42 protein-coding genes are annotated in these 42,333 nt (G+C 71.6%); 23 read left to right on the top strand and 19 right to left on the bottom strand.

The genetic code is table 11. From position 1 onward, the window contains the following. Nucleotides 1-41: 41 nt before the first annotated feature. The gene (locus tag ACFQ7Q_RS26260; RefSeq protein WP_383559284.1) at nucleotides 42-704 is read right to left on the bottom strand and encodes a class F sortase; all 663 of its coding nucleotides are present in this window, start codon (nucleotides 702-704) and stop codon (nucleotides 42-44) included. A gap of 367 nt (nucleotides 705-1,071) precedes the next feature. Here ACFQ7Q_RS26260 and ACFQ7Q_RS26255 point away from each other — a divergent pair, with 367 nt between their 5' ends. Further along, on the top strand, nucleotides 1,072-1,623 hold the full coding sequence (locus tag ACFQ7Q_RS26255) for a hypothetical protein (protein WP_383559282.1): 552 nt from the start codon (nucleotides 1,072-1,074) through the stop codon (nucleotides 1,621-1,623). A 170-nt stretch (nucleotides 1,624-1,793) separates the two neighbouring features. Here the strand turns inward: ACFQ7Q_RS26255 and ACFQ7Q_RS26250 are convergent, their stop codons facing one another. After that, nucleotides 1,794-2,354: a hypothetical protein gene (locus tag ACFQ7Q_RS26250; RefSeq protein ID WP_383559280.1), complete on the bottom strand. Its 561-nt coding sequence runs from the start codon at nucleotides 2,352-2,354 to the stop codon at nucleotides 1,794-1,796. A gap of 166 nt (nucleotides 2,355-2,520) precedes the next feature. After that, complete coding sequence (locus ACFQ7Q_RS26245) at nucleotides 2,521-3,285, bottom strand: DUF4239 domain-containing protein (protein WP_383559279.1); 765 nt, start codon at nucleotides 3,283-3,285, stop codon at nucleotides 2,521-2,523. Nucleotides 3,286-3,353: 68 nt separating this feature from the next. Here ACFQ7Q_RS26245 and ACFQ7Q_RS26240 point away from each other — a divergent pair, with 68 nt between their 5' ends. The 4 genes from ACFQ7Q_RS26240 to ACFQ7Q_RS26225 all read left to right on the top strand — a co-directional run bounded on the left by ACFQ7Q_RS26240 (nucleotide 3,354) and on the right by ACFQ7Q_RS26225 (nucleotide 8,306). Further along, nucleotides 3,354-3,779 carry a hypothetical protein gene (locus tag ACFQ7Q_RS26240; protein ID WP_383559277.1) on the top strand — a complete coding sequence of 142 codons (426 nt, stop codon included), beginning with the start codon at nucleotides 3,354-3,356 and terminating at the stop codon, nucleotides 3,777-3,779. Nucleotides 3,780-4,083: 304 nt separating this feature from the next. Next, nucleotides 4,084-5,067 (top strand): SCO0930 family lipoprotein, encoded by a 984-nt coding sequence (locus ACFQ7Q_RS26235; protein WP_383559275.1) that lies wholly within the window; start codon nucleotides 4,084-4,086, stop codon nucleotides 5,065-5,067. A 267-nt stretch (nucleotides 5,068-5,334) separates the two neighbouring features. Continuing rightward, nucleotides 5,335-6,147 carry an SAM-dependent methyltransferase gene (locus tag ACFQ7Q_RS26230; protein WP_383559273.1) on the top strand — a complete coding sequence of 271 codons (813 nt, stop codon included), beginning with the start codon at nucleotides 5,335-5,337 and terminating at the stop codon, nucleotides 6,145-6,147. Then, nucleotides 6,144-8,306, top strand: a complete 2,163-nt coding sequence (locus ACFQ7Q_RS26225) for a putative bifunctional diguanylate cyclase/phosphodiesterase (protein WP_383559271.1) — start codon at nucleotides 6,144-6,146, stop codon at nucleotides 8,304-8,306. The genes ACFQ7Q_RS26230 and ACFQ7Q_RS26225 overlap by 4 nt, the downstream gene beginning before the upstream one ends. Before the next feature lie 116 nt (nucleotides 8,307-8,422). Here ACFQ7Q_RS26225 and ACFQ7Q_RS26220 read toward each other — a convergent pair whose 3' ends face one another. Then, complete coding sequence (locus tag ACFQ7Q_RS26220; RefSeq protein ID WP_376435567.1) at nucleotides 8,423-9,301, bottom strand: LysR family transcriptional regulator; 879 nt, start codon at nucleotides 9,299-9,301, stop codon at nucleotides 8,423-8,425. A 72-nt stretch (nucleotides 9,302-9,373) separates the two neighbouring features. Here ACFQ7Q_RS26220 and ACFQ7Q_RS26215 point away from each other — a divergent pair, with 72 nt between their 5' ends. Genes ACFQ7Q_RS26215 through ACFQ7Q_RS26205 form a run of 3 tightly spaced genes read left to right on the top strand, consistent with a single transcriptional unit; the run spans nucleotide 9,374 to nucleotide 12,787 of the window. Next, nucleotides 9,374-10,096 carry a succinate dehydrogenase gene (locus ACFQ7Q_RS26215; protein ID WP_383559269.1) on the top strand — a complete coding sequence of 241 codons (723 nt, stop codon included), beginning with the start codon at nucleotides 9,374-9,376 and terminating at the stop codon, nucleotides 10,094-10,096. A gap of 1 nt (nucleotide 10,097) precedes the next feature. Beyond that, entirely contained in the window at nucleotides 10,098-12,041 is a 1,944-nt protein-coding gene (locus ACFQ7Q_RS26210) for a fumarate reductase/succinate dehydrogenase flavoprotein subunit (RefSeq protein WP_383559267.1), read from the top strand. Further along, nucleotides 12,038-12,787, top strand: a complete 750-nt coding sequence (locus ACFQ7Q_RS26205; protein ID WP_383559265.1) for a succinate dehydrogenase/fumarate reductase iron-sulfur subunit — start codon at nucleotides 12,038-12,040, stop codon at nucleotides 12,785-12,787. Before ACFQ7Q_RS26210 ends, ACFQ7Q_RS26205 begins: the two co-directional genes overlap by 4 nt. Nucleotides 12,788-12,822: 35 nt before the next feature. Here the strand turns inward: ACFQ7Q_RS26205 and ACFQ7Q_RS26200 are convergent, their stop codons facing one another. Continuing rightward, complete coding sequence (locus tag ACFQ7Q_RS26200) at nucleotides 12,823-13,677, bottom strand: helix-turn-helix domain-containing protein (protein ID WP_383559263.1); 855 nt, start codon at nucleotides 13,675-13,677, stop codon at nucleotides 12,823-12,825. Nucleotides 13,678-13,778: 101 nt separating this feature from the next. Between ACFQ7Q_RS26200 and ACFQ7Q_RS26195 the strand changes: the two genes are divergently transcribed. After that, on the top strand, nucleotides 13,779-14,327 hold the full coding sequence (locus ACFQ7Q_RS26195; RefSeq protein WP_383559261.1) for a YceI family protein: 549 nt from the start codon (nucleotides 13,779-13,781) through the stop codon (nucleotides 14,325-14,327). Between the two features lie 13 nt (nucleotides 14,328-14,340). On the opposite strand, the gene ACFQ7Q_RS26190 is transcribed toward ACFQ7Q_RS26195, so the two are convergent. Then, entirely contained in the window at nucleotides 14,341-16,695 is a 2,355-nt protein-coding gene (locus tag ACFQ7Q_RS26190; protein ID WP_383559259.1) for an ATP-binding cassette domain-containing protein, read from the bottom strand. Nucleotides 16,696-16,704: 9 nt separating this feature from the next. Further along, on the bottom strand, nucleotides 16,705-17,736 hold the full coding sequence (locus ACFQ7Q_RS26185; protein WP_383559257.1) for an LLM class flavin-dependent oxidoreductase: 1,032 nt from the start codon (nucleotides 17,734-17,736) through the stop codon (nucleotides 16,705-16,707). 191 nt (nucleotides 17,737-17,927) lie between these two features. Here ACFQ7Q_RS26185 and ACFQ7Q_RS26180 point away from each other — a divergent pair, with 191 nt between their 5' ends. Next, entirely contained in the window at nucleotides 17,928-18,416 is a 489-nt protein-coding gene (locus tag ACFQ7Q_RS26180; RefSeq protein ID WP_383559255.1) for a hypothetical protein, read from the top strand. A gap of 9 nt (nucleotides 18,417-18,425) precedes the next feature. Here the strand turns inward: ACFQ7Q_RS26180 and ACFQ7Q_RS26175 are convergent, their stop codons facing one another. Genes ACFQ7Q_RS26175 through ACFQ7Q_RS26165 form a run of 3 tightly spaced genes read right to left on the bottom strand, consistent with a single transcriptional unit; the run spans nucleotide 18,426 to nucleotide 20,238 of the window. Beyond that, nucleotides 18,426-18,641, bottom strand: a complete 216-nt coding sequence (locus tag ACFQ7Q_RS26175; protein ID WP_383559253.1) for a dodecin — start codon at nucleotides 18,639-18,641, stop codon at nucleotides 18,426-18,428. A 33-nt stretch (nucleotides 18,642-18,674) separates the two neighbouring features. After that, nucleotides 18,675-19,439, bottom strand: coding sequence for a GntR family transcriptional regulator (locus ACFQ7Q_RS26170; protein ID WP_383559251.1), 765 nt, complete (start codon nucleotides 19,437-19,439; stop codon nucleotides 18,675-18,677). Between the two features lie 31 nt (nucleotides 19,440-19,470). Continuing rightward, nucleotides 19,471-20,238 carry a GntR family transcriptional regulator gene (locus ACFQ7Q_RS26165; protein ID WP_383559249.1) on the bottom strand — a complete coding sequence of 256 codons (768 nt, stop codon included), beginning with the start codon at nucleotides 20,236-20,238 and terminating at the stop codon, nucleotides 19,471-19,473. A gap of 173 nt (nucleotides 20,239-20,411) precedes the next feature. On the opposite strand from ACFQ7Q_RS26165, the gene ACFQ7Q_RS26160 reads away from it, so the two are divergent. The 8 genes from ACFQ7Q_RS26160 (at nucleotide 20,412) to ACFQ7Q_RS26125 (ending at nucleotide 29,716) form a co-directional block, all read left to right on the top strand. Beyond that, a complete protein-coding gene (locus tag ACFQ7Q_RS26160) occupies nucleotides 20,412-21,671 on the top strand; it encodes an extracellular solute-binding protein (RefSeq protein WP_383559248.1) in 1,260 nt (419 codons plus the stop codon). Beyond that, nucleotides 21,668-22,570, top strand: a complete 903-nt coding sequence (locus tag ACFQ7Q_RS26155; protein ID WP_383559246.1) for a carbohydrate ABC transporter permease — start codon at nucleotides 21,668-21,670, stop codon at nucleotides 22,568-22,570. Before ACFQ7Q_RS26160 ends, ACFQ7Q_RS26155 begins: the two co-directional genes overlap by 4 nt. Further along, a complete protein-coding gene (locus ACFQ7Q_RS26150; protein WP_383559245.1) occupies nucleotides 22,567-23,400 on the top strand; it encodes a carbohydrate ABC transporter permease in 834 nt (277 codons plus the stop codon). Before ACFQ7Q_RS26155 ends, ACFQ7Q_RS26150 begins: the two co-directional genes overlap by 4 nt. 9 nt (nucleotides 23,401-23,409) lie before the next feature. Further along, entirely contained in the window at nucleotides 23,410-24,912 is a 1,503-nt protein-coding gene (locus ACFQ7Q_RS26145; RefSeq protein WP_383559244.1) for a beta-N-acetylhexosaminidase, read from the top strand. Further along, on the top strand, nucleotides 24,909-26,351 hold the full coding sequence (locus ACFQ7Q_RS26140; RefSeq protein ID WP_383559243.1) for a cellulose binding domain-containing protein: 1,443 nt from the start codon (nucleotides 24,909-24,911) through the stop codon (nucleotides 26,349-26,351). The genes ACFQ7Q_RS26145 and ACFQ7Q_RS26140 overlap by 4 nt, the downstream gene beginning before the upstream one ends. A gap of 203 nt (nucleotides 26,352-26,554) precedes the next feature. Beyond that, nucleotides 26,555-27,805 (top strand): extracellular solute-binding protein, encoded by a 1,251-nt coding sequence (locus ACFQ7Q_RS26135; RefSeq protein WP_383559286.1) that lies wholly within the window; start codon nucleotides 26,555-26,557, stop codon nucleotides 27,803-27,805. A gap of 139 nt (nucleotides 27,806-27,944) precedes the next feature. Further along, entirely contained in the window at nucleotides 27,945-28,841 is an 897-nt protein-coding gene (locus ACFQ7Q_RS26130) for a GNAT family N-acetyltransferase (protein ID WP_383559242.1), read from the top strand. Beyond that, the gene (locus ACFQ7Q_RS26125) at nucleotides 28,838-29,716 is read left to right on the top strand and encodes a lysophospholipid acyltransferase family protein (protein WP_383559240.1); all 879 of its coding nucleotides are present in this window, start codon (nucleotides 28,838-28,840) and stop codon (nucleotides 29,714-29,716) included. Before ACFQ7Q_RS26130 ends, ACFQ7Q_RS26125 begins: the two co-directional genes overlap by 4 nt. On the opposite strand, the gene egtD is transcribed toward ACFQ7Q_RS26125, so the two are convergent. Genes egtD through egtA form a run of 4 tightly spaced genes read right to left on the bottom strand, consistent with a single transcriptional unit; the run spans nucleotide 29,611 to nucleotide 33,897 of the window. After that, complete coding sequence (gene egtD / locus ACFQ7Q_RS26120) at nucleotides 29,611-30,576, bottom strand: L-histidine N(alpha)-methyltransferase (protein ID WP_383559239.1); 966 nt, start codon at nucleotides 30,574-30,576, stop codon at nucleotides 29,611-29,613. The two genes, ACFQ7Q_RS26125 and egtD, sit on opposite strands and share 106 nt — an antisense overlap. Continuing rightward, nucleotides 30,573-31,325, bottom strand: a complete 753-nt coding sequence (egtC, locus tag ACFQ7Q_RS26115) for an ergothioneine biosynthesis protein EgtC (protein ID WP_383559237.1) — start codon at nucleotides 31,323-31,325, stop codon at nucleotides 30,573-30,575. The genes egtD and egtC overlap by 4 nt, the downstream gene beginning before the upstream one ends. Then, the gene (gene egtB, locus ACFQ7Q_RS26110; RefSeq protein ID WP_383559236.1) at nucleotides 31,325-32,641 is read right to left on the bottom strand and encodes an ergothioneine biosynthesis protein EgtB; all 1,317 of its coding nucleotides are present in this window, start codon (nucleotides 32,639-32,641) and stop codon (nucleotides 31,325-31,327) included. Before egtB ends, egtC begins: the two co-directional genes overlap by 1 nt. After that, nucleotides 32,638-33,897 (bottom strand): ergothioneine biosynthesis glutamate--cysteine ligase EgtA, encoded by a 1,260-nt coding sequence (gene egtA / locus ACFQ7Q_RS26105; RefSeq protein WP_383559234.1) that lies wholly within the window; start codon nucleotides 33,895-33,897, stop codon nucleotides 32,638-32,640. Before egtA ends, egtB begins: the two co-directional genes overlap by 4 nt. A 132-nt stretch (nucleotides 33,898-34,029) precedes the next feature. On the opposite strand from egtA, the gene ACFQ7Q_RS26100 reads away from it, so the two are divergent. Then, complete coding sequence (locus ACFQ7Q_RS26100) at nucleotides 34,030-34,860, top strand: TIGR02452 family protein (protein WP_383559232.1); 831 nt, start codon at nucleotides 34,030-34,032, stop codon at nucleotides 34,858-34,860. A gap of 4 nt (nucleotides 34,861-34,864) precedes the next feature. On the opposite strand, the gene ACFQ7Q_RS26095 is transcribed toward ACFQ7Q_RS26100, so the two are convergent. Beyond that, nucleotides 34,865-35,281, bottom strand: a complete 417-nt coding sequence (locus ACFQ7Q_RS26095; RefSeq protein ID WP_383559231.1) for a type II toxin-antitoxin system PemK/MazF family toxin — start codon at nucleotides 35,279-35,281, stop codon at nucleotides 34,865-34,867. A gap of 115 nt (nucleotides 35,282-35,396) precedes the next feature. On the opposite strand from ACFQ7Q_RS26095, the gene ACFQ7Q_RS26090 reads away from it, so the two are divergent. After that, a complete protein-coding gene (locus ACFQ7Q_RS26090) occupies nucleotides 35,397-35,561 on the top strand; it encodes a hypothetical protein (protein ID WP_383559230.1) in 165 nt (54 codons plus the stop codon). Between the two features lie 129 nt (nucleotides 35,562-35,690). Here ACFQ7Q_RS26090 and ACFQ7Q_RS26085 read toward each other — a convergent pair whose 3' ends face one another. From ACFQ7Q_RS26085 to ACFQ7Q_RS26070, 4 genes are all read right to left on the bottom strand, one after another. After that, the gene (locus tag ACFQ7Q_RS26085) at nucleotides 35,691-37,109 is read right to left on the bottom strand and encodes a flotillin family protein (RefSeq protein WP_383559228.1); all 1,419 of its coding nucleotides are present in this window, start codon (nucleotides 37,107-37,109) and stop codon (nucleotides 35,691-35,693) included. Between the two features lie 82 nt (nucleotides 37,110-37,191). Beyond that, entirely contained in the window at nucleotides 37,192-37,410 is a 219-nt protein-coding gene (locus ACFQ7Q_RS26080; RefSeq protein WP_329113158.1) for a hypothetical protein, read from the bottom strand. A 14-nt stretch (nucleotides 37,411-37,424) separates the two neighbouring features. Then, nucleotides 37,425-38,132, bottom strand: coding sequence for an alpha/beta fold hydrolase (locus ACFQ7Q_RS26075; RefSeq protein WP_383559226.1), 708 nt, complete (start codon nucleotides 38,130-38,132; stop codon nucleotides 37,425-37,427). A 32-nt stretch (nucleotides 38,133-38,164) separates the two neighbouring features. Then, the gene (locus ACFQ7Q_RS26070) at nucleotides 38,165-39,427 is read right to left on the bottom strand and encodes an MFS transporter (RefSeq protein ID WP_383559224.1); all 1,263 of its coding nucleotides are present in this window, start codon (nucleotides 39,425-39,427) and stop codon (nucleotides 38,165-38,167) included. Between the two features lie 152 nt (nucleotides 39,428-39,579). On the opposite strand from ACFQ7Q_RS26070, the gene ACFQ7Q_RS26065 reads away from it, so the two are divergent. The 3 genes from ACFQ7Q_RS26065 (at nucleotide 39,580) to ACFQ7Q_RS26055 (ending at nucleotide 42,250) form a co-directional block, all read left to right on the top strand. Next, a complete protein-coding gene (locus tag ACFQ7Q_RS26065) occupies nucleotides 39,580-40,602 on the top strand; it encodes a LacI family DNA-binding transcriptional regulator (protein ID WP_383559222.1) in 1,023 nt (340 codons plus the stop codon). Nucleotides 40,603-40,635: 33 nt separating this feature from the next. Next, nucleotides 40,636-40,902, top strand: coding sequence for a hypothetical protein (locus ACFQ7Q_RS26060; RefSeq protein WP_383559220.1), 267 nt, complete (start codon nucleotides 40,636-40,638; stop codon nucleotides 40,900-40,902). Between the two features lie 160 nt (nucleotides 40,903-41,062). Then, entirely contained in the window at nucleotides 41,063-42,250 is a 1,188-nt protein-coding gene (locus tag ACFQ7Q_RS26055; RefSeq protein WP_383559219.1) for a thiolase family protein, read from the top strand. The last annotated feature ends 83 nt before the right edge of the window (nucleotides 42,251-42,333 follow it).

The raw sequence follows: 42,333 nt of genomic DNA, 5'->3' as shown, positions 1-42,333 counted from the left end.
CGGTAGCCGCGCCAGGGGCCTTCGTGCGAACAGCCGGCCCCTCAGGTGGAGCCGATCATGCGCGCGTAGACGACCACGTTGCCCTGGTAGCCCTGCGCCCGGGAGTAGCCGCCGCCGCAGGTGATGACCCGGAGCTCGGGCTCGCCGGTGTCGGCGTAGACCTGGACCCCGGGGAAGTTGTTCTTGTCGTACACCTCGATGCCGTAGATCTCGAAGACCGCGACGCGGCCGTCGTACCGCTCCACCTCGATGTGCTGGCCCTTCTCCAGCGAGCCGAGGCCGTAGAAGACCGCGGGGCCCGCCTCGTTGTCGACATGGCCGACGACGACGGAGGTGCCGCGCTGGCCGGGCGCGATGCCGTTCTGGTACCAGCCGGCCAGGTTGGCGTCCTGCGGGGGCGGTGCCTCGATCCAGCCGGCCGGGTCCAGACCCACGTCCATGATCGGCGCGGCGACCCGGATCGAAGGGATCCTGATGCGCGAGGCCGGGGCGTGGGGCAGCGGCTCCACACCCGCGGACATGGGGGGCGGAGCCCCGATCAGGCTCGTGTCGGGAGCCTCGGCCGCCGCGGGCTGCGGCGGGCCGAGCTCGACGTCCACTCCGTTGCGCATCATCGCCAGACCCGACAGCATGACGAGAGCCAGGACGCCCCACGGTGGGCGTCTTCTTCTCGGCTCAAGGACGCTGAAGTCCTTGGGGCTCATGGTTCTCCCTTCGTGGCGTCGTCAGAACGGTAAGGGCGGCGGGCCGGACCGGCGATCAGAGCGGTGCGAACGGGTGGCGGCCGGGTGCCCGGGGGCGCCGTGAGGTGCGGAGCCCCTTGGTACCCGAGGGTGGACCGGGTGACGGGGACGATCACCCATCCGAGTATTCGTCGGACAATCGTCCTGACACTGCGTGACCTGCGGCTCCGTCAGATTCAGGACCGTTTCCTCGGCGTGTCGCCTCACCGGGGTGGCCCATTGTCGAAATGCGCAGGTCGCCACTGCTTGTGAGGGTTCGTCATGGAAGGCGTACTCGTCGAATCTCCCGGAGCACCGCTTTGGGGCGTCTTCCACTGGAGGTTCAACCATGCGTGCTGCACGCACTCTGGCGGTGACCGCCACCGCGTTCGCGGCGGTCGGGCTCGCAGCCCCTCTCGCCGCCGCCCACGGACCCGGCAACCTGGCCGTCAGCTCCTACCAGGTCGACCAGGGTGGTGATGGTCGGGGTGGTGACGGTCGGGGTGGTGACGGCGCCAACAGCGTCACCGTCTCTCCGTTCGCCGTCCACCAGGGCGCGACCCTCACGATCACCGTCCGGGGCTGCGCCGGGGGCACGGTCTCGTCCAACGCCTTCCCGACGGTCACCCTCTCCGGCAATGTCAACGGCGTCTCCACCGCCACCGCCCGCATCCACAACAACGCCACGCCCGGCCAGTACAACCTGGCCGTCCAGTGCGGCGGCCGGACGCTCACCCAGACCTTCCGTGTGCTGGCCGGTCAGGGCGCGCTGGGCGGCATCGGCGGCTCGCTCGCGCCGAGTTCCGCGGAGATGGCCGTCGGCGGTTCGCTCGTCGCCGCGGCCGCGCTCGGTGGCGGTCTCTTCATCGCCCGGCGCCGTATGAGCAGCGGAAGGGCCTGACCGGCCGAACCTCCCGGTCGGCCGTATACGCCCGTCGCCCCCGAATCCTGATCTCTCAGGACTCGGGGGCGACGGGCTTGTGCGGGTCTTGCTCGCGGGAGTCTTCTTGCCGGTGCGGGTTCTGCGGCCCCTGGTTCGGGAGCCGACCGTCGGGGGACACCGCCCCGCCGTCAGTGACGCCGGCCCCGGTCGGGGTTCATCCGGCGCCGCACGACGACGACGGTTCCGGCGGCCGCGGCGAGGAACAGACCGGCCCCGGCCGCGAGCGTCGCCGTGTCGACGCCCTCGACCGAACCGCCGAGACCGCCCTGGACACCCCGGGGGGTGGTCAGGATGGTCGAGCTGGTGGTCGCGGACGCGGTGGTTCCGCTGATGGTCAGGGTGACGGTGTCCGTGATGCCGCCGGTGCAGTTGAACGCCACCGTGTAGACGCCACCGCGCCGGGCGTCGGTGTCCACCGTGGCGGTGGCCGAGGACCCGGGGGCGATGGTCACGGTGTCGAAGATGCCCGACGACGCCAGTGTCGTACTGCGGCAGCCGGGAGCGGTGAGCGTCACTCGCCCGCCCGGCGCCACCAGGGAGGGCGTCACGACGAAATCGCCCGGTGCCTTCGCTCCGGCGGCATTGGGGTTCGGTGCGGGGGCGCCGTCCGCCGCGGAGGCGACGGGAGCGGCCAGGGCGAGAGTGGCCGCCCCCAGCAGGGCAGTGGACACGGCACGTATCGCGCGCATGGAATCCTCCGGGTCCCCGAGGAGCAGCCGCGGAAGGGTTTCCGCGCAAGGACAGGGCGTGCACCTCGATACCCGAAACGCTAGGAGCGCACTACCACGGCCGCGATCCCAGACGGGCGAATGGGTCATTCATGTCCCCCGTGCGGCCCACTCGTGTCGCGCACGGCTAGCTCGTGAGGTGCGGGAAGAGGTCGGTGAAGGGCGCGGCCGTCGCCGAGATCCCGCGCCCGAACGGCGCGTCGAAGTCCCAGATCAGGAAGAGCAGGAAGGCGATCAGCGCGCTGAACAGACCGGCGAGAAGCAGTTCACGGCCGGTGCGCCGGATCTGCAGGGTGAAGATCAGGCCGACCGTCACCAGCGCACCGATGATCAGGCCGAACCAGACCACCCCGGGCATGGTGGCCCCCGCGTTCTGGCCCCGCGCGCCCCGGGTGTCGTCCACCACCGCCACCTGGTCCACGAGCGGCTGGTACGCCTGCCCCTCGTGGTCGTCGGCCGGCCGGTAGTCGGTCACGCTCCGGCGCACCTGCTCCAGGAGGCGGGTGCCCTCCTCGCTGAGCTCGCCGTGCTCGGACATGTGGCTCCACTCCTCGTCGACCACGTACGAGACGTACGCGTCGACATCGGCGCGGATCCGGGTACGGACGTCGACCGGGTACACCTCGACCCGGGCCGAGATCTCGTGCAGCGCCTGGGCCTCCTGACGGACGGTCTCCTGCGCCGCGCCGCGCGCCTCCCAGACTCCGGCGATGGCGAGACCGAGCACGATCGCGTAGATCACGCCGATCATCATCGTCATGTACTCCATGACGTCGGGGGTCTCGCTGGGGTCGTCGTCGTCGGGGACCCGGCGGTTGTTGATGACGACGATGGTGAGGACGACCGCGCAGGCGGCGGCCATCGCGATGGTGAGGACGAGCCATTCGGACATGTGCTTCCTTCGGCGGGGCTCAGCGGGAGCGGGGGCGCAGGATCGCGGTCGCGAGCACCGCGGGGGCGGTGACAAGCAGCATCATCGAGACGAGCGAGGGACCGCTCTCGGGTTCGGGCCGCGCGGCGCGTTTGTACGCGGGCAGTGCGACGGGCGTCGCGGCCGGTGGGCGCGGGCGCAGCGAAGGAGCCGGGGGCGAAGGCGTGGGCGGCCTGGGAGCCCGGGGCGCCGGTGCGGGCCTCGGCGGGGTCGGCGCGGCGGGCTTGCGGGACTCCTGCCTCGGCGGGGGCGGCGGATCCGCGCGTACGGGAGGGGGTGGCGGCGCCGGTGGCTTCGGAGCCGGCGTGGGCGTCGGAGCCGGTGTCGGTGTCGGCTCGGTCGGCGGGGGAGGCGGCGGGGTGGTCGGTGGGGGAGGGGTCGGGGTGGGCGAACACGCCCCCGGCCCGATGACCGCGACCGAGGTGTTCGAGCCGCCGGGCCCGGTCGTGGCGTAGGCGCAGGCATCGGCGGCGGCGGGCGCGGGTGCGGCGAGGAGCCACACCAGCGCGGCGGCCGCCAAGGGCCGCGCGAGGGACGATCCGTACAGAGACACGCCGAAGAGCATGATCACAGGTCCGGAACACCACGCCGTGAAACGGCTCTGATTCCCCGGATGGTGGGGATCTCGCGGGGAGGGGTTTGACATCCCGCGGAAAATTCTTCGACTCCTCTTGAGCACGATCCAGTCGATCTCCGTATTCAAGGCCGGGAACGGCGTTCGGCGCCGCACCGACTGGCGATGAAACAACAGGAGTTGACATGAAGACCTGGGGGAACGCGGCACTCGCGCTCACGGCGGCGGCCATGCTCGCGCTGACGACGGCGTGCGGTCAGGAGCAGGGCTCGTCGTCGCTCGGCGGCCAGCCCGCCGGAGCGGCGAACCCGGCCGGCGCCCCGGCCGACAACGGTTACGGCTCCGGCGGTTACGCCTCCGGGGGGTACGGATCCGACGCGGGCAGCGGCGCGGCGGAACCCGCCGGGCAGCTGGCGGTGGCCGACACCAAGCAGCTCGGCAAGGTCGTCACCGACAGCGAGGGTTTCACCCTCTACCGCTTCGACAAGGACTCCGCCTCCCCGCCCAAGGCCACCTGCGAGGGGGACTGCGCCAAGGCATGGCCCGTGGTGAGCGCCGACGGCGCCAAGGCCCCGGCCGGCGTGGCGCCCTCCCTGCTCGGCGAGGTCACCCGGGCCGACGGCACCAAGCAACTCACCCTCGACGGCTGGCCGATGTACCGGTACGCCAAGGACACCAAGCCCGGCGACCTCAAGGGTCAGGGTGTCGGCGGCACCTGGTTCGCCTCCGCACCCGACGGGAAGAAGGCCGCACCGGCCGCGGGCGGCGGGGCCGACGAGGGCGGTGACGAGGAATCCGGAGTGGACGCCGCCGGGCTCTCGGTGCGCAAGGACCCCAAGCTCGGTGACATCGTGGTCGATTCGCAGGGCATGACGGTCTACCGCTTCAAGAAGGACTCCGCCTGGCCCATGAAGACGGCCTGCACCGGCGCCTGCCTGGAGAAGTGGCCGGTTGTCGCCCCCGTCGAGAAGAACGACACCAAGGGCATCACCAAGAAGGGCTTCGTGACCTTCAACCGCCCCGACGGCATCAAGCAGCAGACGATCGACTGCTGGCCCCTCTACACCTTCGCCGGCGACGAGGAGCCCGGAGACACCAACGGCCAGGGTGTGGGCGGCACCTGGTACGCCGTGTCCCCCGAGGGAAAGCTGGTCGGAGCGCCCAAGTAGGTCCCCCGCGCCGCGCTCCCGGCCTGTCGGCCCGCCGTCACTCCTCGCGTGACGGCGGGTCGGCGCACGTCCATGTGCACGTGAATTTGCACGAGCTGAAGGCGTGAATCCTGCGTTCCGCCTGCACGTGCCATTGGCGTGTGACCAAGAACGGACCGCGAATTTCCGTTTCTACTCGCTCTCCCGGCGGGCGATCAGTAGCCTCGGCTCGAACACCGGCCGCGAACACATGGCCGTATCCCCCGTGGCGACTTGTTGGAGACATTGATGGAGCGTCCCGCCTGGGCCCCGCCGGGTATCGATATCTCGGTGCCGAGCGTGTCCCGTATGTACGACTTCTATCTGGGCGGCTCGCACAATTTCGAGGTGGACCGGGAAGCGGCCCGCAAGGCCATGGAGTTCATGCCGGGACTCCCCAAGATCATGCAGGCGAATCGGGCCTTCATGCGCCGCGCCGTGCGCTTCGCCGTCGACAGCGGAGTCACCCAGTTCCTCGACATCGGCTCCGGCATACCGACGTTCGGCAATGTCCATGAGGTCGCCCAGGCCGCTTCCCCCGATGCGAGCGTCGTCTACGTCGACCACGACCCCGTCGCCGTCGCCCACAGCCGTGCCGTGCTGGAGGGCCAGGACCGCGCCGCCGTCGTCGCCGCCGATCTGCGCAAGCCGCTCGAGATCCTGCACAGCCCCGAGGTCCGCCAACTCCTCGACATGGACAAGCCGGTGGCGCTGCTCCTCGTCGCCGTGCTGCACTTCCTGGAGGACGAGGACGAACCGGAGAAGGCCGTCGCGGAGCTCGTCGACGCCCTCGCGCCCGGCAGCCTGGTCGTGCTGACCCACGCCTCCTACGAAGGCATCCCGCTCCTGCAGGAGGAGGCCGAGGGCACCGTCGGCGTCTACCGGAACATCCGCAACCCTCTCGTCATGCGCTCCCACGCCGAGATCAGCCGCTTCTTCGACGGCTGCCCGCTGGTCGAGCCGGGGCTCGTGTCCATGCCCGACTGGCGGCCCGACAGCCCGGCCGACGAGGAGGATCCGTACGCCTTCTCCGGCTTCGCAGGGGTGGGGCGCAAGGCGTGAAGGTGCCGTCACAGCCGTCGGGTCGCGGCGCGGAACCGGACGGTCTCGAGGACAGACTCAGGCGGTTCGTGACCATCTGGAGCCGTGCCATCTTCCCGGTCACGGCCACCTCGATGACCCGCGCCGAGTTCGAGCAGCATCTGCTGCCGCTCGCCCGCGAGTTGCGTGCCGCGCTGCACGCCCGGACCTTCGACAGCGCCCCCGCGCACCGCGCGGGCACCGCGCTCGTCGGCGTCCACTGCACGGACCCCGACGCGCTGAGCCGCACCCTCGGGGTCATCGACGCGTACCTGGTGCTCTACTGCGGCGAGGACGGCGCCTCCACCGAGGAGCTGCGCGCCCGCTGTTCACGGCTCCAGCACGCCATGGCGGCCGGCTTCGCCCAGGCCCTGCGCGAGCGGACCCTGCTGGAGCAGGAGGCCATCGCCCGCTCCGCGCTCACCGCCCGCAGCGCCGCCGAGGTCGCCCTGCACACCACCGAGAGCCGCTTCCGGGCGGTCTTCGACGGCGCGGCGGTCGGGATCGGCATCGCCGACCTCGAAGGCAACGTCCTGGAGGTCAACGAGACCCTCACCCGGATGTTCGGCGGTCTGGACCAGCAGATCCGCAGCCGCAAGGTCAACGAATGGGCCCATCCCGAGGACGGCCCGCACGTCTGGAAGCTCTACGACGAGCTGGTACGAGGCGAGCGCGACCACTACCGCGTCGAGAAGCCGTACTACCGGGGCGACGGCACCGTCCTGTGGACCAACCTCACCGTCTCGCTGCTGCGGGACGCCGAGGGTTTTCCCCGGTACCAGCTGGCGCTGTTGGAGGACACCACCGAACGGCGGCTGCTCAACCTGCGCCTGCGGTACGAGGCGACCCATGACGCGCTCACCGGGCTGCCCAACCGGACCCTGTTCTTCGAGCGCCTGGAGAAGGCGCTCACCCTGGGCGAGGGCGCCCGCTTCGGGCTCTGCTACCTCGACCTCGACGGCTTCAAGGCCATCAACGACAGCCTGGGGCACTCGGCCGGTGACCGGCTCCTCGTCGAGGTCGCCGACCGGCTGCAGAGCTGCGCCACGGCACCGGGCGAGATGGTGGCCCGGCTCGGCGGCGACGAGTTCGTCGCGCTGACCACCGGGCCCGGCACAGAGCGCGAGGTGGCCGAGCTGGCGAACCGTATCCTCGCCGCGCTCGCCTCGCCCGTGCGGATCGACGGCCGCGAACTGACCGTGCGGGGCAGCGTCGGTGTCGTCGAAGGGCCTGCGGGGGAGCGGACCCCGGCCGAGGTGCTGCGCAGCGCCGACATCACGATGTACCGCGCCAAGGCGGCGGGCGGCAATCGCTTCGAGTTCGCCGACGCGGAGGCCGACGCGCGCGCCATCACCCGGCACGGGCTGACCACCGCGCTGCCGGCGGCGCTGGAGCGCGGCGAGTTCTTCATCGAGTACCAGCCGCTGGTGCACCTCGGCGACGGCAGCGTGCACGGCGCGGAGGCGCTCGTACGGTGGTGCCACCCGCAGCACGGTGTGCTCGGGCCCGACCGGTTCATCCCGCTCGCCGAGAACACCGGCCTCATCGTGCCGTTGGGCCGCTGGGTCCTCCAGGAGGCGGTCCGCCAGGCCCGCTTCTGGCAGACCCGGCACTCCGACGGCGGCCCGCTGCGCATCAACGTCAACCTCTCGCCGACGCAGCTGCACCACCCGCGGCTGGTCGCCGACACGGTCGACGTCCTGGAGCGCTCGGGACTGGAACCCGGGGCCCTGTGCCTGGAGGTCACCGAGTCGGCGCTGATCGGCGCGGACGACGATCTCCTGAAGCCGCTGCGGCAACTCGCCGAGATGGGCGTGGACATCGCGCTGGACGACTTCGGCACGGGCTACTCGAACCTGGCGAACCTGCGCCGTCTGCCGGTGAGCGTCCTCAAGCTGGACCGTTCCTTCACACAGGGGATGCAGCAGCACCCGGCGGACCCGGTCGACGTCAAGATCGTGGAGGGCATCGTCGCACTGGCGCACAGCCTGAAGCTGGCGGTGACGGTCGAGGGCGTGGAGACGGGGGCGCAGGCGCAGCAACTGAGGGAACTGGGCTGCGACACGGCGCAGGGCTGGTACTACGCCCGCCCGGGCGCCCCGGACCGAATCCACACGCTCCTCCTCGCGGACGCGGTGTAGCCGACCGACGGGGAGCGGGCGTACGCCCTGCGGGAGGCGGCCCACAACCACCGGGGCGAGGGTGGGCGCCGTCTCGCGGGGCGGCTGCCCACAACCGACGGGGGCGCCGGCGGGCGTCAGGTCGAGTGGAGCAGCAGGCGCTGGAGCTCGCGTGCCGCGCGTGGTGGGGCCACGTCGCTGCGGTGGGCCAGGGCGATCGTGCGGCGCAGGCCCGGGCGGGCCAGGGACGTGACACGGAGGTCGCGGCCCGCGCGCGCCGCGACCATCGCCGGGACCACCGCCACCCCGAGACCCGCCCGTACGAAACCCAGCACCGCGTCCATCTCGCCGCCCTCCACCGTGAACGACGGCTCGAAGCCCTCCGCCCGGCACGCCGCCACGGTCAGCTCCCGCAGGTCGTAGCCGTGCCGGAACATCACCAGCGGCTGGTCCCGCAGATCCGCGATCCGCACCGGCCGCCCCGGCGCCGGCGCCGCCGCGCTCGACACCACCACCAGGTCCTCGCGTAGCAGCTCCACCGTGGTCAGCGCCGGGGACGGCGTCGGCAGCGGCAGCACCACCAGCGCCAGGTCCAGCGCGCCGCGCGCCAGCTCCCGTACGAGGTCGTGCGAGCCGCCCTCCTCGATGAGGAGCTGGATCCCCGGGTGCAGATCGTGGAAGGCGCGCAGCACGTCCGGCAGCAGACCCGTGCACAGGCTCGGCGTCGCGCCGAGCCGCACCCGCCCCCGCTTCAGCTGCACCAGCTCCTGCACCTCGTGCCGCGCCGTGTCCGTGTCCGCGAGGATCCGCCGGGCCAGCGGCAGCAGCGCCTCGCCCGCGTCCGTGAGCGCGATGTTCCCCCGTGCCCGGCTGAAGAGCTCCGCCCCCAGCTCCTGCTCCAGCGCCCTGATCTGCTGCGAGAGCGAGGGCTGGGAGACATGGACCCGTTCGGCGGCGCGGGTGAAGTGTCGGGTCTCGGCCACGGCCACGAAGTACAGAAGCTGCTGGAACTGCATAGGCTGAGCCTATCGAGATGAGCCGGACCATGTCTTGGACCTCTCGGGCCGTTCGGCCCTACCGTCGGTCGCATGGCTCTGGCAACGAAGACGGCACCGGCGGAACGACCACCGTCGCCCACACGCTCACGCGGCTTCTGGGCATCCACGATCGGCAAGAAGACGGTCATGGCTGTCAGCGGCCTGATCATGCTCGGCTACCTCGTGGCCCACGTCGCGGGCAACCTCAAGGTCTTCTTCGGCCCCGAGGAGTTCAACGCGTACGGTCACTGGCTGCGCACCATGGGCGACCCGGTCCTGCACTACTCCTGGGCCCTCTGGCTCGTCCGGATCGTGCTGCTCGCCGCGGTCGCCGCCCACGCCGTCTCCGCGTACCAGCTCAGCCGGCGCGACATCAAGGCCCGCCCCACCGCCTATGTCCACCGCCGTAAGCGGTCCTCGTACGCCACCCGCACCATGCGCTGGGGCGGGATCATCGTCGCCCTGTTCATCGTCTGGCACATCCTGGACCTGACCACCGGCACCCTCCACCCCGGCGGCTTCCAGGAGGGCCACCCGTACCAGAACATCGTGGACACCTTCTCGACCTGGTACGGCAACGTGATCTACATCGTCGCCATGCTCGCCGTCGGCCTGCACGTCCGCCACGGCTTCTGGAGCGCCGCCCAGACCCTCGGCGTCGGCAGCGCCCGTCGCGAGCGGCTGCTCAAGGCGCTCGCGAACGGCCTCGCGCTCGTCCTGACCGTGGGCTTCGTCTCCGTACCCGTAGCCGTCATGACCGGAGTGGTGAGCTGACATGAGCCATCTCGACTTCGCGACCGGAGAGCCGGTCGTCGACCACAAGGCCCCCGCCGGCCCCATCGCCGAACGCTGGGACACCCGCCGCTTCCAGGCCAAGCTGGTCAACCCCGCCAACCGCCGCAAGCACACCGTCATCGTCGTCGGCACCGGCCTCGCCGGCGGCTCGGCCGGCGCGACCCTCGCCGAACAGGGCTACCACGTCGTCCAGTTCTGCTACCAGGACTCCCCGCGCCGCGCCCACTCCATCGCAGCCCAGGGCGGTATCAACGCCGCCAAGAACTACCGCAACGACGGCGACTCCATCCACCGCCTCTTCTACGACACCGTCAAGGGCGGCGACTTCCGCGCCCGCGAGTCCAACGTCCACCGCCTCGCGCAGATCTCGGTCGAGATCATCGACCAGTGCGTCGCCCAGGGCGTCCCCTTCGCCCGTGAGTACGGCGGACTGCTCGACACCCGCTCCTTCGGCGGCGTCCAGGTCTCCCGCACCTTCTACGCCCGCGGCCAGACGGGCCAGCAGCTGCTCCTCGGCGCGTACCAGGCGCTCTCCCGGCAGATCGCCGCGGGCAACGTCGAGATGCATGCCCGCACCGAGATGCTCGACCTGCTCGTCGTCGACGGCCGGGCGCGCGGCATCGTCGCCCGCGACCTGATCACCGGCGAGATCTCCACCCACTACGCGGACGCGGTGGTCCTCGCCAGCGGCGGCTACGGCAACGTCTTCTATCTGTCGACGAACGCCATGAACTCCAACGCCACCGCCGTCTGGCGGGCCCACCGGCGCGGCGCGTACTTCGCCAACCCCTGTTTCACCCAGATCCACCCCACCTGCATCCCGCGCACCGGCGACCACCAGTCCAAGCTGACGCTGATGAGCGAGTCGCTGCGCAACGACGGCCGCATATGGGTCCCCAAGGCGAAGGGCGACACGCGTCCCGCCGCCGAGATCCCCGAGGACGAGCGCGACTACTACCTGGAGCGCATCTACCCCTCCTTCGGCAACCTCGTCCCCCGCGACATCGCCTCCCGCGCCGCCAAGAACGTCTGCGACGAGGGCCGGGGCGTCGGACCGGGCGGCCAGGGCGTGTACCTCGACTTCGCCGACGCGATCCGGCGGATGGGCCGCAAGGCGGTCGAGGAGAGGTACGGCAACCTCTTCGACATGTACGAGCGGATCACCGCCGAGAACCCGTACGAGGTCCCGATGCGGATCTACCCCGCCGTGCACTACACGATGGGCGGACTCTGGGTCGACTACGACCTCCAGACCACCGTCCCGGGCCTGTTCGCCATCGGCGAGGCCAACTTCTCCGACCACGGCGCCAACCGCCTCGGCGCCTCCGCGCTGATGCAGGGCCTCGCCGACGGCTACTTCGTCCTGCCCTCGACCATCAACGACTACCTGGCGCGCCACCCGCATGCGAAGCCGGTCACCGACGACCATCCGGCGGTGCGCGACGTGCTCGCCGAGACCGAGGACCGGCTGAACCTGCTGCTCTCGGTGGACGGCGACCGGACGCCCGACTCCTTCCACCGCGAACTGGGCGAACTGATGTGGGAGTTCTGCGGCATGGCCCGTACGGACGAGGGGCTGCGCAAGGCGCTCGACCGCATCCCCCAGATCCGCGAAGAGTTCTGGCGCCGGATCAAGGTTCCGGGTACCGGCGAGGAGTTCAACCAGTCCCTGGAGAAGGCCAACCGGGTCGTCGACTACCTGGAGCTCGCCGAGCTGATGTGCCTCGACGCGCTGAACCGGGCCGAGTCCTGCGGCGGCCATTTCCGTGAGGAGTCCCAGACGCCGGACGGCGAGGCCGCGCGGCGCGACGAGGAGTTCTCGTACGCGGCGGCCTGGGAGTTCAACGAGGGCGCCGCCCCCGTCCTGCACAAGGAAGACCTCGTCTTCGAGTACGTCCACCCCACTCAGCGGAGCTACGCATGAAGCTCACCCTGCGCGTCTGGCGCCAGAAGAACGCCGACGCCCCCGGCGCCATGTCCACGTACGACGTGGACGGCATCTCCTCCGACATGTCCTTCCTGGAGATGCTCGACACGCTCAACGAGGAGCTCATCCTGCGGGGCGAGGACCCCGTCGCCTTCGACCACGACTGCCGCGAAGGCATCTGCGGCGCATGCAGCCTGGTCATCAACGGCGACGCCCACGGCCCGGAGCGCACGACCACGTGCCAGCTCCACATGCGGTCCTTCCAGGACGGCGACACGATCGACATCGAGCCGTGGCGCGCCTCCGCCTTCCCGGTCGTCAAGGACCTGGTCGTCGACCGCTCCGCCTTCGACCGCATCATCCAGGCCGGCGGCTACATCAGCGCCCCGACCGGCGCGGCCCCCGAGGCCCACGCGACCCCGGTCCCCAAGGCCGACGCCGACTTCGCCTTCGAGCACGCCGAGTGCATCGGCTGCGGCGCGTGCGTGGCGGCCTGCCCGAACGGCTCGGCGATGCTCTTCACCTCGGCCAAGGTCAACCATCTGAACGTCCTGCCCCAGGGATCCCCCGAGCGGGAGACACGCGTCCTGGACATGGTGGGCCAGATGGATGCCGAGGGGTTCGGCGGCTGCACGCTCACCGGAGAGTGCGCGACGGCCTGTCCGAAGGGGATCCCGCTGCCGTCGATCGCCGCCATGAACAAGGAGTGGCTGCGGGCGACGCGCAGGTCCGGCCGCCGATAGGGGCGTCGCATCCGCCGGCCGACGCCTCGTCCCGCTCAGCCGCCGACCGCCCGCAAGGTCCCCGGGCGGCGGCCCATCAGCCCGTCGAGCGCCACCGACGTCGCCTCGTCGGCCGGCAGGTGCACCACCACGTGCTGGCCGTCCGTCTCGGGCAGCTCCAGCACCTCGTACGCCAGCCGAAGCTCACCCGCCTCCGGATGGACGAACCGGTCGAGGCCGGAGCGGGCCCGCAGCAGCCCCGGTGACCGCAGCCGGTCGGAGAACGCCCGGCCCGCCGTCACGGTCAGCTCCTGGGCCAGCTCGGCCATGTGCGCGTCCGAACCGGTCACCGCGAAGGACAGCGCCCCCACCTGCTGATCGGCCACCCGGTCCCAGTCGGGGAACACCTCACGGGCCCGCGGATCGGTGAACACGTACCGCAGCCGGTTCGGCGGATCCCCGTCCAGCAGCCCCACCGGACCGGCCAGCCGTGCGTAGCCGTCGGTGTACGCCACGGTCTCGCCCAGCATGTTCATCACCGCGGCCGGCGTCGGACCCAGCCGGTCCAGCAGTGCCCGGACCGTCGCCCGCACCTCGCGGGCCGGACCGGGCGTCACCGCGCACATGTGCCGCTGCATGCCCGATTTCATCAGGTTCCGCAGATGCACCCGGGCGTCCAGGGGCAGCCGAAGCGCCTCACTGAGCGCGCCCAGGACCTGCGGGGACGGATTACGGTCCCGGCCCTGCTCCAGCCGCGCCAGGTACTCGACGCTGATCCCGGCCAGCATCGCCAGCTCCGTCCGGCGCAGGCCCGGCGTCCGCCGCCGCGGGCCCGCCGGAAGCCCGGCTTCCGCGGGAGTCATCGCCTCGCGTCGGGCGCGCAGGAAGGCCCCCAGTTCGTTGTCGCTCATCCACCGATCGTACGAGCGCGGGGCGAGCCGAGGGTGGCCCTGTCACTACCAGCCTCGGCACGGCCTTCCTCACACCCCGGCCAGGCGGCAGCGTGAAGCCCATGACCACCGAATCGCACAGCACCACCGTCCTTCCGCTCGCCCCCGGCGACTGGGTCTTCGACCCGCTGCACTCCTCCGTCGGCTTCACCATCCGTCACCTCGGGATCTCCAAGGTGCGCGGCCGCTTCAACGAGCTCTCGGCCGGACTCCTCGTCGGTGACACCCTCGACGCCTCCTCCATCACCGCGACCGTCGCCCTCGCCTCCATCGACACCGGCAACGCGGACCGCGACGCCCATGTGCGCGCCGCGGACCTCCTCGACGTGGAGAAGCGACCGACGATGAGCTTCCGTTCCACCCGCATCGCCGGCGCGGGCGAGGACTGGACCCTGGAGGGCGACCTCACCATCGGCGACGTGACCCGGCCCATCACCTTCGACGTCGAGTTCGGCGGTGTCGTCGACGTCCCGATGGACGGCACCAGGCATGCCGGTTTCGACGCCACCGGCGAGTTCCGGCGCAGCGACTTCGGGCTCGACTTCGCCCCCGGCTTCCTCGGCGACGTGATCAAGGTGAGCCTGGAGGTCCAGTTCGTCGAGCCCAAGTAGGCGCGGACGGGTCTCATGCGTCGAGCCGGGCCGCCAGATACGGCGCGGTCCGGCTCGACGTCGCGTCCGCCACTTCGGCGGGCGGCCCCTCGGCGACGATCCGGCCGCCCTGCTCACCACCGCCCGGCCCGAGGTCGAGCACCCAGTCCGCCGTGGCGACCACGTCCATGTCGTGCTCGACGACGATCACCGAGTGTCCGGCGTCGACAAGCCCGTGCAGCTGGCGCATCAGCACCTCGACATCGGCCGGGTGGAGGCCGGTCGTCGGCTCGTCCAGGACGTAGAGGGTGTGGCCGCGCCGCAGCCGCTGGAGCTCGGAGGCGAGTTTGATGCGCTGGGCCTCGCCGCCGGAGAGCTCGGTCGCGGGCTGACCGAGCCGCAGGTAGCCGAGGCCGACGTCGAGCAGGGTGCGCAGACTGCGCGCGGCGGCCGGGGTGTCGGCGAAGAACCCGGCCGCGGCCTCGACCGTCAGGTCGAGCACCTCCGCGATGGTGAGCCCGCGCAGCCGGACCTCCAGGGTCTCCGGGTTGTAGCGGGCCCCGTGGCAGTCCGGACAGGGCGCGTACGTGCTCGGCAGGAAGAGCAGCTCGACCGAGACGAAGCCCTCGCCCTGGCAGGTCTCGCAGCGCCCGCCGGCCACGTTGAACGAGAACCGCCCGGCCTTGTAGCCACGGGCGCGAGCCTCCTCGGTGGCGGTGAAGAGCTTCCGTACGACATCGAAGAGGCCCGTGTACGTGGCGAGGTTGGAGCGGGGAGTGCGCCCGATCGGCTTCTGATCGACCGTCACCAGACGCTCCACGCCCGGAAGATCCTCGGACAGCTCGCCCACCAGCGTCGACTTCCCCGATCCGGAGACCCCGGTCACCGCCGTCAGGACACCGAGGGGGAAGGCCGCGTCCAGGGCCTTGAGGTTGTGGCGGGTGACCGGGCCGGTCCGCAGCCAGCCGGCGGGCTCGCGCACCGCCCGCTCGGCCACCGCGGCACGGTCGAAGAGGAATCGGCGGGTCGCGGACTCCTCGACACCCGCGAGCTCGTGCGGCGGGCCGCTGTGCAGCACCCGGCCTCCGTGCACCCCCGCCAGGGGGCCGACGTCCACGATCCAGTCGGCGTGGCGCACCACGTCGAGGTGGTGCTCGACCACGAACACCGAGTTGCCGGCCGCCTTCAGCCGGTCGAGGACCACCAGCAGCGCCTCGGTGTCGGCGGGGTGAAGTCCCGCGGAGGGTTCGTCGAGGACGTACACGACGCCGAACAGTCCGGAGCGCAACTGGGTGGCGAGCCGCAGTCGTTGCAGTTCGCCGTTGGACAGGGAGGGGGTGGTGCGGTCCAGACTCAGATAGCCGAGGCCGAGCTCGGTAACCGTGCCGATCCGGGCGAGCAGGTCCTCGGTGAGCACCCGTGCGGTCTCCGAGCCGTCGTGCGCCGCGAGCAGGCCCGCCAGCGCGGTCAGCGGCAGGGCCGCCAGCTCGGCGATCGTCCGGCCCGCGAAGGTGACGGCGAGAGCCTCCGGACGCAGTCGGCTGCCGCCGCACACCGGGCACGGCTCGCTGGTCAGGAAGCGCTCCGCCTTCGCGCGCAGGGTCGCGCTCTTGGAGTCGGAGAAGGTGTGCATCACATAGCGCCGAGCACTCATGTACGTGCCCTGGTACGGGCGTTGGATGCGCCCCGCCTCCCGTACCGGATGGACCGTGACGACCGGCTGTTCGTCCGTGAAGAGGATCCACTCCCGGTCCTTCGCGTCCAGCTCCCGCCACGGCCGGTCGACGTCATGGCCGAGGGTGTCCAGGACGTCGCGGAGGTTCTTGCCCTGCCAGGCACCCGGCCAGGCGGCGATCGCCCCCTCCCGGATCGACAAGTCCGGCTCCGGGACCAGTAGTTCCTCGCTGGTCTCGTGCACCCGGCCCAGACCGTGGCACGCGGGGCAGGCGCCGGCGGCGGTGTTCGGCGAGAACGCGTCGGAGTCGAGCCGCTCGGCCCCTGGCGGGTACGAGCCGGCGCGCGAGAAGAGCATCCGCAGCGAGTTGGACAGGGTCGTGACCGTGCCGACCGACGAGCGGGCGTTCGGCGACGAGCGGCGTTGTTCCAGCGAGACCGCGGGCGGCAGACCGGTGATCTCCCCGACCTTCGGCGCGCCCACCTGGTGGATCAGCCGCCGCGCGTAGGGCGCGACCGACTCGAAGTACCGGCGCTGGGCCTCCGCGTAGATCGTGCCGAAGGCGAGCGAGGACTTGCCGGAGCCGGACACCCCGGTGAAGACGGCGATCGCGTCACGTGGAATGTCGACATCGACGCCCGCGAGATTGTGCTCGCGTGCGCCGCGGACGCGGACGTACGGGTCGTGACGCTGGTCGTCGGAGCTGTCGGGCATTCCTCGATACTAGGCGTTTGCGCTGGTCAGGCCCGTACGCAGGCCCGCGACACGGGCGAGCCCGCGGTAGGAGTCGCGGAGCGCCTCGCGATCGTGGGTACTGGTCGTCACCAGCACCTCCTGCGCCCCGCTCTCCTTCACCACCCGCTCCAGCGCTTCGGCGACCTGCTCCTGGGTGCCGTACACATGCCCCTCCAGACCCGACTCGAAGAAGTCGCGCTGCTTCTCCGTCATCGTGAGCTCCTCGATCCGCTCGACGGGCAGGAGCGGCGGGAACACGCCCTGGGTGCGCGAGTACGCGAGCGACCACGCCTCCGGGATCAGCAGGCGCCTGGCCTCCTCCTCGGTCCCGGCCACGGCGACCGTGCCCGCGACGACGACGTACGGCTCGTCGGACCAGAGGGAGGGGCGGAAGGCGGAGCGATAGGTGTCGATCGCGCGCAGCATCCGCTCCCGGCCCCGCAGATCCCCGATGACCATGGGGAGGCCGGCCTCGGCGGCGATCGTCGCGCCCTCGCCGGTCGCGAGGACGTACGGCGGCACGCGCAGGCCCTCGGCAGGCCGGGCGTGCACCTGAGGATGGGCGGTCTGGGTGCCGGTGAACCAGCCGAGCAGCTCGGTCAGCTGCTCCGCGAACCGCTCGGCGTCGTCCTTGTCCCGGCCGAGCGCCCGCCGGATCCCGTCCGTGAAGCCGACCGAGCGGCCGAGCCCCATGTCGATCCGTCCGGGGAACAGCGACTCCAGGACGCCGAACTGCTCGGCGACGACCATCGGCTGGTGGTTGGGAAGCATCACCCCGCCCGTCCCGACCCTGATGGAGGACGTGGCGCCTGCGACGGCGGCGGCCAGGACGGCGGGGGCGGAGCCGGCCACGCCGGGCACGCTGTGGTGCTCCGACACCCAGAACCGGTGGTATCCGAGCGCCTCCGCCTCCCGGGCGAGATCCACCGTGGCACGCAGGGCGACGGACCCGTCCTCGCCCTCCCGCGTCCGGGAGCGGTCGAGGACGGAGAGACGGATGCCGTCGAGAGAAAGGGTCACGAAGGGTTCAACGTCACGGCGCCGCGAGGATTCCCGCGAGGCCGGATCGCCGGGGGGCGTCGCGACCCGGCCGTCGTCCGTGCCGGGCCGCGCTCCTCGGTGCCCGCGGTGTCGCCTCCGTCCCCGTCCGGCGTGTGTGACCGACCGGGCCGGATGCCGGTGCGCGACCACGTACTGCCTACGCTGTCCGTGTGACGCGAAACAGCAGGCCCGTGGCCGTCTTCGATCTCGACAACACTCTCTCCGGCACCGCCCACCGCCAGCACTTCCTGGAGGGCCGACCTCGCGACTGGGAGGGCTTCTTCGCCGCCGCGCCCCAGGATCCGCCGCTCGCGCAGGGCGTCGCCCTGTGCCTGGAGGCCGCCGAGGAGTGCGAGATCGTCTATCTCACCGGGCGCCCCGAGCGCTGCTGCGAGGACACCGTCGCCTGGCTCACCGCGCAGGAACTGCCCCAGGGGCGGATCCATATGCGCCGCAACAGCGACTTCCGTCCCGCGCGCCACACCAAGCTGGAGATCCTGCTCCGGCTCGGCCGCGACCGCGAGATCCGGATGCTGGTCGACGACGACGAGCTGGTCTGCGACGCGGCCGCACAGGCGGGCTTCCGGGTCGTCCGGGCCCGCTGGGCCGCGGCGTCGGAGGCCCTGAAGGACGCCCAGGAGAAGGAGGGCCGGACCTGACCGACCGGGTCAGTCGCCTTCCTCCAGCCGGAAGCCGACCTTCAGCCCGACCTGGTAGTGCGCGATCGCCCCGTCGACGAGGTGACCGCGCACCTGTGTCACCTCGAACCAGTCGAGGCCGCGGAGCTTCTGGGAGGCCCGGTCGATGCCGTTGCGAATGGCCTGGTCCACGCTCTCCGTGGAGGTGCCGACGATCTCGGTGACGCGGTAGGTGTGGTTCGACATGGGGGCCGAACTCCTCTCCTTGGACCTTGGGGGTCACTCCACCGTGCCCCACCACGCCCCGGTCCGCGACACGTCGGGCGCCGGGTGGTCGGCGGCCCCGTCGGAGAGGGCGAGCCGGGAGACGATCCGGTAGCGGTCGCCCCGGTACAGCGAGCGGACGTACTCCACGGGCCGCCCACCCGTGTCCGAGGTGATCCGGTCGAAGAGCAGGGCGGGGGAGAGGACGGGGACGCCGAGCAGCTCGGCCTCCTCCTCGCTCAGGACGGTCGGCTCGATCGACTGGACGGCGTGCGCCGTCCGGATGCGGCACTTCTCGCGCAGATGGGCGTAGAAGCCGCTCTCCATGGCGGCGGGGGTCAGGCCGGGCACCAGATCCGCGGGGACGTGCAGATGCTCCAGGGCGATCGGAGCCCCGTCGACGTGCCGCAGCCGCGCCACGTACACCAGCTCGGCCGCGGGGGAGACCTTCAGCTTCCGTCCGATCCGCGCGCCCGCCCGTACGGTACGGAACTCCAGCACCGTGCTCGTCCAGTTGCCGCGGCTCCGGGGCGCGCCCGCCGTGTGGTCCTCGGCGACGAGCTCCTGGGTGATCTTGGCCGGTGCGACGAACATGCCGCGCCCGTGTTCCCGTACCAGCGCGCCCGTCGCGACGAGTTCGTCGACGGCGGCGCGCAGGGTGGGGCGTGAGACACCGAGCGTTGCGCACAGGGTGCGCTCCGAGGGGATGGCGTCGCCGGGGCGGCGCCCGTCGATCACGGCCAGCAGATGCTCCCGTACCCGCTCCCGCTTGAGCTCCATCGCGCGCCCTCCCCGGCCTGTCGTCCGGCGGTCAGTATGCATCCCCGGCGGTCGAGGAGGTCACGACGCCGTCGCGGGTGAAGTCGAGCCGGGAGACGATCCGGTAGCGGTCGCCCCGGTACACCGAGTGGACGTACTCCACCGGTCGGCCCGAGGTGTCGAGGGTGAGGCGTTCGATCAGCAGCGCGGGGGAGAGGACGGGGACGTCCAGGAGGGCCGCCTCGGCCTCGCTGACGACGGTGGGCTCGATCGACTGCGTTGCCTCCCGGACATGGACACGGTGGTGGTCCCTGAGATGGTCGTACAGGTCGCCGGCCTCCAACTCCTCCGCGGTGAGGGCGGCGGGGACCAGATCCGCCGGGATGTGGAGGTGCTCGATCGCCATGGGGGAGCCGTCGACCAGACGGAGCCGGGCGATGTAGAGCAGCTCGGCGGCGGGGGAGATACGGAGCTTGCGGCCGATGCGCGCGCCGGCCCGGAGCCTGGCGGATTCGAGGACCGTGCTGGACCAGCTTCCGGAGGCGCGGGGAACGGTGAAGGCCGCGTCGTCCGGGGCGAGTTGCTGGGTGATCTTGGCCGGTGCGACGAACATGCCGCGCCCGTGTTCCCGTACCAGCACACCCGTCGCGACGAGTTCGTCGACGGCGGCGCGCAGGGTGGGGCGTGAGACACCGAGCGTGGCGCAGAGGGTGCGCTCCGAGGGGATCGGTTCGCCGGGACGCCCTGCCTCGATCAGGCCCAGCAGATGCTCCCGTACGCGCTCCCTCTTCAGCACCCCGCCCGAGGGGCTGTCCTTCATGCGCTCTCCCTGACTGGTCAACTGGTAAGGCTCATCCTAACCAGACCTCCTCGCTGTCGAATGGGTGAACAGCGCATATTTTTCAAGGGGTTGACGGCCACATTGGTCCATGCCACCTTCTGGTCACGCATCTGACCACTTGACCAATTGGTCAACCACTTATCGAGGTGCCCGTGAACATCCGCCCCCTCGCCGGCCCCGTCGCCCTCATGGCGACCCTGGCTCTCTGTGTCACCGCCTGCGGTTCCACCGACGACCCCGCGAACGCCGACGGGGCCGCGAAGGTCACCGTCTGGATCATGAAGGACAGCGTCACCGACGACTTCCTGACCCGCTTCCGCACGGACTTCGAGGCGACGCACAAGGGCACCACCCTGGACATCCAGATCCAGGAGTGGGACGGCATCGGCGAGAAGATCACCGCGGCCCTGGCCAGCAAGGACGCTCCCGACGTCATCGAGGTCGGCAACACCCAGGTCGCCCAGTACGCGGCGAGCGGCGGCGTCCGCGACCTCAGCGCGAAGGTCGCCGAGCTGAACGGGGCCGACTGGCTGCCCGGTCTCGCCGAGCCCGGCAGGGTCGACGGCAAGCAGTTCGGCATCCCCTGGTACGCCGCCAACCGTGTCGTCATCTACCACAAGGAGCTCTTCGCCAAGGCCGGCATCAGCGCCCCGCCCAAGACCCGCGCCGAGTGGCTCACCGTCACCGCCAAGCTCAACAAGGGCTCCACGCAGGGCATCTACCTCCCCGGACAGAACTGGTACACCCTGTCGGGCTTCATCTGGGAGGACGGCGGCGACCTCGCCGTGCAGAACGGCAAGGAGTGGAAGGGCGCGCTCGACACCCCGCAGGCCCTCGCGGGCATGGACTTCTACCGGCAGCTCCAGGCCCTCGGCAAGGGCCCCAAGGACTCCGACGAAGCCAAGCCGCCGCAGGCCGACGTCTTCGCCAAGGGGGACGTCGCCCAGATCATCGCCGTACCGGGCGGAGCGAAGATCGTCGAGGAGGCCAATCCGGCGCTCAAGGGCAAGCTCGGCTTCTTCCCGGTCCCCGGGAAGACGGCGGACAAGCCCGGCGCGGTCTTCACCGGCGGCTCCGACCTCATCGTCCCCGAGGCATCCGCCCACCCCGACGCCGCCTACGAGGTCGTCGAGGCGCTCGCCGGTGAGAAGTGGCAGACGGAGATGGCCAGAACGATGAGTTACGTGCCCAACCGCACCTCGCTCGCCCATGTGATCCAGGACGACGAGGGCACCGCCGCCATGGCCGCCGGTGCCGCGCAGGGCCGCGCGACGCCCAACTCCCCGCAGTGGGCGGCCGTGGAGGCCACCAACCCGATCAAGCAGTACATGACGGCCGTGCTCACCGGCACCGACCCGGCGCGGGCCGCCAAGGACGCGTCGGAGAGCATCACCAAGACCCTCGGCCCGTGAGCCGGCCGCGTCGCGGGGCCACCCTCTGGCCCTATGTCCTCGTCGCCCCTACGGTCCTCGGCGGCGCCCTGCTCCTCGGCTACCCCCTGGTCCGCAACCTGCTGATCTCCTTCCAGCAGTACGGAATGGGCGAACTGATCCGGGGCGGCGCCGGGTTCGTCGGCTTCCGGAACTACCGGACGGTCCTGGCCGACCCGGAGTTCTGGGAGGTCGTCCGGCGCACCTTCTGGTGGACCCTCGTCAACGTCGTCCTGATCACGGTGATCGGCACGCTCGTCGCGCTGATGATGCGGCGGCTCGGCCGGCGGATGCGGATCCTGGTCACGAGCGGGCTGGTCCTCGCCTGGGCCAGCCCGGTCATCGCCACCACCACCGTCTTCCAGTGGCTCTTCGCCTCCCGCCTCGGCATCGTCAACTGGGTACTCGTACGCCTCGGGTTCACCTCCTTCGAGGGGTACTCCTGGCTCGCCGACGGCACGGCCGCCTTCACCGTCCTCGTCCTGCTCGTGGTGTGGCAGTCGGTCCCCTTCGCCGCGATCACCCTGCACGCCGCGCTGCTGACCGTCCCCGAGGAGCTGTACGAGTCCGCCCGTCTGGACGGAGCAGGGGCCTTCCGGATCTTCCGCTCGATCACCCTGCCGCTGCTGCGGCCGATCTTCGGTCTGGTCCTGTGCCTCGAAGTCATCTGGGTCTTCCGCTGTTTCGCCCAGATCTGGGCGGTCACCCGGGGCGGCCCCGGAGACGCCACGACCACCCTGCCGGTCTACGCGTACCGGGTCGCGCAGTCACTGCACCGCTACGACCTCGGCGCGGCCGTCTCCACCCTGACGGTGCTCATCCTCGTCGCCGTGCTGATCGCCTACTTCCGTCAGATGCTCCGGCAGGAGGCCGACCGGTGAACTCCCGCGCGCTGCGCCGACTCCCTCTGAACACCGCCGCCGCGACCGTCTTCGTCCTCGCCGTCTTCCCGGTGTACTGGATGGTCTCCACGGCCTTCAAACCCACGCCCGACATCCAGGCAGAGACGCCCGTCCTGCTGCCGCCCTCCCTCACCCTGGAGCACTTCGCGCGCGCCGTGGAGGCGGACGGATTCTGGCTCTTCTGGCGCAACAGCCTGATCGTCACCGCCGGTTGCGTCCTGCTCGCGCTCGTCGTGGCGCTCGGCGCCGCCTTCGCGGTCGCCCGGATGCGCTGGCGCGGCCGACGCGCCTTCGTCCTCATGGTCTTCATCGCACAAGTGGCGCCGTGGGAAGCGCTGTTGATCCCGATGTACGTCATCGCCCGGGACGCCGACCTGCTCGACCGGCTGGGAACCCTGACCCTGATCTACTTCATGATCACCCTGCCGTTCACCGTCGTCACCCTGCGGTCCTTCCTCGCCGCCGTCCCCGCCGAGCTCGAAGAGGCCGCCCAGGTCGACGGCTGCACCCGGGCCCAGGCCTTCCGCCGCGTGACCCTCCCCCTGCTGGCCCCCGGCCTGCTGGCCACCTCGCTCTTCGGATTCATCACCGCCTGGAACGAGTTCGCCTTCGCCAACATGCTCATCATCAAGAACCAGGACGACCGCACGCTGCCCGTCTGGCTCTCCTCCTTCTCCAACGTCTTCGGCACCGACTGGGGCGCCACCATGGCCGCGTCCACCCTCTTCGCCCTGCCCGTCCTCGTCCTCTTCCTGGTCCTGCAGGGCCGGGTCGCCGCCGGGATGACCGGCGGAGCCGTGAAGGGATAGCGCGCCGCCATGCCCGTGCCCCACCTCGTCCCCCATCCCACCCAACTCCACCTCCTGCCGGGCAGATTCACCTTCGACGCCGACACCTCACTCAAGATCGCCACCGGGGCTCGGGTCGCCGCCGAGCTGCTGCGCACCCTCCTGGAGCCCGCCACCGGACTCCCGCTGCCCGAGCGCCCCGACGGCCCCGTCGTCCTCGCCCTCGATCCGGCTCTCACCGGTCTCGGCGACGAGGGCTACGGACTCACCGTCGGCCCCGAGGGCGTTCTGCTGCGCGCCGCCCGCCCCCGGGGGCTGCTGGCCGGAGTGCAGACACTCCGTCAACTCCTGCCCGTCCAGGCACTGCTCGACGAACCGGTCCCCGGCGTCGAGTGGTCCGTGCCCTGCGTACAGATCACCGACGTGCCCCGGTTCTCCTGGCGCGGAGTCATGCTCGACGTCGCCCGCCACTTCCGGCCCGTCTCCTTCCTCCGGAGATACGTCGACCTCCTCGCCCTCCACAAGCTCAACGTCCTCCACCTGCACCTCACCGACGACCAGGGCTGGCGCATGCCGGTCGCCGGCCGCCCCCGGCTCACCGAGATCGGCGGCTTTCCGCACGGCGGTGCCTACACCCGCTCCGAACTCGCCGGACTGGTGCGGCATGCGGCCGCGCGGGGTGTCACCGTCGTGCCCGAGATCGAGATGCCCGGGCACGCCAGGGCAGCCCTGGCCGCCTACCCCGAACTCGGCAACCGGCCGGACCGCAACCTGGGCGTCTGGGACCGCTGGGGTGTGTGCGACACCGTCCTCGGTGTCCACGACGGCGTCCTCGACTTCTGCCGCGAGGTCCTCGACGAGGTGCTCGACGTCTTCCCCTCGCCCCACGTCCACATCGGAGGGGAGGAGTGCCCGACCACCGAATGGCACGCCTCGCCCGAGGCCCGCCGACGGGTCGCGGAGCGTGGACTCGACGGCCCGGACGCCCTGCACGGCTGGTTCATGGAGCAGGTCGGGCGCCATCTCCTCGACGCCGGCCGCCGACCGCTCGGCTGGACCGAGACCGGCGCCGACCTCCCCCCGTACTTCACCGTCATGCCCTGGCGGGACACCGCCCACGGGCGCGCGGCGGCCAGCCGCGGCCACCAGGTCGTCATGGCGCCCCACCGTTCGACCTATCTCGACTACCCCCAGTCGGCGAGGTTCGACGAACCGCCCGGTCAGCCGGGCGCCGTCGTCGATCTGCGCGCCGTCCACGACACCGATCCCGCCCCGGCCCACTGGAGCCCGGAGGAGACCGCGCGGGTCCTCGGCACCCAGGCGCAGCTGTGGACCGAGTTCGTCCCCACCGCCGCGCATGCGGAGTACCTGACCTTCCCCCGGATCTGCGCCCTGGCCGAGACCGCCTGGACCGGGCGCAGGGACTGGCCGGGCTTCCAGGCCCGGCTGAGCCACCACCGGACCCGGCTCGACACCCTCCGGGTGCCGCGCCGCCTTTCCCCCACCTCCGTCCAAGGAGAGGAACCCCGATGAGCAACCGACCGATGAGTGCCCGACCGATCGGCGCCGGCCTGCGCATACGCGCCGCACTCGCCGTCGCCGCCGTGACCGGCCTCGGCGCCACCGCGCTGACCGCCCTTCCGGCCGTCGCGGCCGGCGAGGCCGTCACCGTCCAGTACCGGCAGAGCGCCACCGGGAGCGACCAGGTGGAGCCCTGGTTCAAGGTGGTCAACACCGGTTCGTCGAGCGTGCCGTTGAGCCAGGTCAAGGTGCGCTACTACTTCAAGGCCGACCCGGGAGCCTCGTACACCTACGCCTGCTCCTGGGCGGTGAAGGGCTGTGCCAACCTGACCGGCACCTTCGGCACGCTCGCGAATCCCACCGCCACCGCCGACCGCTATCTGGAGGTCGGCTTCACCGCGGGCGCGGGCAGCCTGGCCCCCGGCGCCGACACGGGCGACATGCAGCTGCGCTTCCACCGCTCCAACTGGCAGCCGCTGAACCAGAGCGACGACTACTCCTTCGGCCCGTCCCAGACCACGTACGCGAACTGGAGCAAGGTCACCGCCACCGTCGGCGGCGTCACGGTCTGGGGCACCGCCCCGGCCGGGAACGAGCCCACCCCGACGCCGACGGACCCGACCACCCCGCCGCCCACCGGTGGTCCCGCCCTCTTCGACGACTTCGACTACACCGGCCACACCGACCCGGCGATCGCCACCCACGGCTGGAGCGTGCGCTCCAACTCCGGCGGACCGGGCGTCCCCGGAGCCGGCTGGGCGCCCGAGAACGTGACCTTCGCCAAGGAGGGCACGAACTCGATCATGAACCTGAGGACCTCGACCGCCGGGACCGCCGAGTCCACCAAGCAGACCGAGATCCTCACCCGGGCCACGAAGTTCAAGAACGGCACCTACGCCGCCCGGGTCCGCTTCTCCGACGCGCCGATCTCCGGGCCGGACGGCGACCGTCTCGTCCAGACCTTCTTCACCATCAACGACCTCAAGGCGCCGATGGCGGACGACTACGCCGAGTACGACTTCGAGTACCTGCCCAACGGCGGCTGGGGCGAGCCCGCCAACATCCTCTACACCACCTCGTGGGAGACCTACCGGCCCGACCCCTGGGAGGCCGTCAACCAGCACTCGGAGGTCCGGGCGAGCTACGCCGGCTGGCACGACCTCGTCCTGACCATCGACGACAGCACGATCGTGTACTACGTGGACGGCCAGGAGTTCGGCCGCCACGACGCGCGCTATCTGCCCGAGCGCCCGATGTCCATCAACTTCAACCAGTGGCTCATCGACCTCGCGGGCCAGACCTCCACCACGGCGCGGTCCTACGACCAGAAGGTCGACTACGTCCTGCACGTGAAGGACCAGGTCCTGACCCCGGCCCAGGTGGCCGCCAAGGTCGCCGCGTACCGCACGGCGGGCACGGCCTTCGAGGACTCCGTGCCGGCCGTCCCGTAACGCCTGTCCCGCCCGTACCGGGCATAACGGGCGGGCGTGCCCGGCACGCCCGCCCCGAACCGGATGGACCGGGACTTGACCACCTGGTTGGTCCAGACCAGAATCCAGGCCACATACCCGCGCGAACACGCCGTTCGGTCCCCCCACGACGGGTCAGCTCCCCATGCCGCCCTCCATTTCATGGAACGCAGAAGGTGACCTACGTGAAGAACCGCCATCTCGTCTGTCCGCTCGCAGCCGCCACGGCCCTCGCCCTCGCGGGCTGCGGGCTCCTTCCCGGCGCCACCGAAGGCAAGCGCACGGTCAACGTCTGGCTGATGCGCGACAGCGTCAGCGAAGACTTCCTCACCCGCTTCACCGATGTGTACGAGGCCGAGCACCAGGGCATCGAACTGGAGTTCACCTTCCAGGAGTGGACGGGGATCGGCAAGAAGGTCACCGAGGCGATCAGCGGCAAGGGCGGCCCCGACGTCATCGAGGTCGGCAACACCCAGGTCGCCCAGTACGCGGACACCGACAAGCTCTACGACCTCACCCTGGAGTCCGTGCGCGACCTCGGCAGCGAGGACTGGCTGCCCGGTCTCGCCGAGCCCGGCCGCATCAGCGGAGCCCAGTACGGCATCCCCTGGTACGCCGCCAACCGCGTCGTGATCTACCACAAGGACCTCTTCCGGGAGGCCGGCGTCACCAAGCCGCCCGCGACCCGGGCCCAGTGGCTCGACGACACCGAGAAGCTCAACCGCACCGGCTCCCAGGGCATCTACCTCGCGGGACAGGACTGGTACACCCTCGCGGGGTTCATCTGGGACGAGGGCGGCGAACTCGCCGAGGACAAGGGCGGCGACTGGGCCGGTGCCCTCGACAGCCCGGCCGCGCTGCGCGGCATGGACTTCTACAAGGACCTGCAGTCGCTCGGCTCCGGACCCAAGAACGCCGACGAGCAGACCCCGCCCCAGGCCGAGGTCTTCGCCAAGGGCGATGTCGCCCAGATCATCGCCACCCCCAGCGCCGTCGCCGCCATCACCAAGGCGAACCCGGCGCTCGAGGACAAGCTGGGCTTCTTCCCGATACCCGGCAAGAAGGCCGGGAAGCCGTGCGCGGTCTTCACCGGTGGTTCCGACCTGATCGTCCCGGAGAACGCGCCCGAGCGGAACGCGGCCATCGACGTCGTCAAGGCGCTCGCCGGCGAGAAGTGGCAGTCCGAGCTCGCCCGGGCCATGAACTACGTCCCCAACAAGACCTCCCTCGCCTCGGTCGTCGAGGGCCAGGAGGCCACCGCCGCCATGGCCGTCGGCGCGGCACGCGGCAGGGCCACCCCCAACTCCCCGCAATGGGCCGACGTCGAGGCGTCCAACCCGATCAAGCCGTACATGACCGCGGTGCTGCAGGGCGACGACCCGAAGAAGGCCGCCAAGGCGGCCTCGGAGCAGATCACCCAGACCCTCGCCGAATAGCATTTCAGCGACCGCACACCCGCGATCCCCCGAACGGTCATGTCGAATCCAGTCGGTCACGGAAGAAGTAAGGAGCCGGACCACCGCTCACGCGGTCCGGCCCTCACCGTTCCCCTTCCGTACGCCGGAGGAGCCCGACATGCCCGCACCGTCGCCCGCAGCCGCTGCGGCCCCCGCCGTCCCCGTCCCCGCCGGGCTCCCCGTTCCCGCGGGTGTCCCGTCGGGCGTCACCGCCACGGCCGTCCCGTACGCCGGTGTCCCGGCCCAGCCGCAGCCCCGATCCGCGGTCCCGGCCGCCGACCCGGAGCCCCGCTACGTCGTCTGTCTCGCCCGCACCCAGGAGGACGTCCGCGCCGCCCAGCGTCTGCGTCACCAGGTCTTCGCGGGTGAGATGGGCGCCCGCCTCGACGGACCCGAGCCGGGCCTCGACACCGATGCCTTCGACGCCTACTGCGACCACCTGCTGGTGCGCGAGGAGGCCACCGGCGAGGTCGTCGGCACGTACCGCGTCCTGCCGCCCGATCGCGCCCGGATCGCCGGACGCCTCTACTCCGAGGGCGAGTTCGACCTCGGCAGGCTCGCCCCCGTCCGCGACGACCTCGTCGAGGTCGGCCGCTCCTGCGTCCACCCCGCCCACCGCAACGGCGCGGTCATCGCCCTGATCTGGGCCGGGCTCGCCCGCTACATGACCCGCACCGGCCACAACTGGCTGGCCGGCTGCTGCTCGATCCCGCTCGCCGACGGCGGCACCCTCGCCGCCGCCACCTGGGACACCGTCAAGGCCAAGCACCTCGCGCCCGAGGAGTACTGGGTCACCCCGCACAAGCTCTGGACCCCCGACGGCATCACCCGCCCCGAGGGGCGCGTCGAACTCCCGCCGCTGCTCCGCGGCTATCTGCGGCTCGGCGCATGGGTCTGCGGCGCGCCCGCCCACGACGTCGACTTCGGCGTGGCGGACCTCTACGTCCTGCTGTCGCTGCGCAACACCAACCCCCGCTACCTGCGCCACTTCCTCTCCCTCGCACCGGCGCAGTGACCGCCGCCGGCTCCGCCTCGCCCTGGCTGCCGGCCTCGCCGTGCGCACCCGAACCGTGCGCACGGCACACAGGACCGGCCTCCGGGCCCGTACGGGCCGCCGCCCGACTGGCCGTGGGCGTCGCCGCCGTCCTGCTCGGGGTGCTGCTCGCACCCCTGGCGGTGGCGCTGCCCCGCGCCGGCCGTCGGGCGCTCGTGCGCCGGTGGTGCCGACTGGTGCTCCGGGCCTTCGGCGTCCGCCTGAAGGTCACCGGAGTCCCCGCGCCCGCCGAGGGACCGCTGCTGATCGTCGCCAACCACATCTCCTGGCTGGACATCCCTCTCGTGGCCGCCGTCCTGCCCGGACGGATGCTCGCCAAGAAGGAGATCCGGGCCTGGCCGGTGCTCGGGCCGATCGCGGCCCGGGGCGGCACCCTCTTCATCGACCGCGACCGGCTACGGGCCCTGCCCGCCACCGTCCGCTCGATGGCACGGGCGCTGGCGGGCGGAGGGCGGGTGATCGTCTTCCCGGAGGGGTCCACCTGGTGCGGCAGGGGAGGCGGAGCCTTCCGGCCGGCCGCCTTCCAGGCCGCCCTCGACGCCTCCGTCCCCGTCCAGCCGGTACGGCTTGAGTACCGGCCGGCAGGGCCCGCCGCGTTCGTCGGGGACGATCCGCTCGCCGCCTCGCTCTGGCGGATCGCGGTGGCCCGCGGGCTCACCGCGGAGATCCGGATACTGGATCCGATATCCAACGTCCAATATCCGGACCGCCGCTCCCTGGCCCGTGCGGCTCAGCGAGCCGTCGCCAGCGACAGCGCGAACCGCCCCTCCTTGTCCGTCCACCAGCGGGTCAGTTCGAGCCCGGCCTCCGCCAGCTCCGCACGCACGCCCGCCTGACGGAACTTGGCCGACACCTCCGTCCGTACCTCCTCACCCGCCTCGAACGGCACCACCAGATCCAGCTCGGGAATCTTCACCGTGAGCGCGTGACGCGCCCGCAGCCGCATCTCGATCCACTCCCGCTCGTGGTCCCAGAGCGCCACATGGTCGAAGTCGTCCGGTTGCACGTCCGCGTCCAGCTCCCGGGCGATCACCGCCAGCACGTTCTTGTTGAACTCCGCCGTCACCCCGGCTGCGTCGTCGTACGCGGCGACCAGCGTCGCCTCGTCCTTCACCAGGTCCGTGCCGAGCAGCAGGGCGTCGCCGGGCGCCAGCATCGCCCGGACCGAACGCAGGAAGACCTCGCGCTCGTGGGGCAGCAGATTGCCGATCGTGCCTCCCAGGAACGCCACCAGACGCGGCCCGGGTGTGCCGGGCAGGGCCAGCCCCCGGGTGAAGTCGGCGACCAGGGCGTGGATGTGGAGCCCGGGCCGCTCCACGAGCAGCGCCTCCGCCGCGCCCTTCAGCGCCGACTCGCTCACGTCCACCGGGACGTAGCTGTCCAGCTCGGGCAGCAGCGCGTCGATCAGGAACCGGGTCTTCTCGGAGGAGCCGGATCCCAGCTCCACCAGCGTCCGCGCCCCCGTCGCCGCGGCGATGTCGTGGGCCCGGGCGATCAGGATCTCCCGCTCCGCGCGGGTGGGGTAGTACTCGGGGAGCTTGGTGATCTCCTCGAACAGGTCACTGCCACGCGCGTCGTAGAACCACTTCGGCGGCAGCTCCTTGGGCAGACGGGTCAGACCGTGCAGGACGTCGGCGCGCAGGTCGGCGTCCGTGGCGTCCTCGGGAAGGGTGCGGGTCAGCTGGAACGGGCTCACGAGGAGGGCTCCTTGAGCGAGGTGAGGGTGACATCGGCGCGGGTGGCGGACAGCAAGGTGCGGTCCGGCACCTCGCGCCAGAGCGGATCGTCGTCGTACGGCTCCGAGGCCACGACCGTGCGATCGGGGCGCTGCAGGTACCAGAGGGAGTTCCCCCAGGCGGTCGCGGCGATCTCGGCGCCGTCGGTGAGCAGGAGATTGAGACGGGACTCCGGGTCGGCCTCGGCGACCTCCCGTACGGTGTCGGCGAGCGCCCGCCCCGGCGAGTCGCCGGCCCGCAGCCGGTGCAGTACGAGACCCCACACCAGCGCCGAGTCGGTGCGGGCCTCCAGGGCGAGCAGTTCCGCGGCGGTCAGTGACGCGGCCAGGGACGTCAGCGAGTCGGGCCAGCCCGCCACCGCTCCGTTGTGGCTGAAGAGCCACGAGCCCGCCGCGAACGGGGCCGCCGCGGCCTCCCCGTCCGCGCCCGGCCGGGTGGCGCCCCGGACCGCCGCCAGCAGCGCCCGGGTGCGTACCACCCGCGCCAGATCGGCCAGGGAGAGATCGCCCCAGATGGGCGCGGCCCGGCGGTAGCGGGCCGGCACCGGGTCGCCGTCGGCGTACCAGCCGACGCCGAAACCGTCCGCGTTCACCACCCCGCTGAGCTGGGTGCGCGGCTGCCACGCCTGCCGCTCCAGCGAGTGCGGCGGCCGGAGCAGCAGCTCGCCGAGCGGCACGGGTTCGCCCAGGAAGGCGAGATGACGGCACATCAGACGAGCTCCGCGTCCCGTGCGGTCCGGAAGCCGGAGAAGATCTGCCGGCGTACGGGCAGGTCCCAGTTGCGGAAGGTGCCCCGGCAGGCCACCTCGTCCACCGCGAAGGACCCACCGCGCAGCACCTTGTGCGCCGGGCCGAAGAAGACCTCCGAGTACTCCTTGTACGGGAAGGCGGTGAATCCCGGGTACGGCAGGAAGTCGCTGGACGTCCACTCCCACACGTCCCCGATCAACTGCCGCACCCCGAGCGGCGAAGCGCCCTCGGGATAGCTGCCGGCGGGGGCGGGCCGCAGATGGCGCTGGCCGAGATTGGCATGCTCGGCCGCGGGGTCGGCGTCACCCCACGGATAGCGGCGCGAACGCCCGCTCGCCGGATCGTGCCGGGCCGCCTTCTCCCACTCGGCCTCGGTGGGGAGCCTGCGTCCGGCCCAGCGGGCGTAGGCATCCGCCTCGTACCAGCTGACATGCACCACCGGCTCGTCCTCGGGCACCGGCTCCGTCACGCCGAACCGGCGCCGCACCCACTGCCCGCCGTCACGCCGCCAGAACAGCGGTGCGGCGATGTCGTGCCTGCGGATCTGCTCCCAGCCCTCCGCCTGCCACCAACGCTCGTCCGTGTAGCCGCCGTCCGCGACGAAGGCCATGTAGGAGCCGTTGGTGACCGGGACGGTGTCGACGAAGAACGCCGGGACCGTCCGGACGTGCGCCGGGCGTTCGTTGTCCAGCGCCCACGGCTCGTCCGAGGTGCCCATCGTGAACGTCCCCCCGGGGACCAGGACTTCGGCCGGCAGCCCCCCGGTGCCGTTGGCCGGCGGCGGGGGAGCGGTCAGCGCCTGAGGGCCCTTTCGCAGCTGATGGGTGATCAGCATGGTCTCGTCGTGCTGCTGTTCGTGCTGGGCGATCATGCCGAAGGCGAACGCCGCCTCGACGAGCGGCCGGCCCTCCAGCGGCGTGGCCGCCAGGACGTCCAGGACCCGGCCCCGTACATCCGAGGCGTAGGCCCGGGCCTCGGCCGGCGGCAGCAGGGGCAGGGACGGGCGGCTGGCGCGCGAGTGTTCGAAGGCGTCGTAGATCGAGTCGATCTCCGGGCGCAGCGCGTCACGCCCCGCGACGGCACGCCACAACCACTGCTCCTCCTGGTTCCCGATGTGCGCCAGGTCCCACACGAGCGGCGACATCAACGGGGAGTGCTGCGCGACGAGTTCGTCGTCCTCGACACAGGAGGTGAGCAGCGCGGTGCGCTCCCGTGCGGTGGTGAGCGCGTCGAGAGCACGCCGCCGCAGGGCCGAGGGATCCGTCGTCACGGTCATGACGCCACCTCCTGGATGTCGTCGGCGGGACAGCTGCCGGGGAGTACGTACCGCTCATGGAAGTCGGCCACCGCCCGCAGCACGGAGTCGCTCGCCCCGATCCGGGGGAGCGCGTCCAGCGCGGCGGGGAACGCCTCGAGCGCGGCGGCATGCAGATCGGGGTCGGCGAGCCCGTCCCTGGCCGCGGCCAGCCAGAGCGGATTGCGCGGGGCCGCCTCCGGACCGGCCCGCTCGGCCAGCGGCTTGACCGCCCGGTAGACGCTCTCGGCGGCCTCCGGATCGTCGAAGAGTGCGGCGGTCACGGCCACCGGCACGATCCAGCCGTCCGGACCGCACTGGGCGTCGATCATCCGCAGCTCCAGATGCCCGCGCGGCCGCACCGGCGGGAACAGCGTCGTCAGGTGGTAGCGCAGATCGTCCTCGTCGGCCGGGCGGGGGCGGCCGGTGCGCAGCCACTCCCGGAAGGTGAGACCCTCCGGGACGACCCAGGGTGCCTCCTCGCCCCGTACGCACATCACCGGGGTGTCCAGCACATGCCTGGCCCAGGCCGCCCGGGGCTCCCCGTCCGGAGAAGGGGCGAGCGCGCGAGCGGGGTCGAGATCGGTCCACAGGGACTGCCGGGTCGACCGCCAGCCGGTCCGGCGCCCGCCGTGGACGGGCGAGTTGGCGAACGCGGCCACCAGGACCGCGCCCAGCAGATGGGCCAGCTGCCACCGGCGGTGGTAGCCGAGCGGTCCCGGCTCCTCGTGACCTGCGTCCAGACAGATCTGCACCGACGCCGAGTCGCACATCATGGCCCGCCCGGACGGTCCCGTGCGATCGAGAGCGGCCTCCATCGCGTCGTACCGGGGCTCGCGCAGCAGTCGCTCGCGCGGCGCGTTCCAGGGATCGACCCCGTAACCGCTGAGCGAGAGCCCGAGGGGAGTGAGCGCGTCACGCACGGCGCGCAGATCGGCCGAGAGAGTGTCGACGCACCCCATGAGGGAGGCGGCGGGCGGCGAGCTGAGCTCCAGCTGTCCGCCGGGTTCGAGGGTGATCGCCGAGGCCAGCGGCAGGGACCGTACGGTGTCGACGGCCGAGGCCAGCCGCTGTGGTGGGACGGGAAGCCGCGGGTCACGCAGCTCGTGGACGAGCCATTCCACCTCCACCCCGAGCGCGCGGGGTGGGCCCGTCTTGAAGCAGATACATCGCAGCAGGTCCTCGGCCTCGTCCTCGGTGAGGGCGGAACCGCTCTGCGGTATGCCGCTCGACGACATGTCGTTCCTCCTGTCTCGGAAGGCGCTGTTTCCACCTAAAGCCACGTCCGACCGGCGTGCAAGAGCGCCCCTTCGGCAGCACGGCGAATATCCTGTTGCCCCGGGGGAGCCGATTCGATCAAGCTTGCGCGCATGAGCGCACGACTGCGGGGGATCGCGAAGCAGACCGAGGAGATCGTCGAGGCGGGCCGTTACCGGGCCCCCGGAGGGCGGATCGTCTCGATCGAGGCCGAGCTGAGCGCGGCCGTGGCCGGAACCCGGCTCTACGGCCCCGAGCCCGTCCCCGCCCCCCTCGCCCCGGACACCGACCGCACCACCGCCATCACGGTCACGGACGAGAGCAGCCTCGTCGCCGCACGGCGGATGACCAGGGACGACGCCGCCCCGGTGGCCGTCCTGAACTTCGCCTCCGCCCGGAACCCCGGCGGTGGCTATCTGAACGGCGCCCAGGCCCAGGAAGAGGCCGTCTGCCGGGCCTCCGCCCTCTACACCACGCTCCTGCGCGCCCCCGAGTACTACGCGCACCACCGGGCCGAGCGGGATGCCTTCTACACGGACCGGGTGATCCTGTCGCCTGGCGTCCCCGTCTTCCGCGACGACCGCGGCGAGCTTCTGAGCGAGCCGTTCACGGTCGGCTTCCTCACCTCGCCCGCGCCCAACGCGGGTGTGATCCGCCGGCAGACCCCCGAGCTCGTCGGCCGCGTCCCGGCCGTTCTCGCCGCGCGCGCCGCGCGCGTCCTGGAGACCGCCGTGGCCGGCGGCTACCGCCGGCTCGTCCTCGGCGCCTGGGGCTGCGGCGTCTTCCAGAACGACCCCGCCGAGGTCGCGGCCGCCTTCCGCGCCCTGCTGACGGACGGGGGCCGCTTCGCCGGCCACTTCGACGAGATCGTCTTCGCGATCCTCGACCGCACCAAGGACCGGAACACGCTCGGCGCCTTCCAGCGGGTCCTCGCGGGCGCGTGACCGGCTACGACCAGCCGTAGCGCTCGATCAGGCGCTCGACGACACGGTCGAATCGCGGCCGGTCCAGGGCGCAGGCCTCCCGGCGCATCCCCGCCTCGTGGACCCGCAGCACCCGGTCGAGATCCACCCAGGACTCGCGACGCGCGCTGTCCCAGTCGCCCACCCCGATCGCCACCCACTCGCGATCACTGTCATGGCGCTTGCTCGACAGTTGTACGGCGAGCAGCGTCCCGGACTCCTCCCGCGCCACCACCAGAACCGGACGGTCCTTGCCCCGTCCGTCGTTCTCCTCGAAGGGCACCCAGGTCCAGACGATCTCCCCGGGATCCGGGGCGCCGTCGCGGTCGGGGGCGTAGGACGTGCGGACGGGGCCGATCGCATGCGGGTCGGCCTCGGTCGTGGAGTGCTGGAAGGTCGTCACGGGACCACCGTAGGGCCCCGGCCGGGAGCGACGTCCCTGACATGCGGTGCTCGTACCCGCGTGCGAGGCTGAAAACGGCCCCAGCGTCCGATTTTCGCCGTCAGGAGGCACGATCGTGGGCAAGAAACAGACCCGGGTGAACCGCGGCGCCCGTACGGGCGGTCACGAGCACAGGACCGAGGCGACGACGAAGGAACAGATGCCGTCCGTACGTGAGACCCCGCGGCCGATCATCGAGCAGGTCTCCCACAAGAAGGAGCGGAAGTTCGGCCACAACTGACTTCCGCACGACCGATCTTCCACGCGCCTGATCATCCGCCTGGTCGATGTAGACGTAGACGCAGACGCAGGACCGGGGCCCGACGCCACGAAGGCGCCGGGCCCGGCCTGTCGCCTTGCACCCGAGCGGCTACTCCCGGTCGTCGCCGACCGGGATCGCCTCCACCCGGGGAGCGGGCGGCGCCGCGCCGTCGACCGAGGGCGCCACCGCGGTCCGGGCGTCCGGACCCATCGTCGCGAGCAGCTGACGGGCCAGGCCGAGGCCCGTCCCGCCCATGGTCAGCGCCTTGGCGAACATCTCCGCCATCCCGTCGGCGCCGTTCAGCAGGACCATCTGGTCCACGTTGCCGAAGGCGGAAGCGCCCGCCTCGACGATCTCCGGCCACTTCTCGGCCAGCTGCTGGGCGACCACCGCCTCCTGGTTCTCGGCGAGCGCCGCCGCCCTCGCCTTGATCGACTCGGCCTCGGCAAGACCCTTGGCCCGGGCCGACTCGGCGATCGCGAGCCCCTTCGCCTGCTGGGCCGCCGCCTCCGCCTCACCGGTCAGCCGGGTCGCCGTCGCCTTGGCGGCACTGGCCAGCTCGGTCTCCTTGGCCTCCGCCTGCGCCGCCGAGATCCGGGCGTCGCGCTCGGCGTCGGCCCGCGTCCGCGTCTTGTACGCCTCGGCGTCCGCGGGCTTGCGGACGTCCGCCTGGAGCTGCTGCTCCTTGCGGTGCGCCTCCAGCTCGGCGACCCGGGTCTCCTGGACCACGACCTCCTGACGCGCTCCCGCCTCGGCCAGCGGACCGGCCTGCCGGGCCTTCGCGGACGCCTGGTCCCGCTCCGCCTGATAGCCGGCCTGGAGGATCTCGCTGTCGCGGGTCGCCTCCGACATCCGCGCCGCGGCCTGCTGTTCCGCCTCGGTCGCCCGACGGTTGGCCTCCGCCTGCGCGATCCGGGCGTCGCGCTGGACCGCCGCGGCATGCGGCGCGGCCAGGTTCTTGATGTACCCGGTCGGGTCCTCGATCTCGTGGATCTGCAGCGAGTCGACGATCAGGCCGAGCTTCTCCATCTCCGTGCCACAGGCCGAACGGGCCTGTCCGGTCAGCTTCTCCCGGTCACGGATCATGTCCTCGACCGTCAACCCGCCGACGATGGCGCGCAGATGACCGGCGAAGACGATGTGCACCCGCTCCGACATCAGCTTCTGCTGGTCGAGGAAACGGCGGGCCGCGTTGGCGATCGACACGAAGTCGTCGCCCACCTTGAAGATCACCACACCCCGGACCTTGAGCGGAATGCCCTGGTGGGTGACGCACTCCACCTGCAGCTGCGTCTCGTTGAGGTCGAGCGACAGTTTCCGTACCGCCTGGACCCCCGGCAGCACGAGAGTGCCGCGACCGGTGACGATCCGGAAGCCCATCCCCTCGCCGAGCCCCTCCATCCTGTGGTTGGAGCCGGAGATGATGAGCGCTTCGTTGGGTTCCGCGACGCGCCACATCAGTTTGAACAGTGCGATGAGAACGAGGACGGCGCCGATCGCGCCGCCCACCAGGATGCCGATGCCCATGGGCAGCTCCCCCTTCACCGGATCCGTGCGGATCCGGTGAAGGGAGTGTGCGCCCGCTCATGGCCGGCGCTCAACGGTTCGGTCAACTGTCGTACGCGGCTGTGACATAGACGGTGCGTGGAGGGAGATGTTCCATGACCATCACCACCGTTCCGGTCTCGATCCGCTCCTTGGGATTGGCGGCATGGGCGAGGAAGTGCTCCGCGCCGCCCCGGATCCGGACGATCACCTCGCCGACGAGGCCGGGTCCGACGGTGCCGGTGACCCGGCCGAGCATTCCCACCATCGAGACGTCGTCCATGACCAAAAGGTACGTCAGATCCATCCTTCCAGGGCGGTCATGAACCCTTCGAAGTCATCCCGGTGGATCGTATGACCCGCGCCGACGACCGTACGGAGTTCGAAACCGCGCTCCTTGAGCATCTGCGCCTTCTCGGCGGGGACCACGAAGCTCGGGTCGGCCAGCGTGACCAACGAAGGGACGAAGGGCCGTGCGGGCCACATGTCCTGGCCCACCACGCCCACCAGGCCGTGGGCGGTCCGCTCGTCCCAGAGCCGCACCGTCTCGACCTCGATGTCGAGATCCACCTCCGCCCAGCGGCGGTTGAGGATCCTGATGTGCTCGCGGGTGAGGGACTTGCCCTGGGTGAACATCTCCGGGCGGTAGCCCTCCTCCCCGGCCGGCAGATGCCAGGCCGGGTCGGAGTAGACCGCGCGGCGCGGCGCGAGCCGCTCCACCGCGGCCGCGAGGGCCAGGGCGCCGAGCGAGTGACCCAGCGCCAACTCGGCTCCGGCGGGCAGGTTCTCGACGAGGTCGTCGGCGTAGTCCGACGGGCGGTAGCCCTCGGGGCCCTCGGCGCGCGGGCTCGCGCCGTGACCGCGCAGGTCGACGGCGATCACCCGGTAGCCGCGCTCGGCCAGGGCCGGTCCGACCTGTCGCCAGGTGCGGTGGTCGCCCATGATGCCGTGGATCAGCAGCGCGATCCGGTCACCGGATCCCCACGTGGTGGTGTTCAGTCGCACGTCGATGCCTCTCGGGTGTGGTCTTCTCGTCTTCAGCGCACGGTACGGATCGGGCGCACGGCGAGCGCCCCGAGCACCGACAGTACGGCGGCGACGAGGAACAGCGCGGTGTATCCGCCGCTGAGCGAGACGACGAGCGAGGCGACGAACGGCGCGACGATCTGCGGCCCGGCGTTGGCGACGTTGAGCACACCCATGTCGCGGGCCGCGTCCTCGGCCTTCGGCAGCACCATGGTGACCAGTGCCGTGTCCACGGCCATGTAGCAGCCGAAGCCGAGGCCGTTGACGACGGAGAAGGCGAGCATCGCCGTCCAACTCGTCGACAGCGCCGGGATCAGGAGGGCGACGGCGGCGAGTGCGGCGGAGGCGCCGACGAAGAGCTTGCGGCGGTCGTGGCGGTCGGAGAGCCAGCCGCCCAGGACCGTGGAGACGACCATGGCGACCGCGTTGAGCGGCATCAGGATCGCCACCGCCTCCTCGGCCGTGAGCCCGGCCGGCAGATCGGTGTGGTCCTTGAGGATGTACAGCTGGAATCCGGCGACCGCGAAGTAGCCGAGGACCAGCAGCGCGCGGCCTATGAACGCCCAGCGGAAGTCGTGGTCCTTCAGCGCACTGCCGAAGGCGGCGATCTGCTGCTTCACGGGCAGCGGGGCCTTGGCGGGCATCCGCCGCTCGCGGGCGCAGGCGGTGAACAGGACGGCGGCGGCCGCCACGATCACGCCGAAGACCAGATAGCCGGTGCGGTAGTCCTCCGAGAAGGCGGCGCCGATCAGCGCGCCGATGGTGGAGCCGACGGGGAGGCCGAGCCCGACGGCCGCCGATGCCTTGCCGCGCGCGGCCAGGGGCACGCGGTCGGGCACGACCGAGGTGAGGGCCGCCTGGTAGATGTTCATGACGGCCTGGCCCAGACACCAGGCGATCATCACCAGCAGGATCGTGTCCACGCTGCCCAGCAGGAACATCACGGGTATCGCGAGCAGACCGCCCGCCAGGATCCACGGATTGCGCCGCCCCGTACGGTCCGAGAGCGCGCCGGCCACCGGGTTGAACACGGTGGCGAAGATGGCGGAGACGCCGGAGACCAGACCGAAGTTGGCCACCTTGTCCGCGGGATCGATGTCCTCGATCTGGAGCGCGAGGAGCATCCCGGGTACACCGACGTACAGCGCGTACATCGCCGTGTTGCCGGCCAGGAGCAGGGACAGCAGACCACGCGTCGGCTTGGGGGCCGAGGGTGAGCCGACGCCGGGAGTCGTGCCGGCGGTGGTGCCGGAGCCCGGGGAGGAAAGGGCCACAGTGCCCTCCTGAGGAGATCGCCCGTGCGGGGGCGAGGAGCGGATCGAGGGTGAGTGACACGTGTCAGTGACACGCGTCAGCACTGTGTAGCACTCGATTCCGGCCATCCGCCAGACCCTGGGCCGGATCGGTCTGGAAAGATGCCGGAGCGATGAGCCAGTCACCCAGACAGTCCGCCGAACGTGCCGTCCCGACGAGTGCCGATGTCGCGCGCCTCGCGGGCGTGTCCAGAGCGACCGTGTCGTACGTGCTGAACAACACCGCGGCCGTACGGATCAGCGAGCCGACCCGTCAACGGGTGCGCGAGGCGGCGGAGGAGCTCGGCTATGTGCCCCACGCCGCGGCCCGCAGTCTGCGCGCCGGCCACAGCCGGATGGTCCTGCTCCCGACCGCGCAGGTGCCGGTCGGCCCGCTCTACAGCACCTTCTTCAACGAACTCCAGTGGGCCCTGCGCCGGCTCGACTACACCGTGGTGCAGTACGGGAGTCTCGGCCTGGACGGGGACGAGGCCGCCCGCGCCTGGGCCGAGCTCCGCCCGGTCGCGGTGGTCTCCTTCGGTGAGGTCGAACTGACCCCGAACGGAGTGGAGATCCTCAAGCGCTCCGGCGCGAAGGCCGTGATCACCGTCGGCCCGCAGCGGGTCGCGGGAACGCACGCCCTGGTCATGGACCAGGGGAGGGTCGGTCGCGTCGCCGCCGAGCATCTGCTCGAGCGCGGCAGGCGCCGGATCGGTGTGGTGGTTCCCGGGGAGCCGGGACTCGAGATGTTCTCGGGCCCCCGGCTGGACGGCGCCCGCCAGGCGGTGGCGGGGACCGACGCCACGGTCGTACCCCTGCCGCTGCGGTACGAGGAGGACTCGGCGAACGAGCTCGCCGGGCGATGGCGCGAGCTCGGGCTCGACGCCGTCTTCGCGTACAACGACGAGTACGCGATGCTCCTGATGCGTGCCCTGCAGGACGCCGGGATCTCCGTCCCGGAGGAGACCGCGGTCGTCGGCTCGGACGATCTGCTGCTCGGGCGGCTGCTGCGGCCCCGGCTGACCACGGTCCGGATCGACATGGTGATCGGCCGGCGCCTCGCGGAGCTCGTCGACAGCGCGGTCCGCGACCCGGAGGGCACCCCGGAGGCCCGGGAGCTCATGGCCTCGCAGGTCGTGCCCCGGGAGTCCAGCTGAGCGCTCGGCGCCGCGGCGGCTTAGCGTCGAGGCATGAGCACCTTTCCGAGGCGTTTCGAGATCCTTCTCGTTCCCGAGCACGTGGAGGACCGGGGCGGAGCGTCCGTCGAGGACAGCGCGGTCCGCTCGGCGGTCGTCGAGGCCACCGGCCGGACCGGGGCCACGGGGTATCCCCGCTACGAGGGCCACGGCCTGGCGGCGGACATCGATCCCGAGACCCGCACGGTCGAGGCGCTGCTGGTCGACGGCCGGGAGCTGGACTACGGTCTGACCGCGCTGATCCGGCACGCGGCGGGGTAGTGACCCGAGGGCGCGGTGTATCGGTTCATCCACCACGCATCGAGATGCGGCACCGTTGACATGAGGCGCCGCCCGACGGAGACTCGGCGCGCACGACCATGAAGGAAAATTCACCAGGCGAACGTTGTGAACGTACCGCAGGTCACGTGGGAGAGAACCGATGAGCATCCGCGACGTCTACATCGTCGACGCCGTCCGCACGCCGATCGGCAAGTTCGGGGGCGCGCTCTCCTCCGTACGCCCCGACGACCTCGCCGCGCACGTGGTCAAGTCCCTCGTGGACCGGACGCCCGACCTCGATCCGGCCCGCATCGACGACGTCTACTTCGGCGACGCCAACGGCGCGGGCGAGGACAACCGCGACGTGGCCCGCATGGCCGTCCTGCTCGCCGGGCTCCCGACCTCCGTCCCGGGCGTCACCGTCAACCGCCTCTGCGGCTCGGGGCTCGAGGCGGTCATCCAGGCCGCCCGCGCCGTCGCGCTCGGCGACGCCTCCGTGGCGATCGCCGGCGGCGTCGAGTCGATGTCCCGTGCCCCCTGGGTCCTGCAGAAGCCCGAACGCGCCTTCCCGGCCGGCCATCAGCAGCTGCACTCCACGACGCTGGGCTGGCGCATGACCAACCCGCGCATGCCCGCCGAGTGGACGGTCGGGCTCGGCGAGGGCGCGGAGCTCGTCGCCGACAAGCACGGCATCACCCGCGAGCAGCAGGACGCGTTCGCCCTCGCCAGCCACCAGAAGGCCGCCGCCGCGTGGGGCAAGGGGCTCTACGACGGCGAGGTCGTGCCGTACGGGGACGTGGACCTCGCCCGTGACGAATGCATCCGCGACACCACCTCGATCGAGGCCCTGGCCAAGCTGAAGCCCTCGTTCCGGCGCGAGGGCGGCACGGTCACCGCGGGCAACGCCTCGCCGCTCAACGACGGCGCGGCGGCCCTGCTCCTGGTCGACGAGGAGGGGCTGCGGGAGACGGGCCGCGAGCCGCTGGCGCGCATCAGGGCCTCCGCCGTCACCGGGATCGAGCCGCAGCTCTTCGGGCTCGGCCCGGTCGAGGCGGTCCGGCGCGCGCTCGAGAAGTCGGGACGCTCCTTCGGCGACCTGACGACGTTCGAGCTGAACGAGGCCTTCGCCGCCCAGTCGCTCGGCTGCCTCGCCGAGTGGCCGGAACTCGACCCCGAGATCGTCAATCCGCGCGGCGGCGCCATCGCCATCGGCCACCCGCTGGGCGCCTCCGGCGCGCGGCTCGCCGGCTCGGTGGCCCACCAGCTCGCCGCGGCGGGCTCGGGCACCGGCCTCGCGGCGCTGTGCATCGGCGTCGGGCAGGGGCTGGCGCTGGTCCTGGAGCGCTGAGCCGGCGCGGGCCGAGCCAGGGGCGCTCGGCGGGCGCCGCCGAGGAAGTCGCGGGAACGCCGGAGGGGCGGTACGGGATCTCC

Source organism: Streptomyces sp. NPDC056527 (assembly GCF_042794475.1).
Taxonomy (GTDB): Bacteria; Actinomycetota; Actinomycetes; order Streptomycetales; family Streptomycetaceae; genus Streptomyces.
The sequence above is the reverse complement of the archived record's forward strand: the minus strand, read 5'-3'. Positions and strand labels throughout refer to the sequence as shown.

Excerpts from the sequence above, each read along its gene's own strand:
- ACFQ7Q_RS26205 (WP_383559265.1), top strand. The coding sequence starts at position 12,038 with ATGAAGCTCACCCTGCGCGTCTGGCGCCAGAAGAACGCCGACGCCCCC.
- ACFQ7Q_RS26055 (WP_383559219.1), top strand. The coding sequence starts at position 41,063 with ATGAGCATCCGCGACGTCTACATCGTCGACGCCGTCCGCACGCCGATC.
- ACFQ7Q_RS26220 (WP_376435567.1), bottom strand. The coding sequence starts at position 9,301 with ATGCAGTTCCAGCAGCTTCTGTACTTCGTGGCCGTGGCCGAGACCCGA.
- ACFQ7Q_RS26200 (WP_383559263.1), bottom strand. The coding sequence starts at position 13,677 with ATGAGCGACAACGAACTGGGGGCCTTCCTGCGCGCCCGACGCGAGGCG.
- ACFQ7Q_RS26215 (WP_383559269.1), top strand. The coding sequence starts at position 9,374 with ATGGCTCTGGCAACGAAGACGGCACCGGCGGAACGACCACCGTCGCCC.
- ACFQ7Q_RS26100 (WP_383559232.1), top strand. The coding sequence starts at position 34,030 with ATGAGCGCACGACTGCGGGGGATCGCGAAGCAGACCGAGGAGATCGTC.
- ACFQ7Q_RS26140 (WP_383559243.1), top strand. The coding sequence starts at position 24,909 with ATGAGCAACCGACCGATGAGTGCCCGACCGATCGGCGCCGGCCTGCGC.
- ACFQ7Q_RS26210 (WP_383559267.1), top strand. The coding sequence starts at position 10,098 with ATGAGCCATCTCGACTTCGCGACCGGAGAGCCGGTCGTCGACCACAAG.
- ACFQ7Q_RS26245 (WP_383559279.1), bottom strand. The coding sequence starts at position 3,285 with ATGTCCGAATGGCTCGTCCTCACCATCGCGATGGCCGCCGCCTGCGCG.
- egtC (WP_383559237.1), bottom strand. The coding sequence starts at position 31,325 with ATGTGCCGTCATCTCGCCTTCCTGGGCGAACCCGTGCCGCTCGGCGAG.
- ACFQ7Q_RS26165 (WP_383559249.1), bottom strand. The coding sequence starts at position 20,238 with ATGAAGGACAGCCCCTCGGGCGGGGTGCTGAAGAGGGAGCGCGTACGG.
- ACFQ7Q_RS26130 (WP_383559242.1), top strand. The coding sequence starts at position 27,945 with ATGCCCGCACCGTCGCCCGCAGCCGCTGCGGCCCCCGCCGTCCCCGTC.
- ACFQ7Q_RS26085 (WP_383559228.1), bottom strand. The coding sequence starts at position 37,109 with ATGGGCATCGGCATCCTGGTGGGCGGCGCGATCGGCGCCGTCCTCGTT.
- ACFQ7Q_RS26235 (WP_383559275.1), top strand. The coding sequence starts at position 4,084 with ATGAAGACCTGGGGGAACGCGGCACTCGCGCTCACGGCGGCGGCCATG.
- ACFQ7Q_RS26230 (WP_383559273.1), top strand. The coding sequence starts at position 5,335 with ATGGAGCGTCCCGCCTGGGCCCCGCCGGGTATCGATATCTCGGTGCCG.
- ACFQ7Q_RS26260 (WP_383559284.1), bottom strand. The coding sequence starts at position 704 with ATGAGCCCCAAGGACTTCAGCGTCCTTGAGCCGAGAAGAAGACGCCCA.
- egtA (WP_383559234.1), bottom strand. The coding sequence starts at position 33,897 with ATGTCGTCGAGCGGCATACCGCAGAGCGGTTCCGCCCTCACCGAGGAC.
- ACFQ7Q_RS26195 (WP_383559261.1), top strand. The coding sequence starts at position 13,779 with ATGACCACCGAATCGCACAGCACCACCGTCCTTCCGCTCGCCCCCGGC.
- ACFQ7Q_RS26170 (WP_383559251.1), bottom strand. The coding sequence starts at position 19,439 with ATGGAGCTCAAGCGGGAGCGGGTACGGGAGCATCTGCTGGCCGTGATC.
- ACFQ7Q_RS26065 (WP_383559222.1), top strand. The coding sequence starts at position 39,580 with ATGAGCCAGTCACCCAGACAGTCCGCCGAACGTGCCGTCCCGACGAGT.
- ACFQ7Q_RS26145 (WP_383559244.1), top strand. The coding sequence starts at position 23,410 with ATGCCCGTGCCCCACCTCGTCCCCCATCCCACCCAACTCCACCTCCTG.
- ACFQ7Q_RS26190 (WP_383559259.1), bottom strand. The coding sequence starts at position 16,695 with ATGCCCGACAGCTCCGACGACCAGCGTCACGACCCGTACGTCCGCGTC.
- egtB (WP_383559236.1), bottom strand. The coding sequence starts at position 32,641 with ATGACCGTGACGACGGATCCCTCGGCCCTGCGGCGGCGTGCTCTCGAC.
- ACFQ7Q_RS26080 (WP_329113158.1), bottom strand. The coding sequence starts at position 37,410 with ATGGACGACGTCTCGATGGTGGGAATGCTCGGCCGGGTCACCGGCACC.
- ACFQ7Q_RS26175 (WP_383559253.1), bottom strand. The coding sequence starts at position 18,641 with ATGTCGAACCACACCTACCGCGTCACCGAGATCGTCGGCACCTCCACG.
- ACFQ7Q_RS26255 (WP_383559282.1), top strand. The coding sequence starts at position 1,072 with ATGCGTGCTGCACGCACTCTGGCGGTGACCGCCACCGCGTTCGCGGCG.
- ACFQ7Q_RS26250 (WP_383559280.1), bottom strand. The coding sequence starts at position 2,354 with ATGCGCGCGATACGTGCCGTGTCCACTGCCCTGCTGGGGGCGGCCACT.
- ACFQ7Q_RS26060 (WP_383559220.1), top strand. The coding sequence starts at position 40,636 with ATGAGCACCTTTCCGAGGCGTTTCGAGATCCTTCTCGTTCCCGAGCAC.